This window comes from Novosphingobium sp., assembly GCF_036820275.1.
Classification (GTDB): Bacteria; Pseudomonadota; Alphaproteobacteria; order Sphingomonadales; family Sphingomonadaceae; genus Novosphingobium.
On the sequence record NZ_DAISLT010000001.1, the window covers coordinates 173,015 to 214,186 of the forward strand.

At 64.5% G+C, this 41,172-nt stretch carries 42 protein-coding genes (1 of these 42 running past the window's edge); 15 read left to right on the forward strand and 27 right to left on the reverse strand.

Annotated elements, in window-relative coordinates; genetic code table 11:
• On the forward strand, positions 1 to 852 hold the final stretch of the coding sequence (locus V7066_RS00620) for a TonB-dependent receptor (protein WP_334181311.1). 1,911 nt of this gene lie to the left of the window's left edge; 852 of the gene's 2,763 nt are visible here — the last part of the coding sequence; the start codon falls outside the window, past its left edge; the stop codon is at positions 850 to 852.
• A gap of 285 nt (positions 853 to 1,137) precedes the next feature.
• Here the strand turns inward: V7066_RS00620 and V7066_RS00625 are convergent, their stop codons facing one another.
• From V7066_RS00625 to V7066_RS00635, 3 genes are read right to left on the reverse strand one after another with little or no spacing between them, the layout of a single operon-like run.
• On the reverse strand, positions 1,138 to 2,604 hold the full coding sequence (locus tag V7066_RS00625; protein WP_334181312.1) for an efflux transporter outer membrane subunit: 1,467 nt from the start codon (positions 2,602 to 2,604) through the stop codon (positions 1,138 to 1,140).
• 2 nt (positions 2,605 to 2,606) lie between these two features.
• Positions 2,607 to 5,804, reverse strand: a complete 3,198-nt coding sequence (locus V7066_RS00630; RefSeq protein ID WP_334181313.1) for an efflux RND transporter permease subunit — start codon at positions 5,802 to 5,804, stop codon at positions 2,607 to 2,609.
• A 6-nt stretch (positions 5,805 to 5,810) separates the two neighbouring features.
• Positions 5,811 to 6,977 (reverse strand): efflux RND transporter periplasmic adaptor subunit, encoded by a 1,167-nt coding sequence (locus V7066_RS00635; protein ID WP_334181314.1) that lies wholly within the window; start codon positions 6,975 to 6,977, stop codon positions 5,811 to 5,813.
• A 104-nt stretch (positions 6,978 to 7,081) separates the two neighbouring features.
• On the opposite strand from V7066_RS00635, the gene V7066_RS00640 reads away from it, so the two are divergent.
• Positions 7,082 to 7,696 carry a TetR/AcrR family transcriptional regulator gene (locus V7066_RS00640; protein WP_334181315.1) on the forward strand — a complete coding sequence of 205 codons (615 nt, stop codon included), beginning with the start codon at positions 7,082 to 7,084 and terminating at the stop codon, positions 7,694 to 7,696.
• Positions 7,697 to 7,859: 163 nt separating this feature from the next.
• Positions 7,860 to 8,132, forward strand: a complete 273-nt coding sequence (locus V7066_RS00645; protein ID WP_334181316.1) for a hypothetical protein — start codon at positions 7,860 to 7,862, stop codon at positions 8,130 to 8,132.
• A 144-nt stretch (positions 8,133 to 8,276) separates the two neighbouring features.
• Here the strand turns inward: V7066_RS00645 and V7066_RS00650 are convergent, their stop codons facing one another.
• From V7066_RS00650 to V7066_RS00690, 9 genes are all read right to left on the reverse strand, one after another.
• A complete protein-coding gene (locus V7066_RS00650) occupies positions 8,277 to 8,843 on the reverse strand; it encodes a nuclear transport factor 2 family protein (protein WP_334181317.1) in 567 nt (188 codons plus the stop codon).
• Positions 8,833 to 9,729 carry an SDR family NAD(P)-dependent oxidoreductase gene (locus V7066_RS00655; RefSeq protein WP_334181318.1) on the reverse strand — a complete coding sequence of 299 codons (897 nt, stop codon included), beginning with the start codon at positions 9,727 to 9,729 and terminating at the stop codon, positions 8,833 to 8,835. Before V7066_RS00655 ends, V7066_RS00650 begins: the two co-directional genes overlap by 11 nt.
• Positions 9,726 to 10,283, reverse strand: coding sequence for a nuclear transport factor 2 family protein (locus V7066_RS00660; protein WP_334181319.1), 558 nt, complete (start codon positions 10,281 to 10,283; stop codon positions 9,726 to 9,728). Before V7066_RS00660 ends, V7066_RS00655 begins: the two co-directional genes overlap by 4 nt.
• Before the next feature lie 107 nt (positions 10,284 to 10,390).
• Positions 10,391 to 11,119, reverse strand: coding sequence for a GntR family transcriptional regulator (locus V7066_RS00665; protein WP_334181320.1), 729 nt, complete (start codon positions 11,117 to 11,119; stop codon positions 10,391 to 10,393).
• Positions 11,120 to 11,125: 6 nt separating this feature from the next.
• Positions 11,126 to 12,016, reverse strand: a complete 891-nt coding sequence (locus tag V7066_RS00670; protein ID WP_334181321.1) for an N-acetylmuramic acid 6-phosphate etherase — start codon at positions 12,014 to 12,016, stop codon at positions 11,126 to 11,128.
• Positions 12,017 to 12,045: 29 nt separating this feature from the next.
• The gene (locus V7066_RS00675) at positions 12,046 to 13,626 is read right to left on the reverse strand and encodes a sodium:solute symporter (protein ID WP_334181322.1); all 1,581 of its coding nucleotides are present in this window, start codon (positions 13,624 to 13,626) and stop codon (positions 12,046 to 12,048) included.
• Between the two features lie 110 nt (positions 13,627 to 13,736).
• A complete protein-coding gene (locus V7066_RS00680; RefSeq protein WP_334181323.1) occupies positions 13,737 to 16,460 on the reverse strand; it encodes a TonB-dependent receptor domain-containing protein in 2,724 nt (907 codons plus the stop codon).
• A gap of 158 nt (positions 16,461 to 16,618) precedes the next feature.
• Positions 16,619 to 17,725 (reverse strand): anhydro-N-acetylmuramic acid kinase, encoded by a 1,107-nt coding sequence (locus V7066_RS00685; protein WP_334181324.1) that lies wholly within the window; start codon positions 17,723 to 17,725, stop codon positions 16,619 to 16,621.
• Positions 17,725 to 18,582 (reverse strand): hypothetical protein, encoded by an 858-nt coding sequence (locus tag V7066_RS00690; protein WP_334181325.1) that lies wholly within the window; start codon positions 18,580 to 18,582, stop codon positions 17,725 to 17,727. The genes V7066_RS00685 and V7066_RS00690 overlap by 1 nt, the downstream gene beginning before the upstream one ends.
• Before the next feature lie 153 nt (positions 18,583 to 18,735).
• On the opposite strand from V7066_RS00690, the gene V7066_RS00695 reads away from it, so the two are divergent.
• Genes V7066_RS00695 through V7066_RS00715 form a run of 5 tightly spaced genes read left to right on the forward strand, consistent with a single transcriptional unit; the run spans position 18,736 to position 24,558 of the window.
• Positions 18,736 to 19,758 carry an SIS domain-containing protein gene (locus V7066_RS00695; protein WP_334181326.1) on the forward strand — a complete coding sequence of 341 codons (1,023 nt, stop codon included), beginning with the start codon at positions 18,736 to 18,738 and terminating at the stop codon, positions 19,756 to 19,758.
• A complete protein-coding gene (nagA, locus tag V7066_RS00700) occupies positions 19,755 to 20,906 on the forward strand; it encodes an N-acetylglucosamine-6-phosphate deacetylase (protein WP_334181327.1) in 1,152 nt (383 codons plus the stop codon). Before V7066_RS00695 ends, nagA begins: the two co-directional genes overlap by 4 nt.
• Entirely contained in the window at positions 20,903 to 21,967 is a 1,065-nt protein-coding gene (locus V7066_RS00705) for a beta-N-acetylglucosaminidase domain-containing protein (protein WP_334181328.1), read from the forward strand. The genes nagA and V7066_RS00705 overlap by 4 nt, the downstream gene beginning before the upstream one ends.
• 18 nt (positions 21,968 to 21,985) lie before the next feature.
• Positions 21,986 to 23,698, forward strand: a complete 1,713-nt coding sequence (gene dld / locus V7066_RS00710) for a D-lactate dehydrogenase (RefSeq protein WP_334181329.1) — start codon at positions 21,986 to 21,988, stop codon at positions 23,696 to 23,698.
• Positions 23,695 to 24,558: a BadF/BadG/BcrA/BcrD ATPase family protein gene (locus V7066_RS00715; RefSeq protein ID WP_334181330.1), complete on the forward strand. Its 864-nt coding sequence runs from the start codon at positions 23,695 to 23,697 to the stop codon at positions 24,556 to 24,558. Before dld ends, V7066_RS00715 begins: the two co-directional genes overlap by 4 nt.
• Before the next feature lie 10 nt (positions 24,559 to 24,568).
• On the opposite strand, the gene V7066_RS00720 is transcribed toward V7066_RS00715, so the two are convergent.
• Both V7066_RS00720 and V7066_RS00725 read right to left on the reverse strand, forming a co-directional pair.
• Positions 24,569 to 26,797 (reverse strand): fused MFS/spermidine synthase, encoded by a 2,229-nt coding sequence (locus tag V7066_RS00720; protein ID WP_334181331.1) that lies wholly within the window; start codon positions 26,795 to 26,797, stop codon positions 24,569 to 24,571.
• Positions 26,798 to 26,802: 5 nt separating this feature from the next.
• Positions 26,803 to 28,086 (reverse strand): cystathionine gamma-synthase family protein, encoded by a 1,284-nt coding sequence (locus V7066_RS00725; protein WP_334181332.1) that lies wholly within the window; start codon positions 28,084 to 28,086, stop codon positions 26,803 to 26,805.
• Between the two features lie 359 nt (positions 28,087 to 28,445).
• On the opposite strand from V7066_RS00725, the gene V7066_RS00730 reads away from it, so the two are divergent.
• Together V7066_RS00730 and V7066_RS00735 are read left to right on the forward strand one after the other, a co-directional pair.
• Positions 28,446 to 28,679, forward strand: a complete 234-nt coding sequence (locus V7066_RS00730) for a hypothetical protein (RefSeq protein ID WP_334181333.1) — start codon at positions 28,446 to 28,448, stop codon at positions 28,677 to 28,679.
• A gap of 26 nt (positions 28,680 to 28,705) precedes the next feature.
• The gene (locus V7066_RS00735) at positions 28,706 to 28,969 is read left to right on the forward strand and encodes a DUF6356 family protein (protein WP_334181334.1); all 264 of its coding nucleotides are present in this window, start codon (positions 28,706 to 28,708) and stop codon (positions 28,967 to 28,969) included.
• Between the two features lie 14 nt (positions 28,970 to 28,983).
• On the opposite strand, the gene V7066_RS00740 is transcribed toward V7066_RS00735, so the two are convergent.
• The 10 genes from V7066_RS00740 to V7066_RS00785 all read right to left on the reverse strand — a co-directional run bounded on the left by V7066_RS00740 (position 28,984) and on the right by V7066_RS00785 (position 35,399).
• Positions 28,984 to 29,694: an SDR family NAD(P)-dependent oxidoreductase gene (locus V7066_RS00740; protein WP_334181335.1), complete on the reverse strand. Its 711-nt coding sequence runs from the start codon at positions 29,692 to 29,694 to the stop codon at positions 28,984 to 28,986.
• Positions 29,691 to 30,443, reverse strand: a complete 753-nt coding sequence (gene yaaA / locus V7066_RS00745; RefSeq protein ID WP_334181458.1) for a peroxide stress protein YaaA — start codon at positions 30,441 to 30,443, stop codon at positions 29,691 to 29,693. The genes V7066_RS00740 and yaaA overlap by 4 nt, the downstream gene beginning before the upstream one ends.
• A 124-nt stretch (positions 30,444 to 30,567) precedes the next feature.
• Entirely contained in the window at positions 30,568 to 30,786 is a 219-nt protein-coding gene (locus V7066_RS00750; protein WP_334181336.1) for a hypothetical protein, read from the reverse strand.
• 55 nt (positions 30,787 to 30,841) lie between these two features.
• Positions 30,842 to 31,738, reverse strand: a complete 897-nt coding sequence (locus V7066_RS00755) for an SDR family NAD(P)-dependent oxidoreductase (RefSeq protein ID WP_334181337.1) — start codon at positions 31,736 to 31,738, stop codon at positions 30,842 to 30,844.
• Positions 31,739 to 31,820: 82 nt separating this feature from the next.
• Positions 31,821 to 32,726, reverse strand: coding sequence for a LysR substrate-binding domain-containing protein (locus tag V7066_RS00760; RefSeq protein ID WP_334181338.1), 906 nt, complete (start codon positions 32,724 to 32,726; stop codon positions 31,821 to 31,823).
• A gap of 83 nt (positions 32,727 to 32,809) precedes the next feature.
• A complete protein-coding gene (locus tag V7066_RS00765; protein WP_334181339.1) occupies positions 32,810 to 33,637 on the reverse strand; it encodes an IclR family transcriptional regulator in 828 nt (275 codons plus the stop codon).
• 85 nt (positions 33,638 to 33,722) lie between these two features.
• The gene (locus V7066_RS00770) at positions 33,723 to 33,980 is read right to left on the reverse strand and encodes a fumarylacetoacetate hydrolase family protein (protein WP_334181340.1); all 258 of its coding nucleotides are present in this window, start codon (positions 33,978 to 33,980) and stop codon (positions 33,723 to 33,725) included.
• Positions 33,981 to 34,104: 124 nt separating this feature from the next.
• Complete coding sequence (locus tag V7066_RS00775) at positions 34,105 to 34,674, reverse strand: RNA polymerase sigma factor (RefSeq protein WP_334181341.1); 570 nt, start codon at positions 34,672 to 34,674, stop codon at positions 34,105 to 34,107.
• A gap of 6 nt (positions 34,675 to 34,680) precedes the next feature.
• Positions 34,681 to 35,121: a periplasmic heavy metal sensor gene (locus V7066_RS00780; protein ID WP_334181342.1), complete on the reverse strand. Its 441-nt coding sequence runs from the start codon at positions 35,119 to 35,121 to the stop codon at positions 34,681 to 34,683.
• Positions 35,122 to 35,123: 2 nt separating this feature from the next.
• Complete coding sequence (locus tag V7066_RS00785; protein ID WP_334181343.1) at positions 35,124 to 35,399, reverse strand: hypothetical protein; 276 nt, start codon at positions 35,397 to 35,399, stop codon at positions 35,124 to 35,126.
• 175 nt (positions 35,400 to 35,574) lie between these two features.
• On the opposite strand from V7066_RS00785, the gene V7066_RS00790 reads away from it, so the two are divergent.
• From V7066_RS00790 to V7066_RS00800, 3 genes are all read left to right on the forward strand, one after another.
• Entirely contained in the window at positions 35,575 to 35,949 is a 375-nt protein-coding gene (locus V7066_RS00790; protein ID WP_334181344.1) for a copper resistance protein CopC, read from the forward strand.
• A gap of 84 nt (positions 35,950 to 36,033) precedes the next feature.
• A complete protein-coding gene (locus V7066_RS00795) occupies positions 36,034 to 36,297 on the forward strand; it encodes a hypothetical protein (protein WP_334181345.1) in 264 nt (87 codons plus the stop codon).
• A gap of 139 nt (positions 36,298 to 36,436) precedes the next feature.
• Positions 36,437 to 37,294: an oxygenase MpaB family protein gene (locus tag V7066_RS00800; protein WP_334181346.1), complete on the forward strand. Its 858-nt coding sequence runs from the start codon at positions 36,437 to 36,439 to the stop codon at positions 37,292 to 37,294.
• Here the strand turns inward: V7066_RS00800 and V7066_RS00805 are convergent.
• Entirely contained in the window at positions 37,291 to 37,959 is a 669-nt protein-coding gene (locus V7066_RS00805) for an NUDIX hydrolase (RefSeq protein WP_334181347.1), read from the reverse strand. The two genes, V7066_RS00800 and V7066_RS00805, sit on opposite strands and share 4 nt — an antisense overlap.
• Positions 37,960 to 38,073: 114 nt before the next feature.
• Between V7066_RS00805 and V7066_RS00810 the strand changes: the two genes are divergently transcribed.
• Both V7066_RS00810 and V7066_RS00815 read left to right on the forward strand, forming a co-directional pair.
• Positions 38,074 to 38,979: a hypothetical protein gene (locus V7066_RS00810; protein WP_334181348.1), complete on the forward strand. Its 906-nt coding sequence runs from the start codon at positions 38,074 to 38,076 to the stop codon at positions 38,977 to 38,979.
• Between the two features lie 10 nt (positions 38,980 to 38,989).
• Positions 38,990 to 40,201, forward strand: a complete 1,212-nt coding sequence (locus V7066_RS00815; RefSeq protein WP_334181349.1) for an adenylosuccinate synthetase — start codon at positions 38,990 to 38,992, stop codon at positions 40,199 to 40,201.
• A 19-nt stretch (positions 40,202 to 40,220) separates the two neighbouring features.
• On the opposite strand, the gene V7066_RS00820 is transcribed toward V7066_RS00815, so the two are convergent.
• Positions 40,221 to 40,379, reverse strand: a complete 159-nt coding sequence (locus V7066_RS00820; RefSeq protein ID WP_334181350.1) for a hypothetical protein — start codon at positions 40,377 to 40,379, stop codon at positions 40,221 to 40,223.
• 474 nt (positions 40,380 to 40,853) lie between these two features.
• Positions 40,854 to 41,172 (reverse strand): phosphate acyltransferase (locus V7066_RS00825; protein ID WP_334181351.1); only part of this gene is annotated, 319 nt, incomplete at its 5' end.

Here is a 41,172-nt window from a genome sequence, read left to right on the forward strand (position 1 = left end):
TTCAGCACGCGCATTCGCTTCACCGACAAGTTCCAGGTGCGTCTGGCCTACACCAAGACGCGCACTCGCCCGACGTTTGGACAACTGAACCCGGCCGTAAACATCACCCGCGCACAGAACACCGGCGGTTCGCCGGGGCGCTACGACGCCTTCGGCCGCGCCGGCAACCGCGACCTTGCGCCGCTGACCTCGCGCAATTACGACGCCACGCTCGAATACTACTTCTCGCCGCGTGCGGCAGCAGGCATCTCGCTTTTCTACCGCGATCTCGACGGCTTCATCAGCGATTATACCCGTGACGTGCAGGACCCGATCTATGGTCTGATCCAGGTAGTCCGTCCTGAAAACGCGGGTTCGGGACGCATCAAGGGGGTCGAGGCCGGATTCCACAGCTTCTTCGATTTCCTGCCCGGTATGCTCTCCGGCTTCGGCGTGCAGGGCAACCTCACTTACCTCGATGGCAAGAACCAGCTTCCCAATGCCCTCGGACAGGCCACCAAGATGGTTTCGATCCCCGGCGTTTCGCACTGGAGCTACAACGCCGTGCTGTTCTACGAGCGCGGCAAACTATCGACCCGGCTGTCGTACAACTACCGCTCGAAGTTCACCAACTTCTATTCACCCGATGCCAACGGCAATCTCTACGTAGGCGAGGGCACCAAGGCGATCGCCCGACTGGACTATTCGCTGTCCTACACGGTGATCCCGGCGATCACGATCACGGCCGACGTCAGCAATATCCTGGGCAAGCCCTTTAACAATTATCGCTACTTCAACCAGACGCAGACCTACCCACGAGATATCCGCTACGAGGGCCGCTATTTCGGACTGGGTACTCGCTTCCGCTTCTGACGGCCTTGCAGACGCAGATCAACCTTCCGCGTCTGCAATCACTGACCCGTCCGGCAATTGTTCCGGACGGGTTCTTTGTCGCTCATTTATTTAACATAAGATATATTATCGATGTGAGTGAGCTGCAAGCGCAGGGCTGAAATGCCCCGTCTCGCAACTGCCCCGTCAGGTCGGTGGCTCTTACGCCCGCACCCTTGCCCCCCTGCTGCACCGCGGAGCATCATTCAACGACGTCCAAACAAGGGGAGCCGATGCGCAATCCTGCACCGAGGCTCCCCCTGAAGATCAATTCGCCGGAAGCGTTCCTGTGGTTGCAACCGTCTGCTCGTCAGCCAGACCGCCTCCCAACGAGCGGTAAAGTTCCACGAGATTGCTGGCCTGAGCCAGACGCGTGGTGACGAATTGCTGCTCGGCGGCATAGGCCGTGCGCTGCGCATCAAGCGAAGTCAGGAACGAATCCACCCCTGCCTTGAACCGGGCATCCGACAACCGGGCGGCAACCCTTGCGGACTCCGCGCGATTGGACTGGGCGGCGATGCGTTCCCCGATCTTGCCGCGCTGCGCCAGAGCATCGGCAACTTCACGGAATGCGGTCTGGATCGCCTTTTCATAAGTCGCCACGGCGGCCTGTTGCGAAGCCTTCGCATAAGCCAGATTACCCGAACGCTGCCCGCCGTCGAACAGGGGAAGCGAGAGACCCGGCGATGCCGTATAGGTATAGGAGCCGGACTTGAAGAGCCCGGACAGAGCCGTGCTCAGTGTCCCTACCGTGCCCGTCAGCGAAATCGTCGGGAAGAAGGCCGCACGTGCTGCACCGATATTGGCATTCTCGGCGATGAGCAGGTGCTCGGCGCGCAGCACGTCCGGACGACGCAGCAGCACGTCGGAAGAAACGTCCGACGGCAACGCATCGCGCGTCATGGGTTCGGCTGCCAGACCGCCAGGCAACTGATCCTGGGGCACCGTCGTGCCGACGAGCAAGTTCAGCGCATTCTGGTCGAGCGCGACGCTGGCCTCCAGTGTCGCGATATCGTTCACCGCGTTCTGGTAATTGGTATCGGCCTGGCGCACTTCCAGTTCGGAGCCCACGCCGATGCGGAACTGCTCCCTGGTCAGGCGCAGCGTGTCTTCGAAGGTCTTGAGCGTTTCACGCGAGAGGCGCAATTGCTCATTGTCCGAAGCCAGGGTCAGCCATGCCGTGGCAATTTCCGCGATCAGGCTGATACGGGTCGAGCGCTGCGCTTCCTCGCTGGCGAAGACCTGTTCCTGCGCGGCCCGCGTCAGGTTGCGGATGCGGCCGAACAGGTCGAGTTCGAATGCGGAGATTCCCGCGGTCGCCTGATAGATCTCGATATCCGAGGAGGTGCTTCCAGCCCCGGCCCCTGCCCCGCCGGCGGCCCCCATGATGTTGTTGGTGTACGTCGCGGTTCCGCCGGCGTTCACCGTCGGGAACAGCTGCGAACGCTGCACTTTCAACTGAGAGCGCGCCTGGAGCACGTTGGCCGCCGCGACCCGAAGGTCGCGGTTGTTGGCAAGGCCGGTCTCGATCACCTGCCGCAGACGCGGATCGAGGAAGAAGTCGCGCCAGCCGATACGGCTGACGTCGACGGCATCGCTTGCAGCCGCCGGATAGACCCCGCCTTGCGGCAGGGTCACGGGAACGGCGCCCACGGGCCGCTCATAGCGCGGCGCGAAGTTGCACCCGGCCAGCATCGTCGTGCCGGTAATCAGGGCGATAAGGGATTTTTTCATGTTCAGATTCCCTGCGGCTCGGTGCCGTCGGAGGAGCGAGGACCGGCTTCGGTCTCGACATGGACTTCCTGTTCTTCATGCCGGTCGGTCTGGCCGTGCTTGAACAGACGGCTGACGACGACGAAGAACATCGGGACCAGGAAGATCGCGAAGATCGTGGCCGAGAGCATGCCGCCCACGACCGCACGGCCGATGGCGTTCTGTCCGCCTGCACCCGCGCCGGTCGAGATGGCCAGCGGCAGCACGCCGAACACGAAGGCCAGCGAGGTCATGAGGATCGGACGAAGGCGCAGCCTTGCCGCCTCGATCGCCGCGCTGAAGGCATTCATGCCGGACTGGACGCGCTCCTCGGCGAATTCGACGATCAGGATCGCGTTCTTGGCCGAGACGCCGATCGTCGTGATCAGGCCCACCTGGAGGTAGATGTCGTTGTTGAGACCGGTGAGCTTGGCAGCGAGGACGGCACCGATGACGCCGAGCGGCACCACCAGGATGACGGCGATCGGCACCGACCAGCTTTCGTAGAGTGCTGCCAGGCAGAGGAACACCACGAACAGCGAGAGGGCGTAGAGCGCAGGCGCCTGACCGCCGGAGAGACGCTCTTCATAGGACAGGCCCGTCCATTCCAGCGCCGTACCGGGCGGCAGCTTCTGCTGCATCTCGGTAATGGCTTCCATTGCCGCGCCGGTGCTGACGCCCGCGCCCGGCGCACCCTGAAGCTGGACGGCGGGACGGCCGTTGTAGCGGGTCAGGATGACCGGTGCCAGCTTCCACGAAAGGGTCGAGAAGGCGCTGAAGGGCGCCATCTGCCCGCCGCTCCCGCGGACGTAGAAGTTGCCGATCGCCTCTGGCGAGGAACGATAAGGTTCGTCCGCCTGGATATAGACGCGCTTGGTGCGTCCGCGATCGAGGAAGTCGTTCACATAGGCACTGCCCCATGCGGTCGAGACTTCGCTGTTGACCGCGCTGAGGTCGAGACCCAGCGCCCCTGCCTTGTCCTGATCGATCTGAACATCGAGCTGCGGCGCATCGTCGAGGCTGACAGGACGAACCTGGGCCACGCGCTTGTCCTGGGCGGCAAGGCCCAGAAGCTGGTTACGGGCGGCGATGAGCTTGTCATGACCGATATTGTTCTGGTCGACGAGCCAGAGATCGAAGCCTGTCGCGTTGCCCAGTTCCTGCACCGCCGGCGGAACCAGCGCGAAGATCGTAGAGTCGCGATACTGCGAGAACTTGGCCATGGCCCGGCCGACCAGAGCAGGCGCCCGGTTTTCCGCTCCGCTGCGGTCCTTCCAGTCCTTGAGCTTGACGAAGGCCATGCCCGCGTTCTGGCCCTGACCGTTGAACGAGAAGCCGCTGATCGTGAAAACGGACGCGACGTTCGCCTTCTCGTCCTTCAGGAAGTGGTCGCGCACCACGTCCAGACCGCGCTGCGTGCGTGGCAGCGTGGCGCCCGGAGGAGCCTGGACCAACGCGATCATCGTGCCCTGGTCTTCGTCGGGAAGGAAACCGCTGGGCAGGCGCGTGAAGAGCAGCGCCATGGCGCCCACGATCAGCAGGTAGACGACGCCCGAACGCTTCCAGTTGCGTGCCGAACTGTGGACGCCCTTCTCGTATTTTGCGGTTCCGAGGTCGAACTTCTCGTTGAACCACCGGAAGAAGCGGGCCAGCAGCCCGTTGCCTTCGTTCTTGCTCGGATCGTGCGGCTTGAGGATCGTGGCGCAAAGCGCAGGGGTCAGGATCAGCGCGACCATGACCGAGAGCGCCATCGACGAAACGATAGTGATCGAGAACTGGCGATAGATGACGCCGGTGGAACCGCCGAAGAAGGCCATCGGCAGGAACACCGCCGAGAGCACCATGCCGATGCCGATCAGCGCGCCGCTGATCTCGTCCATCGACTTTCGGGCAGCTTCCTTCGGTTTCAGGTGTTCGGTCTGGATCAGACGTTCGACGTTCTCGACGACGACGATGGCGTCGTCGACCAGCAGGCCGATCGCCAGCACCATGCCGAACAGGGTGAGCGTGTTGATGGAGTAGCCGAACGCCTGCATGACCCCGAAGGTGCCGAGCAGCACGACCGGAACCGCGATCGTCGGAATGATGGTCGCGCGCCAGTTCTGGAGGAACAGGAACATGACGAGGAAGACGAGCACGATGGCTTCGACCAGGGTGTGGACCACCTGCTCGACCGAGAGACGGACGAAGGGCGTGGAGTCGTAAGGATAGGCGACTTTCACGTCCTGCGGGAAGTTCTTGGCGATGCGCTCTACTTCGGCCTTTACGAGGTCGACGGTGTCGAGTGCGTTGGCGCCGGAGGCGAGCTTGACGCCGAAGCCCGACGCGGGCTTGCCGTTGTACTGCGTATCGAAGCCGTAGATTTCCGCGCCGAGTTCGACGCGCGCAACGTCGCGCAGACGCACGACCGAGCCGTCCTGGCCCTGGCGCATGCGGATATTGCCGAATTGCTCAGGGGTCTGGAGGCGCGACTGGACCGAAACGGTCGCGTTGAGTTCCTGCTCCTTGGACGCGGGAAGCTGGCCGATCTGGCCCGCCGAGACTTGCGCGTTCTGTGCCTGCACCGCGGCAGTCACGTCGGCGATCGTCAGGTTGTAGCTGCGCAGTTTCAGCGGATCGACCCAGATACGCATGGCGTACTGGGTGCCGAAGATCTGGAGTTCGCCCACGCCGTTGATGCGGCTGACCGGGTCCTGCACCTGACTGACGATATAGTCGGACAGATCGTTGGCGTTATGGCTGCCGTCCTCCGAATAGATCGCCGCGACCAGCAGGAAGCTCGCCGCCGACTTGGCGACGGTAACACCCTGGCGCTGTACTTCCTGCGGCAGGAGCGCCGTAGCGGCCTGAAGCTTGTTCTGGACCTGGACCTGCGCGATGTCGGGATCGGTGCCCTGCTCGAAGGTCAGGGTGATGTTGACGTTACCGGCGGATGACGATTGCGCCGAGAAGTAGCGCAAGTGGTCGATGCCCTTGAGCTGCTGCTCGATAATCTGCGTGGTCGTGCGTTCCAGAGTTTCCGCGTCGGCGCCGGGATAGGTCGCGCTGATCGTCACGGTGGGCGGCGCGATCTCGGGGAACTGCGATACCGGCAGACTGCGGATCGCCAGCGCGCCGAACATCATCAGCACGATGGCGATGACCCATGCGAAGATGGGCCTGTCGATGAAATAGCGTGCCATGATCGATTACTGACCCTGTCCGGCGTTCTGGCCCTGCTGGGCAGGCGCCCCGGCGGCAGGCTTTGCAGCCTGCGCCGCGACCGGCTTCACCGGCATTCCGGGACGCAGCATCTGCGCACCGTCGACGACGATCTTGTCGCCCGGTTTCAGGCCGGCAGTGACCAGCCAGTTGGTGCCGACCGTACGCGGCGCAGTGAGCTTGCGCGTTTCCAGCTTGCTGCCGGCGCCGACCACGAGCGTCGTCGGATTGCCCTTTTCATCGCGGCTGACGGCCGATTGCGGGACCAGAATGCCGTTGCTCTTGGTACCTTCGACAAGGTCGGCACGGACGTACATGCCCGGCAGCAGCAGGCCGCGCGGATTGCCGAACTGCACGCGAACCACCTGGCTTCCGGTCGAAGGATCGACCGTGACGTCGGTGAACTTCAGCGTGCCCTCCTCGCCGTACGTGCTGCCGTCTTCCAGTTTCAGCCGTACGCGCGCGCCGCCGTCTCGCGAGAGGTCGCCCGAAAGCAGCTCCTGACGCATGCGCAGCACGTCCGCACTGGACTGCTGGATATCGACGAAGATCGGGTCGAGGCGCTGGATCACGGTCAGCGGATCGGTCTGCGAAGCCGAGACCAGCGCGCCGACCGTATAAGTCGAACGGCCGATGCGACCCGAGATCGGCGCGCGAATGGTCGTGCGACCAAGATCGATCTGGGCGCTGCGCAGCGCGGCTTCCTGAGCGGCGACATCCGCCTTCGCCTGAGCGGCGCTGGCAACGGCGTTTTCCGCTTCCTGGCGCGAGATCGCGTTGATCTTCACCAATTCGCCGTAGCGGCGGGCCAGGGCAGCGGTGTTCGCGATATTGGCACGCGCACGAACGAGTGCGGCGCGCGCGCTGGCGACCTGGGCCTCATACGGCGAAGGATCGATGCGATAGAGCGGCTGCCCTGCCCGCACCATGTCGCCTTCCTGGAACAGGCGCTGAAGGATCAGACCGTTCACCTGGGGACGGACATCGGCGGTTTCAAAGGCGGTGGTCCGGCCCGGAAGTTCCGAACTGAGCGTTACGGCCCCCTCCTTCACGGTCACGACACCGACCTCGGGGGGACCGGCAGGAGCCTGCTGCTCACCTCCGCCGCCGCAGGCGGACAGGAGCAAGGCCAAAGCCGGTGTGATCTTTTTCATGGAACACGCTCGCAAAGAGAGTTAAAACGTGAGTGAATGTTCACTCATTGATTCGCGCGATGTTTATTGCGTCGCAGCAACGATTGCAAGGCAAGGAGGATGCAGTGCAAGACGAAACGATTATGGACCGCTCGCGCGCGGCAAGGTCCGTTGTACGGCGCCAGCATCTGCTGGACACCGCCAGGAAGCTGTTCGTGGAACAAGGCTTTCATCGCACGGGCATGGCACAGATCGCACTCGCCTCCGGGATCAAGGTCGGGCAAATCTACCGCGATTTCGCGAACAAGGAAGCCATCATCGCAGCTATCTGCGAAGCCAATCTCAATGCCTGGCTCGCCGAGGATGTCCTGGACAAGGCCGTCGCAGCCAAAAACATCGTCGCGATCCGCGCGTGGATCGAGCGCATTTGTTCAGAAGAACCCTCGGTCGAAGATCGTCGCCTGATGGCCGAACTGCTTGCGGAAGTGGGGCGCAATTCGATCATCGCCGAGATCAACCGGAAAGCCGACGAGAGGGTTCGCTCGCGCCTCGATGCGGCGCTCGAATCCTTGTCCCCGGATGCGACGATCGATCGGCGCTCGATCATCGTCGACCTGATCTTCATACTTTCATGGGGCATGATGGTGATGATGGAACTGTCGCCGGAAAAGACGCACGCGTCGATCAGGGGCCACATGATCTCAATTCTCCGGAAAGAGATGGCAGAGTTAACGCCCTGATTTGGAAGGGATTGTCCATTCAGGCCTAACGCCGATGCGTTTATTTCCAGAAACCTGAGGGTTCACGCACAATTGTTACGCAAAGCCCCTACCCAAGGCTGGACACCTGTGCGGTTTCGTATCATTCTGTCTCCGACGTAGTACGAATAAGTCGCGTCGGAGGATGTTCGATATGGTCGAGAAGAATGAAGTGGAATCGGGCGAGAAGGCCATGATCCTTCTCCAGAGCCTGATCTGCTATTTGCGAGAGAAGAACGTATTGACCCGCGCCGATATCGAAGAGCTGCGGGAAAAGGTCGAGGCACGCATTGCCGATGCCGAAAGCCAGCTACCCTGCGCCAGTGCGCTGGCCTCTGCCGCAGCAACGGAGATGCGCGAGCTTGAACAGTTCTGCGGCAGAAAATACGGCGGCAAGCATCGGCATCGCGCGAACTGAACGTCTTCGGGCATCAAGCCGGACGAACGCCGCACGTCGGTAAAACGATCGACCGCGTCCATCCGACGCGGTCATTTTTTTGGACGCCCCGCATTGCGATGCTGCATGCGGCGGCGACAGTACTATACTGATATAATAAGATAATCAGATCTTTATTACATCTTTTCGAGGATCATTGGGCTTGCGCTGGTTGTTCAAAGGGCGCCGGTAGGAAGGGTCGTCGAGATTGCGGCTCGAAATGCCATTCAAGGCCAGGTCCGGCACATCCGCGAAAGGCACGGGCACCGGACTGGGGGCATGCGCCCACTCGATCAGATTGGTACGCAGGGCGATCCGCCATTGCCCGTCCCGCCGCTCGAAACGATCGAGATAGCGTCCCCCCGCGATCCAGAGGCTCTCATCGCGATTGCGCCCGACGAACTGGTAGTACGTTTCGACATGAGCGGTCTCGCCGTCAAGGTCGATCGAGCTCTGAAGCAAGGCATGATGGGTGAGTATCTGCCCGGCACGATGCATCGGCACGGCCCAGTCCCAGCAGTCCGCCGCAATGCCGACGAACGGCCCCGCCGCCACTTCGGCATCCGCATGGAAAGCCGACAGGTAGATCGCGCGGTCGAAGCGGTCCATCCCGCGTGAAAACCGCGCCAGGCACTCACGGATATCCTCCTTGTCCAGCAGAGCATTCAGACGGGCATCGCGTTCACTTGCCACGATAATCGATCTCCGCAATCGGTTTCCAGATCGGCGATCCCCGGCGCGCCCGCGCCGAGGCGATCACGGCACCGTTCACATCGGTGATGCCGTATTCCTGCGCCAGTTCGGCAGTGACGAACTCGCCGCCGGAGCGCTTCATGATGTCCGGGTCCGCGGCGAGCGCAGCGATCACCCGGCCGGGATGCTCAACCGAGCTGCCCTGCATCGCCGTGATCGATTTGGTCATGCGATCGCCCATGCGCGCGAGATTGTCCCGCGCCTTTTCCGTAAGCGTCAGCCCCTGCCAGAGCGTCAACGAGGCCACATTGTGCGGTTCCAATTCGATCGCCATGTCGCGCGCCATGCGGTCGGCGGCGGACTTGGAGGTACCGAACACCACCCCATAAGTGTAAGTCACTGCCGCGAAGCCGGAAATCGCGACGATCAGCCCGGATCCCTGCGGAACCATGATCCGTGCGGCATGCCAGGCCGCGACGTAGTTCGAGCGGACACCGACATCCCACATCTCGAGGTTCGACAAAGGCTTTTCCCAGAACCCCTTCGGTTCCAGCAAGTCATCGGAGATCGTGAAGGCATTGTTGACCAGGATATCGAGGCGTCCCTGCTCGCGTTCGATCCGATCGAACAACGCGGCAACCGCCGCATCGTCTCCATGGTCGCAGGCAACGGCCACGCCCTTGCCTCCGCTTGCCTGCCCGCGTTCGTCGCATTCGGCGGCAGTCCCCCCGACCGTTCCCGGTAGATAGTAATCGCCCTCACGCACGGTCCGTCCGGTGATGTAGACAGTCGCCCCCTGCTCCGCGAGCACCAGTGCGATACCCTTGCCGATGCCGCGACTGGCGCCGGTGACAAGCGCGACTTTCCCCGCAAGCGGCGCGTTCATGCATTCTCTCCTGCAAACCAGGCTTCACTGAAATCGCCCTTCGCACGGCCCGGAAAATGATCGCCGGCGAACGGATAGCCCATCACCCCTTGCGACCAATCCGCCGCCGCTCCCCATTCGTGCGCCCAGTCGTAGAGCATCACGCGCCTGGCAATACGCCATTGGTCCCCGCGTTTCTCGAAGCTGTCGAGGTAGCGCCCGCCGATGCAGGAATCGCCGTCGCCCGCATCGCCGCCCGAACCCGCCTGGATGCGATGGTACGAGAACACATGGGTCTCCGCCTTTGCTCGCTCCCCTTCGAGAACGATCACCGACTGGCCGATCAGATGCTGGGTATTTCGCACGGCATCGTCGCCCGGCACCACCCAGGCAAGGTAGCTTTCGAAATTGCCGCTATGGACGCCGTAATCGAAGTGCGCTTCCGGCCACCAGCAGCTTCTGATCAGGTTCGCGCTCCGCCGGTCCTCCCCGCGCGCGAGACGGGCGACGCAGTCGCGTATCGCCTCACGATCGAGCATGTCCCGGATCGCGCCAAACTCGATGTCAGGGTTCATTATCCTCTCCGTCCGAACCATGGACGGAAGGCTAACCTGAAACGGGTCTGCAAAGCTGCAATGGATCGCGCCGCCGGCCGCTTATCGCGGGGGCGAAGCGAAGGGGGTCATATCTGCTTGAGATCGGTAACGAACTCATAGCGGTCGCCGCGATAGACCGAGCGGGTGAACTCGACGATACGCCCATCCGGAATACGTGTCTTGCGCTCTATCCGCAGGACTTCCGAGTTCTGCTTCACGCAGAGAATGCCCGCTTCGGTCGGCGTCGCGAGCGAAGCGCGGACACGCTGAATTCCCGAAGTCGGGCGAAAACCGTATACATCCAAAGCTTTGTAAAGAGAATCTCCCAGCGCTCCGAGGTCCGGCATGAACTGGGCCGGGATCACCGCATGCTCTATGGCCAACGGCTCGCCGCCCGCAAGCCGGACCCGGCCGAGCCGCGCCACGGAGGCATTGGCCGGGATTTCGAGTGCGGCGGCTTCCTCCTCAGTCGGTTGGGCGTAGGACTTGTTGATCCAGACCACACTGGGATCCTCTCCCCGCGAGCGGGTATCGTCGCTGAAGCTGCTGAGACGGGAGCCGGGCGCCTCGATCCGCCGCGCGACGAACGTGCCGGACCCTTGCTTGCGGATCAGCACGCCTTCCTCGATCAGCTGCTCGATCCCCTTGCGAACGGTGACGCGCGAGAGGCCCGCCATCTCGCTGAGTTCGCGTTCGGACGGGAGCGCGCTGCCCGGATCGATCGCCCCGCTGCTGATATGCTCGCGCAGGCTGCGGGCGAGTTGCAGGTAGAGAGGGGTTCCTTCCTCGCTGCTGGTCCAGGCTATGTCGCGCATCGTCGATCAGTCTCGCTCTTCCAGCATCGGCATGACGTGACGCAGATTGCCCCCGTTGGCCGTGAGCAGCGCCTTCGCCTCTTCGACCGGGACGCCGCGCGCGACGATCACGCCGAGCCGGATCTCGTTCTCCGCCGCTTCCAGGGCAGCGGCAGCCACTTCGGCATCGACCCCGGCGATATCCTGAACCATGATCCGCGCCCGTTGCAAGAGCTTCGCATTGGAAATGCGCATGGCCACCATGCGCCCCTCATAGACGAGGCCGCGGCGCAGCATGATCGCGGTCGAAAGCAGGTTGAGCACGGCCTTCTGTGCGGTTCCGGCCTTCATGCGGGTGGACCCCGCAACGATCTCGCTGCCGGTGAGGGCCAGGATCGCATACTCCGCCTTTTCGAGCAGGCGCGTGCCGGGATTGTTGGCGACGCCGATCGTCAGCGCACCGGCAGCACGGGCTTCCTCGATGGCAGCCACGGTGTAAGGCGTGCGACCGCTGGCCGCGACGCCGATCACCACGTCGGAGGGACCGATGCCCTGGGCCCGCACATCGGCATGACCGGCCTCGACATCGTCTTCGGCGCCCTCATATGCCTCGGTGAGCGCGCCCATGCCGCCTGCCATGAGGAAGACCATGCGGTCCATCGTCCAGCCATAGGTCGGATAGAGTTCGGTGCCGTCCTGGACCGCCAGGCGGCCCGAGGTACCCGCTCCGACGAAGACCAGCCTGCCCTTCTCGCCAAGCCGCGCGGCGGCAGCTTCGGCGGCACGGGCGATGGCTGCCGTCTGCGAATGGATCGAGGCTATGGCCGCCATCTGGCCTTCGAGCATCGCCTCCACAGCCAGTTCGGTCGGCCAGAGGTCGAGATCGCGGTAACGGGCGTCGAGCGCTTCAGTATTCATGATGTCCTTTTATCCCTTTCACGGGATCGTTATTCGGCCGGAGCCATCAGCTCGCCGGAATCCCTGGAAACGGAACCGGCAGGCGCGGCGCAGACCACGAAGGCCACAACCGTGCCGATGCAGAGCTGGAAGGGGAACGAAAGGCTGCTCAGCACGCTCGGCATGCCGATGACATGGGCAATGCCCGGCTGAAGCAACAGAATTGTGACAAAACCGACCAGCAGTGCGGCGATGACGGAACCCGTCGTGCCGCGCTGGGTGAACAGGGCGGTGAAATAGACGCCCAGCAGACCGGCGTAAGTGAAGACCATCACCTGCAGGGCAAATTCCAGCAGGCCCATGTCGGTGTAACGCTGCCAGTAGAACGAAACCACGGCCATCACGAACATCAGGAAGCCGATAACGCCCATGCCCACGCGCCCGGCGGAGACGAAGTGATGCTCGGGCGCTGCGGTGCCGCGCTTCTCGCGCCAGGGACGATAGAAGTCCTGCACCAGCACCGAGGACATGGCATTGAGCGCCGAGTTCGTGGTGGCGACGGCGGCCGCGCAGATGCCCACGGTCACCAGACCGCGCAAGCCGCCGGGAAGCTGGGTGAGAATATAGTGCATGAAGATACTGATCTTCTCGCCGCCGAACTGGTTCCCAGCAGCCGCGGTAGCCCCGCCCATCAGGTCCGGCCTATCGTAGAAAACGTAGAGCAGCAGGCCGATGACGATGAACATGCCGACCACCGGCACTGTCGCGAAGACCGAAAGATAGAGGCTGCGGGCGCCGGTCTTCGCGTCCTTGCAAGACAGCAAGCGCTGCGTGGTATCCTGGTCCATCCCGGCATTGGCGATATAGAGCAGCGAGAGGCCGAGCACGATCGCCAGCATCGAGAACGGACGCGAGAGGTCCATCGATAAATCGAAGAACTTCAGCTTGTTCACGCCTTCCGGCGTATGGGCAAGGCCCTGGATGATCTCGCCGGTGGAAGCGGGGATCGAGAGGCGCAGGAACACCAGCACCGCGATCGCCGAACCAAGGTAGACGATGAACTGGATGAGGTCGTTCCAGAGAACCGACTTGAGCCCGCCCACGAACGTGAAGAGGACGCTTGCAACGATCAGCACGGCAGCGGCGATCATGATGCCTTGCGCCTCCACCGTTCCGGTAATGACCATGGCAAGGGCGATCGCCGCGAGATAGACGCGTGCACCGCCTGCAAAGACGCGGCCGACCAGGAACATGCCCCCTGCCCAGCGCGTGGCCTTCTCGCTGAAGCGCAAGGTCAGCAGTTCGTAGGCGGTGGTCGCCTTGATGGCGTAGAAGCGCGGGATCATCACGTGAGCGACGAAGATCGCGCCGATCAGCCCGCCGATGTTGCCGCTGAGATAAGTCAGGTCGCCGTGATAGCCGTAGTCCGGCCCACCCAGGAAGGTCGCAGCCGACTGCGTGGCCGACAGCACCGAAATCGCCGCAAGCCAGGCCGGAACACTGCCGCCCGCCAGGAAGTAGTCATGCGCGGACTCGGTCTTGCGCGGCGTGAAGATCCACCCTCCCGCAACAAGCAGCAGCAGGTAGGCAGCAATCACCAGCCAGTCCGCCATCGAGAAAGGCAGCGTCATCGAAGTGGTCTCCAAACCCGGCCCTGAAAACGTTCTTCAGGGCCTGACAAAAAAGCGCGCGCCCGGTCGGAGGAGGAGGTTGACCGGGCGCCGCGCAGGGTGGGTTATCCTCAGAGGTGCGCGGTCAGCGAGAAGCCGATCGTGCGTCCGAGAATGTCATAGGTGTCGGGGAAGGTGTTGAAGACACCGCCCGACGACACATAGGGGGGCTTCTTGTCGAAGAGGTTGTAGATGCCAGCGCTGAAGGTGATGGCGTCGGTGAACTCGTAGGAGGCCGAAAGGTCGAAAGTGTTCTGGGCCGAGATCGTCTCGGTCGAACCGACCGTGCTCGACTTCACCTTGCCGATGCGCTGCCAGTCGAACTGGATCACGCCCTTGTCGAACAGCCACGAGAGGCCGACGGTATGGCGATAGTCGGGCTGCACCAACGTGGTGCCGTCGCTGGAGCAGGTCGCGCCGAAGGTGCCCTTGCACTGCACGGCTGAAACCGTCGAGTTCGCCTGGATCAGGTACGAAGTGACGATATTGCCCTGATAGCTCAGGCGCACGCCCGTACCCGGCAGGAACTCCGGATGCAGCGTGTAGCTGGCCGAAATATCGAAACCGCGCTGGAGCAGACGGCCCAGGTTCTGGTTGTTGACGAAAGCGTCCTTGAACGTGCCGTCGGCATTGCGGGTCACCAGCGAGCACAGCGGATTGCTGGCGGTCGGGTTGGTGACGTAGCAGCTGGTGATCGCCGCGATCGGCTGGATCACACCCACGGCGCCGCGCAGGTCAAGTTCGTACCAGTCGACGGTCAGGTTGAGGCCGGGCAGGAACGTCGGCGTGAACACGGCCCCGAGCGTCGTGGTATAGCCGGTCTCCGGTTTGATGTCCGGGTTGCCGCCGTAATAGTAATTGCCGGTCAGGTAGCTGGCCGCGTTCGAGTTGGCCGAACCCACGGCAGGCGCACCGAAGCGGGCGCACTGGGCGGCGTCGCCGGTGCCGAGAACGCAGGGGTCGCCGCCGTAGCGCGGCTTCAGGCGGTCGACGGTGACAAGGTTGCTGAACGGCAGCGAAGACATGCCGGCCGCGAACTCACCGAAGTTCGGCGTGCGCAGGACGCGCTGGTAGGTGCCGCGCAGGCGCAAGTTGCGGTCGACTTCCCAGTTGCCCTCGACCTTCCAGGTGCCGTGGGTGCCGAACATGTTGTAATCCGACAGACGATAGGCGCCGCCCACGTCGAGCTTGCGGATCAGCGGCAGGTCACGGAGCACCGGCACCAGTACTTCGCCGTAGAGTTCCTTGACATCGAACGAGCCGCTGTAGGCCGCCTGCACGCCCTGGCGATAGGTATTGCCGGTCAGGAGCGCAGTGTCCTGATCGATGCTGGCGGTCTCGCGGCGATACTCGACACCGACCGCGAAACCGATCGGACCGGCGGGCAGCGAGAACAGCTCTTCCAGCGTGCCGCTGAGGGTCGCCGCCGTCACGAACTGGTCGCGCTTGCGGTTGAAGCCCTGGATCGAGCTACCCAGAGCGTCGGCCAGTTCGGTCTGGTTCGGGCCGAAGATGTTGACGCTGTTGACGATGGAATCGAAGTTGTTCGCGCCCGTCGAGCTGGTCACGAGGCCGTCGCCGGTGATCAGCGTGTTCTCGGTCGAACGACCGTATTGGGCATAGACGTTCCACTTGACCGCATTGGTCACCGGGCCGCGCAGGCCGGTCTGGAACTGGAAGGTGTTGCGCTCGGTCTCGTAGTTGATGAGCCCGAGTTCGGCCAGCGAACGCGAGACGTTCACGCGCGCTGTACCGTCGACGAACGTCAGCTGGTTGCGGATGTCGTCGGTGAGGAAGGGATTGCTCTCGCTGATCGAGACGGTGCGGTTGACCGAGGCCGGCGTCGCGCCGGGGGTGCCGGTCTCCTGCGTGCGCGAATTGGTGTACATCGCGCGGCCGTAGATCTCGACTTGCGGCGTGATCTCATACTTGAACAGCGCCGCCACGTTGATGCGCTTCAGCGGCGAGACCAGTGGGTAGCTGTTCGAGATGTTGGACGTAGCCGAAGGGTTTGTCGTGAACGCGCCGCTGTCGGTGAAGCCGAACTTGCGGCCGCTCGCCACGTCGGTGAAGACGCCGCCGATGCTGGGGATCGTCTGGTTCGGAGTTTCCGCCCAGTCGCGCTGGCCCGCGCGGATCAGGTCGCGCTGCGTGTAGTCGGCCGCAATGACGATATGGCCGCGATCGCCGAGGCCGGTGCCGACCATCAGCGAGCCGCCGTACTGGGCGCCGCCATGCTCGGACAGGCGGCTCGTTGCGGTGCCGCGAATGCCTTCGAAATCGTCGTTGAGGATGAAGTTGACGACGCCGGCTACGGCATCCGCGCCATAGACGGCCGCGGCACCGCCGGTCAGCACATCAACGCGCTTGATCAGCGAAGCCGGGATGGCATTGACGTCAGCCGAGTTGCGGAAGCTGAACGGCGTCGCGCGGGTGCCGTCGATCAGGACGAGCGAGCGGCTCTGGCCGAAGTTGCGCAGTTCGAGAACTTGCGCGCCGAAGGCGTCGCTGCCTTGCGAACCCTGGCGGACGCCGCCGGAAAGCTGCGGAATCTTGGTGGAGAAGTCTTCGACCGTCAGCGCCGACTGAAGCTTGATCTGCTCCTCGCCGGTGGAAGCGACCGGGCTGCTCGACGTCAGACCGGGAACTGCGATGCGGGTGCCGGTGACGACGATATCCGCGCTCGTACCGGTATCTTCCGCCGGGGCCGATTGCGCGAAGGCCGTGCCCGGTGCTTGCGAAAGGGCGATGGCAAGCGCCGCCATAGCCACGGTGTGTCGTTGAGACTTAACCATTAGACTTCCTCACTAACTTTCCCTGAACCCTGTTCCGTCGTGGTTTGGTGCGACCCGAAGACTCGACGGCATGCCCTTTTGGAGGGGGACACCATGCATACCTGTCATGGATATGTAAAGGTGTGGTATGCAAATGGTGGTATTACATTGCGGCTCTATCAGACCAATTCAGCACAGGCCGTTTCCGGTCGCCAGATCGTCCCGCCGGTCAGCGGCCGCGATACCCCGGTCGTGCCGGGGAAGGTCAGCGGCAAGCCGCGCAGGCTGCGGGCTGCCAGAAAGGCCATCGCCTCCGCCTCGACGAAATCGCTCCTGAGCCCGACCTCATCCGCTGTCCGGCAATCGCCAAGCCGCTCGCGCAGGGCTGTCATGAGCGTGGGATTGTGGCTTCCCCCGCCGCAGATCACCCAGACTTTCGGCGCCTGCGGCAGGAAGCGGGCAGTAACGGCAACGGCTTCGGCGGTAAACGCCGTCAGCGTCGCCGCCGCATCCTCCAGCGAGCAGGCCTCGGCCCATTCGAGCGGAAAATCGTAACGGTCAAGGGACTTCGGGCCTTCTCCCCGGAAATGCGGATGGGAAAGCAAGTCCGCCAGCACCGTCCGATCAACCGTTCCGGCCGCCGCGATACGCCCGCCGTCGTCGTAACGCCCCGCGCCGTGAGCCTGCACGACCTGGTCGATGAGACCATTCCCCGGCCCCGTGTCGCAAGCCATCAGCGTCCCGTCCGCACCGATCCAGGTCAGGTTCGCGACGCCGCCGAGATTGAGGAAGGCCATCGGCCCACCGAGACCGATCCTCTCTGCCAGCGCCGCGTGATAGGCCGGGACCAGCGGAGCACCCTGCCCGCCCGCCAGCAGATCGTCCTGTCGCATCTGCGCGACGACCGAAACGCCCAGCCCATCGGCGATGGCCTGCGGATCCCCGACCTGCACCGAAAGCTTGCGTTCCGGCCGATGCAGCAGCGTCTGGCCATGGAAACCGACGAGATCGGGCAGGCGCACGAGCTGCTCGATGACATGGCGCCCGGCGCGCAAGTGCGCCGCCTCGATCACCTCAGCGGCAAGGCCGAACGAGAGCGGTTTATCGCCGAGCCCGTCCCAGGCCAGCGCATCCCGCGTCGCCTTCTCCAGCGCCGCCCGCTCCGCCGCCGAGAATGCGATCATCGCCGAAGGACCGAAGTCTTCGATCCGCTCGCCGTCGGTCTCCACCACGGCCACGTCGACGCCGTCGAGCGAAGTCCCGCTCATGTATCCCATGACCAGCATCAGCGTGCATTCTCCCAGCTACAGACAACAAGGCTGGCATCGTCACGCGGCTTCACACGTGGAAAGCGATGCAGCGATTCGAACTCGCCCTCAAGATCGCGCAGGGGCTTCAGCCAGTGCGTCCAGCCTTCAGGCTCGGACATGGAAAGCAGGTCGGCGGGCGTCGCCACTCCGAACAGTTCCACGAGGCGCAGGAAACCGTCGCTGGCGATCGCAAAGCGTTGCCCGGAACGCACCGGCATACGCCATTGCCAGAGATGGTCCGCGGCAGCCGGTTCGGTGCCGAGCACCCAATACCCCTCCTCGCGATTCATCAGCCTGCGGTTCTCCCGAAGCCCCGGCAGCAGCCGCGCCTTGAGCGCATCAGGGCCGAGATCGCCATTTTCGGCGAGGATCGCCTTCATCGCCGCGATCGTCCGCGCCTCGATCGCATCGAGCGCGGAACTGCCGAACAGGCGCGGTTCCCGACCGGGTTCGGATGCCACGATCCGACAATCGGCGAGCGTCGTGAATTCCGCCATGCCATCGAGGATGCGCACCATTGCGAAGGCGGCAGAAGGATGTTCGTGCGCTCCCGCAGCCGGGCTGACTTGCGCGCGCGCCAACGCTTCACCGCAGCGGACCATCACACTGCGAAGCAGTTCCACGGTCGGAATATCCGGCTGCTCCGCAAGGATCTGCATCAGGAAATCGTTGGCCGTGCCCGCGAGCCAGGCGGCATCGCTCGGTGCATCGAGAAGCGCGGTGCCAAGCCCCGTAGCGCCGTCAATGACCCAGGCCGCATCGCCCTGGTGGCCAACGCGGTCCTCGTTGACTTCACCCTGACCATCGGAGGCGGCAATCTCGATCCTGAGCATCGTCTTCTCCCTTGACGCGACTCTCACTTGGACCGACCGGTATCATGGACTGAGCAATTTATAAAACCACTTTAATGCCACTTGTGCCAAAAACCGAAACTGGTATCTGTCCCTCTTATGACCAAGGCCACACCGAACGCTCCGGGTACCCGGATGTCACGCGAAGCTCACGAGGCACCGGCGCGCTGTGTCGAGCAGCTACGCCGCAATGCCGATCTCGTCCGTGAGGCGGGGCGGCAGCTGCGCGCACTCGCGCCGCCTTTCGCGGCGACACTGGCGCGCGGCAGCTCCGACCAGGCGGCGGCTTTTGCCAAGTTCCTGCTGGAAACGCATGCCGGCGTCCCGACGCTCAGCCATGCGCCGTCTGTGGGGTCGCTCTACCATGCGACCTCGCCGCAGTTCGCGGGCGTGCCGCTGATCGCGATCTCGCAGTCCGGTCGCAGCCCCGATCTGCTCGCCGCAGCACAAGATGCTCGCGACAAGGGCGCCTTGGTGATCGCGGTGGTGAACGATGCCGGGTCGCCGCTCGCGGACCTCGCCCAGATCGTGATACCGGTTCATGCAGGACCGGAAACCAGTGTGGCCGCGACCAAGAGCTTCGTCTGCACGCTCGTCGCCCTTGCCCATCTCGTCGCCGAATGGAGCCAGGACGAAGCCCTGCTGACGGCTCTGGAATCCACTGGCGAGGTGCTGGAAGCAGCGGCTCAAGCCGACTGGACTGGAGCGGTGGAACTGCTGAAGGACGCCCAGGAGATGCTGGTGCTGGGACGCGGCCCCACGCTTCCCATCGCCGGTGAAGCCGCTCTCAAGCTGAAGGAAACCTCCAGCCTCCATGCCGAGGCCTTCAGCAGCGCGGAAGTCGCCCACGGCCCGATGACCTTGGTGGGCAAAGGCGATCCGGTGCTGGTGCTGGCGCCTCTCGACGTCGCCCGCACCGGCCTGCGCGAGCGCCTGGAAGATTTCGCCGCGCGCGGTGCGAACGTCATTGCGGCCGGTTTGGCGGAAGATGTCGAACCGGCGGCGCTGGTGCTGCCCTTGCGCACGAACGTTCATCCGGTGCTCGGTGCCATTGCCCAGATCCAGAGCTTCTACGGCCTGGCCGAGGCTCTCTCGCTGGCGCGCGGGCGCAACCCGGACAACCCACCGCATCTCAACAAAGTGACCCGCACGCTATGACCCTGACCGCCCTCGCCGGAGCACGCGTGGTCCTGGCCGACCGCGTTGTCGAGGATCAGGCGCTGATCCTGGATGGAACGCACATCCTTGGCCTCGCGGCGCCAAATGCCCTGCCCGAAGGCTGCCGTGTCGAGCCGCTTGGCGGCGGCTACCTGCTGCCCGGCTTCATCGACACCCAGGTCAACGGCGGCGGCGACGTGCTGTTCAACGACAGCCCCACTGTCGAGGGCATTCGCGCGATCGCCCAGGCGCATCGGCGCTACGGCACCACCGGGCTTCTACCCACCTTGATAAGCGACTATCCCGAAGTGGTCGAAGCCGCCATCGTGGCGGGCGAGGCCGCGCTGGAAGCCGATGTGCCGGGCGTGCTCGGACTTCATATCGAAGGCCCCCACCTCAACGCGGCGAAGAAGGGCATCCATGACCAGACCCGCTTCGCGCGGGTGGACGCCGAAGTCCTCGCCCGGCTTTCGGCACCGACACGAGGGCGCCGGGTGGTCACGCTCGCGCCGGAACTCGCGCCCGAGGGGACGGTGCGCGCGCTGACCGAGGCGGGTGTTCTCGTCTGTGCCGGACACAGCCTCGCCGATTACGACCAGACCCGCGCGGCGCTGGCGGAAGGGCTTGCCGGCTTCACCCACCTGTTCAATGCGATGACGCAGTTCCTCAGCCGCGATCCCGGCATGGTCGGCGGCGCGCTGGAGGATCGCGCCGGTCATTTCGGCCTGATCGCCGACGGCTTCCACGTCCACCCCGCGTCCATGCGCGTCGCGCTCTCGGCGCGCGGCGAGGACGGGATCATGCTCGTCACCGATGCCATGCCGCCGGTCGGCGGGACACTCGGTCACTTCACGCTCATGGGGCAGGAGATCGGGGTCGAAGGCGGCAAATGCACCGGCCCGGACGGCACGCTGGCAGGCTCGGCGCTGACCATGGCGCAGGCGCTGCGCAATGCGATGGACATGATCGGCTGCGACATGGTCACCGCCTCGCGCATGGCCAGCGGCAATCCCGCGCGTTTCCTGCGGCTCGATCACGAGACCGGCGCCATCGCGCCGGGCCTGCGCGCCGACCTCGTCCATCTGGGCGAGGATCGTCTGGTCCGCTCGACATGGATTGCCGGTTCACGGGAGGATCATCCGGAATGACACCTGATCTGGGCCTTATCGAGGGCCGCTTCGGCCGCATTTGGAGCGAAGCCGAGCGCCGCTATGTGGTGAAGACACTCGCCGAGGCGGGTTACGGCTTCTACCACTACGGTCCCAAAGCGGACCGTTCACTGCGCCGTGAATGGCGCCGATCGCACGATGCCGCGCAGACCGAAGCGCTTACCCGGCTTTCCGCCGAGTGCCGCGCAGCGGGCATGCGCTTCGGCATGGCGATCACCCCGGTCGGCTCGACCCATCCCTTCGATGACACAGCCCGCGCCGATCTGGCGCGCCGGGTTGCGGAACTCGACGCCATCGGCATCGACGACCTCGCAGTGCTGTTCGACGACTTGCGCGGCGACATGCCCGAACTGGCCGAGCGGCAGGCAGACGTCGTCAATTTCTGCGCCGGTCTGACCAGGGCCACGCGCGTCTACACCTGCCCAACCTACTATTCGGACGATCCGGTGCTGGACCTTGTCTTCGCGGATCGCCCGGCGGACTATCTCGGCAAGCTCGGGAGACTGCTCGATCCGGCCGTGCAGGTCTATTGGACGGGCGAGGAAGTCTGCGCGAAGGAAATCGGCCCCGCCCATCTCGAACGGGTCGCTAGCGAACTGGGGCGCAAGGTGTGCCTCTGGGACAACTGGCCGGTCAACGACGGCGCGCGGATGTCGCGCTTCCTGCACCTTCGCGCCTTCACCGGGCGTTCTGCGGCCATTGCGGAACATGTCACCGGCCATGCGATCAACCCGGCGATCCAGGCGCACCTCGGCTGCATCCCGGCGATCACCCTGCCGATGGTCTATGCGCAGGGCGATGACTACGCCTATGGCGCGGCCTTCCATGCAGCTTCGCGCAAGTTGCTCGGCGCGGAATTCACGCAGCTGCTGCAACAGGACCTTCCGGCGCTTCAGGACGTGGGCTACGAGCGCCTCGGCGCCCGCGCGGACCGTTTGCGGGCACGCTACGAAGGCATCGACCATCCCGCCGCCCGCGAAATCCTGCGCTGGCTGGACGGTGCGGACCTGATGACCGACGACGAGGTCCAGACCCAGTAACCGGGACAGAGCAGAGCGATGGCAACGACGACGACAGGAACCCCCACGCTGCTGACCGCCCTCCGTTCGGCCGTGGGCAAGCGCAACGTGCTGACCGCGCCGCGCGCGACCGCCCGCTTCCGCAAGGGCTATCGCACCGGCGAAGGCCCGGCCATCGCGGTGGTCCGTCCCGGCAGTCTGGTCGAACTGTGGCGTACGGTGCAGGCCTGCGTGGCGGCAGACACGTCGATCATCATGCAGGCGTCGAACACCGGACTGACCGGCGGCTCGACGCCCGACGGAGACGACTATCCCGGCGGCCTCGTCATCGTCAGCACCACACGGCTTTCGGCGCTCAAGGTGATCCGGCGCGGCGAACAGGTGCTCTGCTTTCCGGGCACGACGCTCTACAAGCTGGAGCAGGCACTGCGCCCCTTCGGGCGTGAGCCGCATTCGGTGATCGGCTCGTCCTGCCTTGGGGCTTCGGTGGTTGGCGGGGTCTGCAACAATTCGGGCGGCTCGCTGATCCGGCGCGGCCCGGCCTATACCCAGCTTGCGCTCTACGCGCAGGTCCAGGGCGATGGTTCGCTGCGCCTGTTCAATCACCTCGGCATCGATCTGGGCGACGATCCGGAAGGCATGCTCGCCCGGCTCGACCACGAGCAGTACACCGAAGCCGATATCGATCCGGCCAGCGACAAGTGGGCGCACGATCACAGCTACGCCGAGCATGTCCGCGACATCGACAGCGAAGTCCCCGCCCGCTTCAACGCCGACCCCCGCTGCCTGTTCGAGGCCGCCGGAAGCGCAGGCAAGCTGATCGTCTTCGCCGTCCGCCTCGACACCTTCGCGCGCGAGGACGAGACCACCTCTTTCTACACCGGCACCACCGAGCCGGACCGGCTGACCGAGCTGCGCCGCACGATGCTGCGCGATTTCGACACTCTGCCGATCGCGGGCGAATATATGCACGCCGAAGCCTTCGACGTGGCCGACCGCTACGGGCGCGACATGTTCTTCGCCATCGAGCGCCTCGGCACCGACCGCCTGCCCGCCCTGTTCGCGGCGAAATCGCGCTTCGACGGGGTCTTCGGGAACGGTTTCAGCGACCGGCTCATGCAGTGGTCGAGCAAGTTCATTCCCGATCACCTGCCTGCCCGGATGCGCGACTATCGCACGCGCTTCGACCATCACCTGATCCTGAAAGTCCCCCGCGATCAGGTGGAAGCAACCCGCAAGCTGCTCGGCGAGCTGTTTCCCGGCGGCGAGCAGGGCGATCATTTCGAATGTACGCCGCAGGAAGGCGCCAAGGCTTTCCTCCACCGCTTCGTCGCGGCAGGTGCGGCAGTTCGCTATCGTGCGGTGCACCGCGACGAAGTGGAGGATATCGTCGCGCTCGACGTGGCACTGCCCCGCAACAACCGCGAATGGGTGGAGCGCCTTCCCGCCGATCTCGCCGCGCGAACGATCCACAGGCTCTATTACGGTCACTTCTTCTGCCAGGTGTTCCACCAGGACTACATCGTGAAGAAGGGCACCGACCCGCTCGCCTTCGAGCACGCGCTCTGGGCCTTGCTCGACGCGCGCGGCGCACAGTACCCGGCCGAGCACAACGTCGGCCACCTCTATATCGCCCGGCCCGAACTCGCGGACTTCTACCGCGAGATCGACCCGCGCAACCAGCTCAATCCCGGCATCGGCCATACCCCCCGTGGCCGCGACTGGACGGGACCACACGGAGAACATCCATGACCTACTACCTCGGCATCGATGCAGGCGGCAGTAATTGCCGCGCCCGGCTCGTCGACGCGCAGAGCACCGTCATCGGAAACGGCAAGTCCGGCACCGCCAATGCCCGCATCGGCATGGATGCGCTCTACGAGACGCTGAAGGACACGGTCGATCAGGCCGTCGCCGAAGCCGGACTGGACACCGCGCAGCGCGCGACCATCCATGCAGGCATGGGCATCGCCGGGATCACCCGCCCCGGCGTGCGTGACGCGCTGGCCGAACTGGACTTCGGTTTCGCTTCGGTGAACTACGCCACCGATGCGCAAATCGCCAATCTCGGCGCGCACGGCGGACAGGACGGCGCGATCCTCATCATCGGCACCGGCAGCGCCGCTCAGGTCCGCGTCGATGGGCGGGACTTCACCATCGGGGGCTACGGCTTCCCGATCTCGGACGAAGGCAGCGGCGCCGCGCTCGGGCTTTCCGCCATGCGCCATGCCTTGCGCGCGCTGGACGGCCGCACCCGCAAGACCCCGCTCAGCGCGGCCGTAACCGAGCGTTTCGAGCACGATACCGCGCAGGCCATCGCCTGGATGGACCACGCCACCCCCCGCGACTACGGCACCTTCGCCCCGCTGGTCATGGACTATGCCGAGGCCGACGACGCCATCGCCCGCTCCATCGTCGAACACGCGGCAGGCCATATCGAGCGTTTCATCGAGACGATCTTCGAACGCGGCGCGACCCGCTGCACGCTCGTCGGCGGGTTGGCTCCGCGCATGCAGCCGTGGCTGCGCTCGCGCACGGTCGAGCGGCTCAGCCCCGCGCTAGGCGATTCCCTTGATGGAGCGCTGCGTCTGGCGGGTTTCGCTCCCGCCTGACGTTCGTCTGTCACGGGCTTCCGGTCAGCCGATCCCAGCGCACAAAAGGCAGGATCGAGGCGTAATCGTCGGTCCAAGGCTTGGCTGCGCGATCTTCAAGCTGGATCCACGGAGCGTCCGGGTTCTGCCCGCGCAGTTGCTCCAGGACCTCCGGATCGCGCGAAAGGGCGATCCAGCGCGACGGCGTATAGTTGTCTGTGTCGAGTGGCCGGTCGAGACGCGAGATCGCTTTAAGACGGCTCGCCGCGGCATTGGTGCCGACGACCGGCGCGAGGTCGATATAGCGGTTGGAAATGTGAAGCAGCAACAGGCCGCGCGGGGTTAGCGCTCGGGCATAGACCTGCAAGGCTTCCTTCGTCAGCAGGTGCACCGGGATCGAATCGCTGGAAAAGGCGTCGATCACCAGTACGTCGAACGCGTTCGCGTGAAGCCGCGCCAGCTCCAGTCGCGCATCGCCCAGAACGACGCGGGCTTCCGGCGCGCAGTCGCGCAGGAAGGTGAAACGGCCGTTCGTCGAGAAACGCAGAATAACCGGATCGATCTCGAAGAAAGTCCAGTGCTGTCCGGGCAAGGCCTGGCAGGCCAGCGAGCCGGTACCGAGACCGACCACGCCGACCCGCGCTCCGGCACCTTCGATCCGCGGCGCCGCTTGCAAGGCGAGCGCGACGCCGGAGGTCGGCCCGTAATAGGTCAGCGCATCGCGCGAGCGGCCCGGTTGCAGCGACTGCTCGCCGTGGAGGGTCGTGCCGTGCGCCAGGGTGCGCAAGGTGCCGTCGGCGGTATCGCGCACGGTGTAGATACCGAAGTAGCTGCGCGTGCGCTCGCCGGCCAGTGTCGCGCGGACGGTCCAGATACCGCCTTGCGCGATCATCGCGATCGTCAGCACCGCGATGAAACCGGCCCGCCACGCCATGAGCATCACGCCGGTGGCGACCAGGAAGACGGTAAAGAGGACGGCCGCAAGCCCGTCCTCCGGGCGCAGGGCATACTGGTCGAGCTGCCATCCGAGGAATATTGCGAAGGCGAGCAGCAGCACGAGCGCAACGCGCGCCATGCCCGGCTCGATGCCCTCGCTTTCATGCCAGCGCAGGAGCGGCGTCAGCGGCATCAGCAGCGCGGCGGCGAGGACCAGCAGCGGGTGCTCCCAGGCCCAGTCGAACACCAGCGGCGCGATCAAGGCGGTGAAAAGTCCGCCCAGAGCGCCGCCTGCGGACATCACCAGATAGAAATGCGTCAGATGCGCGGCGCCCGGCCGCAAGTCGTAGAGCCTTCCATGCAGCGCCGTCGCAATGCAGAACAGCATGAGGCAGGCGCCTCCGGCGACCCACAGCGTACCCGATCCGTTGGACAGCATGGCATAGCTGCCCGCGAAAAGCACAACGACCGGGGCGATCCGCGTCACGGCCATGCACATGCCGCGCCGGTCGGCAAAGGCAACCACGAAGCTCAGCAGATAGAGACCCAGCGGGATGACCCATAGCAACGGCATCGCGAAAATGTCGGTGGTGAGATGGGTCGTCGTCGAGAGCATCAGGCCCGACGGCACTGCCGAAAGCATCAGCCATAGCGCCACGCGGCGCCAACCGATCCGTTCGCCCTGCTCTTCCTTTTCCGCCCTTACCGAAACGGCGGGGAGGTTCCGGCGGGTCATGGCGGCGAGCACGACCAGCAGGACCAGCAGCGCGAAGCCCGCCGACCAGGTCAGGCTCTGCCGGCGCAAACTCAGGAATGGTTCGGCCAGCAGCGGATAAGCAAGCAATCCCGCAAAGCTGCCGAGATTGGAAGCGGCGTAGAGCGCCCAGGGCTGCCCCGCGCCGGGATCGGCGGCGAACCACCGCTGCATCAGCGGTGCCTGCGCGGATACGGCGAAAAACACCGGCCCAATGCTCAGACCCAGCAGCAACGGCACCCACAGGACTTCTGGCAGTCCTGCGGGCTGCGCCATGGAGGACAGGCTTACGGGCAGCGTCGCCCCGGCCGCCAGCAGGACCAGCAGATGGATTACTGCCTGTCGCCGCACCGGCCATCGCCCGAGCAAGTGAGCATAGGCATATCCAGCTAGAAGCAGCGCCTGGTAGACCAGCATCGCGCTGTTCCAGACGTTCGGCGCCCCGCCGAGCCGTGGCAGCGCCATGCGCGCCACCATCGGCTGCACGAGGAACAGCAGGAAGCTGCCCACCAGTATCGTCACGACGAACAGGCCCCGCGCCGCTCCGCCGGATTTTACATCGACCTTCACCTGACTCAGCTTACCTCCAGCGCCTGGGCGAGATCGGCGACGATATCGTCAGGATGCTCGATGCCGATCGACAGGCGGATGGTCGATTGCAGAACGCCGATCCGGTCGCGAACTTCGACAGGGACCCCGGAATGGGTGGTCGTCGCCGGATGGCTCGCCAGCGACTCGGTGCCGCCGAGGCTGACGGCGAGCTTGAAGATCTGCAGCGCATTGAGGAACCGGAAGGCCGCGGGTTGGCCGCCGACGATATCGAAGGAAAACGTCGATCCCGCCCCAGTGCACTGGGCGGCGAACACGTCCGCTTCCCGCGAACCTGCCGGATAGAGCGGCGGATAAGCGACCCGCTCGACTTTGGGATGGGCCTGGAGGAACGCGACCGCCGCCGTCGCATTGGCATTGGCCCGCTCCATCCGTAGCCCCAGCGTTTCGAGCGACCTGCCGAGCATCCAGCAGCTATGGGGATCGAGTTGCGTGCCGATGGCGCTGCGCAGCAGTCGCACTTCGCGCATCAGCTTGGCCGATCCCAGCGCCGCCCCGGCAACCAGATCCGAGTGCCCGCCGACATACTTCGTCAGCGAATAGAGCGAGATATCCGCCCCGAGCCGCAGCGGATGCTGGAACACCGGACCGAGCAGCGTATTGTCGCAAACCAGCAGCGGGCGATGTCCCTGCTCTTCGCCGATGGCATCGCAGACACGCTTCAGCAGCCGGATATCGACGAGACTGTTGGTGGGGTTGGCCGGCGTCTCGATCAGCACGAGCGAGATCCGCCCCTGCGTAGCAGCAATCTTCGCCGCAGCCAGCACGGCCTCTTCATCAAGGCCGTCGCTGAAGCCGACCGCCTTGATGCCCAGATTGGCGAAAGTCTTCGCCAGCAGTGTCTCGGTGCCGCCGTAGAGCGGCTGCGAGTGCAGGATGACGTCGCCCGGCCGCGCGAACGTCAGGATGGTCGTGGTGATCGCCCCCATGCCCGACGAGAACACGACGCCCGCCTCGGCGTCCTCATAGATCGCCATGCGATCCTCGACGATCTCGCTGTTGGGGTGGTTGAAGCGCGAATAGACGAGACCGCGCCCCTGCCCCGGCGGCGGCTCCTTGCGGCCTGCCACATAGTCGAAGAAGTCGCGTCCTTCCTCCGCCGTAGGAAACACGAAAGTCGAAGTCAGGAAGACCGGCGGCTTCACCGCGCCTTCCGAGAGAAGCGGGTCGTAGCCGTAGTTCAACATGAGCGTGTCGGGGTGGAGCCTGTGCTCGCCGATAGCTGTCTTGCTCTCGCGCGGTGCCGTCATTTCCGTCTCCCAGGATATGGCTGTGATTTCGGCAGGCTACGCCAAATCGCGCCGGGCGGGAACGCAAAGATGCGCAAAATTGTATCGATATTCCCTCGATCTCAAGTGGATAATTGCGGTGGATTGCGGGCGGAAGCGCGTGCCCTCAACCACACTCGAACCGGCCCGTCGGACGGGAAAGCCCGTTCGCCGCCATACATCCACCAGTCCGGAAATTTTCCCTTGACGTCGCTTGTCAATTAAATAGGTTGAGAATGTAAATTGAAATCGCCGATGCCAAGAGCACTCTGATTGGAAACCATCGATCCCGTGGCCTCAGGCCCGGATCGTCACCAAGGAAAGAAGGGGAGTACGGACCCATGCCTCAAAGCGATTTTCACGTCGTCCGCAAAGGCCTCGACTGGGCAGTGAGCCTGCACGGTGTTTTCCTGGCCGCCTTCGAAACGCAGCGCGCCGCGCTCAACCGCGCGATCGATGCCGCACATCAGGTCGGCATGAAGGGCCACGAAGCCAAAGTCCTGCTGCTCGACGGCCATGGCGGTCCTGAAACCCGCTGGATCTTCGGTCGCCATCCCTATCCGCCGACAGCCTGACCTCCTCCAATTCCGGAGCGACCACGATGTTCAACCGTCTGTTCGTCGACCATCCACGAACCGTGGATGAAAGCTACACGCAGCATTGGGCCGTCGCGAGCAGCTTCGGCCTGCGAATGATCGTTGCCGGCATCGGCACGATCATTCACGGGTTCGTGCCCGGCCTGCTCACCCATGCCGGAAGCGACATGATCCGCAAGCTCCATGGTGAGATGACGCGGCGCCAGTCACGCGCGACGAAAATGGGGACAAAACCCTTGGGACGGTGGCAGCCGGAGTACGAAATCTGACGTCTTGAAGGGCGTCAGAACGGAATTTCGTTGCCTTCGAAATCGAACAGCTTGCCGCTGTCCGAAACTTTCAGCTCCTCGATGACATCGAGCAGTTGCAGAGCTGCACGCTCGGCGTCGAACAGGCGCCCTGCCTGAACATTGCCCTGAAACGGGCGCGACAGCGCGGTATCGACAGTGCCTGGGTGCAGCGCGACCACGATCGCGCGGTCGTTACGGCGACGCTCCTCGATCGCCAGATTACGCACCATCATGTTGAGCGCGGTCTTCGAAGCCCGATAGCCGTGCCATCCGCCCAAACGGTTATCGGCGATCGATCCGACCCGTGCCGAAAGCGCCGCGAAAACGGCCCGGCCGGTGCGCGGCATGATCGGCAGAAAATGCTTCGCCACGAGCGCCGGTCCGATCGCATTGACGGCATAGACTTTCGCCAGCCACGCGGGATCGAGATCACGCAGCGCCTTCTCGGGTCCCGACTCGTTCTCGTGAAGTAGGCCGGTCGCCACGATCACCAGTGTCGGCGACGGTCCCTTGGCGACATGCGCGGCGGCAGTTTCGATACTCGCCTCATCGAGCAGGTCGAGATGCTGGGCGCCGCTGCGCGTGCGTGCGAAGCCGTGAACGACATCGAAAGCCCCCTCCTCGATCAGCGCCGCCTCGAAGGCTCCGCCGATCCCGCCGGAGGCTCCGATAATGACGGCGGAGGATCGGGCGGGACCGCTCATGCGCGTGTGAAGCGCCAGCGGTCGGGTTCGCTGGCCTCGGGATCGAAGCGATAGCCGTCGCTGTCGAAACCGCGCATCGCCTCGACATCGGTGACATGGTGCTCGCACATCCAGCGCGCCATCATGCCGCGCGCCCGCTTGGCGTTGAAGCTGATGAAGCGCGGCCCGTTGGGACCCGGTTCGCGGAAATCGACATCGATCACCCGCACGCCCGGCAGCTTTCCGGCAACGGCGGCGTAGTATTCCTGGCTGGCGAGATTGAGGATCGCGCCCGATCCCTCCTCGGCAAGCTCGGCGCGGAGAAACGCGGCGATACGATCGCCCCACCAGTCGGTCAGGCACTTGTGCCGAGGTGCCCAGCGCGTACCCATTTCCAGTCGGTAGGGCCGGATCGCGTCGAGCGGCTTCAGCAGCCCGTAGAGACCCGAAAGCATCCGCACATGGTCCTGCGCGAAAGAGACCCCGGCTTCGTCCAAGGTATGCGCTTCCAGCCCGGTATAGACGTCACCCGCGAAAGCGAAGAGCGCGGGTCGTTCGGGCAGTTCGGGGAAATCGCGAAAGCGGTCCGCATTCAGCTTGGCCAGGCGCGGAGAGATATGCATCAGCTCCGAGAGCCGCTTCTGCGTCAGGTTCGCGGCGGAGCGGGCGAGATTGGCCGCTTCTTCCGCGAAGTGCGGCGTGGAAACGTCAAGCGGCGGCAGAACGCGCTCGAAGTCGAGCGTCTTGGCGGGAGACAGGAGAACGATCATCGCAGCGGCGGTAGCGAGCACCGGAGGCTGCGTCAAACCGCACTCCCATGCCTCCCCCCGATGTCGCCCCCGAATGTCGGCCCGCCCTGCGCCAATGGCAGAACGGGCCGACCGGAAACCGAAATCAGATCCAGCTGCGACCATCGGCGGCGCCGCACCCATAGGGCGGCAACTGGTTCGCGAAGCGGGATTGAAGCTTGTGGCAGCCCCAGGTCCGCAGCGGACCGGGCATATAGCCGTTCAGCGCGATACCCACTTCGTCATAGGGGCTCTCACCCTGCGCGACATACATGTACCAACGTCCACCAAACATCACCGTCGCCGCAATCAGAACGACCAGCACGACTTGCACAACCTTTTGAATAATTCATCTCCTGACAAAATATCTATTTTTGAATTCAGTCTCTTGCGACCTGCCGAACCAGCGAATGCCAGCGAAGCTCCGGATCATCAACCGCAATTGCCGACCATGTCTTCGCAACCTCCTCCGGCGTGTCGGCCCTGACCGCCGCCAGATCGCGGGGATAGGCGACGTGCTCGGCTTCCCGCGCCCGGGTCGCGACGAACTGGCCGTTCGATGCCCGCATCACCCAGCCGCTCGCCGTGCAATCGGGAGAAACCAGATAGAGCGCGCCCGGTGCCACGGAATCCGGCCGCAATTCGTCCGGCTCCCCTTCGACGCCCCACATGCGGGTCTTGGCGACCGGCGAGATTGCATTCACGCCGATCCCGTGCGGCGCGCCCTCCCTGGCGAGCACATTGACGATACCGATTGCGCCCATTTTCGCCGCCGCATAGGACGCCAATCCGTCCAGCGCGTACTCGGGATAGATGGCCCGGTCGGACGTCGTCAGCAGGATTCGGCCGAAACCCGCTTCGCGCATGAAGGGCCATGCGGCCTGCGCCAGCCAAAGCGGCGTATCGACCGCCAGCCGCATCATGCGCTCGTGAAAGTCCGGCTCCAGTTTTTCGATCGTCTGATATCCGACCCAACCGGCATTGTGGATCACCACGTCGAGACCGCCGTGCCTTGCGGCGATCTCCGTCACGATGTCGTGACATTGTGCGCGGGTCGAGAGCGGCCGAGGCTCGGCAACGGCGCGTCCACCGGCCGCCACGATTTCGGCCGCAGCGCTCGCCGCAACCTGAGGGTCTGAACCTTGGCCGTCCGCCCCGGCGCCACTGTCCTGTATGATTACCAGTGCGCCTCGCAGCGCCAGGGCCTTCGCATAAGCCCGGCCAATGCCGCGTCCGCCACCGGTCACCAAAGCAATACGTCCCGAGAAATCGATCATCCACGGCCTCCTCGGACAGCCAGATGACGCGGGCGATCAGCCGGGTCCAATATCTATGGCATCACGCCGTGATAGGAATTCCCTATCGCCGCAGCACGTCCTCCAGCCTTGCGGCAGCAGGTGCGGCTTCTCCGGCCGGGCGGCAGAGAAGCAGTTCGAAGCGGGCGGCATCGCCGCAGATCGGGCGATAGACGATCTCGGCGGCGCGAACCTGCTTCATGCTCTCCGGCACGATCGCCACCCCCGCCTCCACCGCGACGAGCGAGAGCACGGTATGCATGCCGTGCGCCTCTTCCACGACTTTCGGCGTGAACCCCGCGTCTCCGCAAAGCCGCATCACCTGATCATGGAAGCCCGGTCCCTGAAGGCGAGGCCAGCATATGAACGCTTCCTGAGCCAGATCCCCGACCGAGACAGCCTCGGCCGCGGCGAGCGGGTGCCCGGTCGGCAGCGCAATGGCGAGCCGGTCCCGGTCGAAAGCGGTCATTTGCAGACCCGCCATATCCCAGAGCGGAGGGACCACGATTCCCAGATCGAGTTCGCCCGCGCGCAACCTGTCGATCTGGGCCACCGTGGTCATTTCATGCAAATCCACCGCGACATCGGGGTGACTTCGCCGGAAAGCACGCAAGGCTTCGGGAAGGCGCCCATACATGGCGCTGCCGACATAGCCGAGCCGCACCGTACCGCGCTTGCCCGCGGCAGCATCACGTGTTGCCGTCAGCGCCTCGTCGGCCGCCCGCAGCAGACGCTTGGCCCGGTCCAGCAGCACGGTCCCCGCATGGGTAAGCCTTACCGTCTTGCGGCCGCGCTCGATCAGGGTCGCGCCGACTTCCTCTTCCAGCCGCCGGATCGCTGCCGTGAGAGGCGGCTGCGACATCGCCAGCCGCTGCGCTGCCCGCGTGAAATGAAGTTCCTCGGCAACCGCGACGAACTGGCGCAGCAGACGCAGTTCCATACGCGGCAGGTCGTGTCGGGGTTGGTTCACCATATCTTTTCCATACTCGCGAAGCCTGAGCGGCCCTGAGCCGGATCAACTGCATTTTAGACATTCTGTCAGTCGCTCGATGGCTAGTCGAAAGCGGGGCGAAGCCATCCCAGCCCCTCGGAAATCTGCCGCGCCGCGTCCCCCAGCATCACGCGCGTCTCTTCCCGGTCGGTGCGCTGCGAGCCGTCGATCGTCACTAGGAACGGCAGTGTCAACGCAGCGCTGACATGGCCGTCGAAACCGAAGACCGGGAAACTGATGTCGGTGACCCCGGCCACGCGGGCACTCGGCTGCATTTCGAAGCCCTGCGCGCGAACCGCTTCGAGCTGCTTTTCCAGCCGACGCAGGCTTGCCGCCCCGGCCTCCGGCAGTTCGGCGAGCGCGGCAGCACGGCGCTCCTCGGACATGAAGGCGAGCAGGACATGTCCCGAGCAACTCGTCATCATATCGACGACCGTACCCAACCTGATCCCGAAGCCCACCGCCCCGGTGTTTTCCTGCCGATGGATGACCGTGGCCGCGGCACCGGTGCGAACGACGAGGTGGCACGACTGATTCGTGTCGACGGACAACTGATGCATGACCGGCGCGGCGACATTGCTCAGCGTATGCGCCGGGGTAGCGCGAAAGGCGACATCGAGCACGCGATAGGATACCGAGTACCGGTCATTGGCGGGATCCTTGCGCAGCCATCCCCGCCGCTCCATCACGATGATGATGCGGAACACCTCGCTGATCGAACGCTTCAGCCGCTGGGCGATCTCGCTGATGGTCAGCCCGCCCGGATCGCGTGCGAAGAGTTCGAGTATCTCGATACCCTTTTCCAGAGCAGGTGCGGAATAGCCCCGCTTTGCCGAGGCTTCGCCTGCTGCTGTTACGGGTTCTTTCCCTTTTGGCTGAGATGTCCTCATGGATCGGCCACTAGCCACGATACCCGCCCTCCGCAACGTTGACCCGAGATACGCGCGGCGATCGGTTCGCCGCGCATATTCCTCCTCAGCCCGCCTCCACGACGCGCTGACGCTGTTCGCCGAGACCTTCGATACCCAGCCGCACGACGTTGCCCGCCGACAAGAAGCTTGGCGGATCGAAGCCCAGCCCCACCCCGGCAGGCATGCCGATCGAGATAACGTCGCCGGGCTGAAGGCTCATGAACTGGCTTATGTGCGCAATGATTTTCGCCACCGCGAAGATCATTTCCGCAGTAGTGCCGTCCTGCACCCGCTCGTCGTCGACTTCCAGCCAGAGCTGCATGTCGTAAAGAGCCGATGTTCAGGTCGCCATGGCACTGCCGCTGATCTGCTTCATGGCGGTAGCGCGCTTCGCTTGGCTGGCTACCTCCAGCATTGCGCCGCTATCGGAGGAGTAGAGAGCCTGTCTATCGCTCCGCTAGATGCGACAGTTTCCGACGGGCCCGATAGATCCGGGTCTCGACTGCCTTGCGACTGATACCGAGGATTCTGGCGGCCTCGTCCTGCGACACTCCCTCCAGCGCGCAAAGCAGTAGCGGTTCCTTCAGGCGATCCGGCAATGCGGCAAGCGCGGCATGGATATGTTCGGTCCTCTGACGAGAGGCCAGGATCTGTTCGGGATCGGGCCCCTCGTCGGCAATACTCGCGGCTTCCTCGATCGGCAGGGCAAAGGCAAGGAAACGGCGCACTTTCCGGCGTCGTGCCCAGTCATGGCACTTGTTGAGCGCGATGCGCAGTATCCAGGCCCGGAACGACCGTGCGGGATCGTAGCGACGCAGGGCGAGGAAGGCGGCGACGAAGCTCTCCTGCGTCACGTCCAGCGCGTCGGCTTCATTTCCGAGATGTCCGCGCACCATACGGAACACCGCCTCCCGGTGCCCGTCCATGAGCGCGGTGAAGCCGGCCTGACGCCCCGCCAGTGCGGCGGCGACGGCAGCGCGCTCGTCCGTTCGGACATGGAATTCCGGCTCGGCCACGCCGGATCAGTCCTGCGGCGCGGTCGTCAGTGCTTCGGCCACGCCTTTATCGAAGCGCACGGCCTGATCGGGACGGAGTACCGCACGCATGGCGAAGACATGCCGAAGCGTCGCCTTCTGCAATTCGCCCATGGCCACATGCGAGCGATCCACCGCTTTCTCGACTTCCGGACCATAGCCGTGCTCATGCTCGATCGCACGGGCAAGGTCCGCATTCGCGGCAAGAAGCTCACCTTCCAACCGGTTGCGATGCGCCTCGAACCCCTGCTCCAGGGCATCGATCCGGCGGCGCTGTTCGCCGTCGAGGTCCAGTTCGCGATGGAGCAGGGTGTGAATGCGGCTTTCCTCGGGCCGGCCGGCATGAAGTTTCTGGGTGATCCAAAGCGCCGCGAAGGCAGCCAGCAGCGAAACGAGCGCCACGAGAAGATAGCGCGAGGCCTGCGCCATCGTCAGGACGCCAGAAGGTGGGAAGGCGCCGCAGACGGTACGCCGAGCAGTGAATCGACGTGAGCATGTCTGGCCCCGGTCTGCGTGTAGGGAAGCGAAAATCCGCCCCAAAGCCCGACGATTGCCGCAACCCCGCAAGCCAGCGCGATGCCGCGCCGGCCGACGAGACGCTCCCTTCCGGCGGCCAACCCGGCCATGACGGCACCGTCCATCGTAACCAGCGCTTGCGGCAGCGGCTCGTCCCGCAGCAGCGACAGCATTTCGTCGAGTTCGTTCATCCGCCCGGTTTCCCTTCCAACCTTCATCCGGCAATACGCACGGAAAGGCGCTGATCCCTCGAAGCGCGCAAAAAAGTTTCGAACGAAGCGAGGGATAAACCTGCGGTGCTGCGTATGGATTTCGAAAAGCCCCGGCAAGCCGGATCGCTTCCGGGCGCAGATGACAGGAGCCACCATGCGTATTTTCGCCTTAGCCACCGCTATCGTTCTTGCAGCGACATGTCCGTCGATCGCTCTCGCCCGTCCCGCGCTGGTGACGGCGACGCCCTCCGCCGAAACGGCAGTCACGAAACCCACCTCGATCACGCTGACTTTCTCCGAAGAGCTTGTCGCAGCAATATCCGGGTTCGATCTCGTCATGACCGCCATGCCGGGCATGGCGCATCACGAACCGATGCCGATCACGGGCATCGCTCCCAAGGCCGAAGGTCGGAAGCTGACGGTAGCCCTGCCCCGTCCGCTGCCCACCGGGACCTACCGGCTCAACTGGCACGCAGCCGGTGCCGATCGGGACGGCGCGCAAGGCAGCTATTCCTTTACGGTGCGCTAACCGTCGGGACCGCAGGAAAACAGGTAAGATCCGCGACCGATAGCGCTGCACGGCCTCTATAATCATTCCATCCAAGGAGTGATCATGATCAGTTACGTCAGCCCTTCCTCGATGCTCGGTGTCGTCGGTCTCGTCTGGCTTTTCGCGCAGGCGGCCAAGGACCCCCGGCCGCAGGCATTCTTCGAAATGCACACGGACGAGATGGTGTCCACGCTCGCCGACTGCTCCACGGGACTGCACTTCCCCGAGGAAGAGTGCCGAGCCGTCTCGGCCGCTTTCCGTGACTTGTGCGACGGTCGCTATGCCCGCTCGATCGATTGCAGTGTGGATCGTCCGCTGCGTCACTAGAGCAGTTTGCGATCCGGTTGCAGCGGCCGATTGCAGCGGCCGATTGCAGCGGATCAACTTGCTCTCGTTTTCGATTTGTCGGATTCTCCTGAGCCGCAACACCCTGTTCCGGCAAGCCGGAATAGGGCACAATGGCACGATGGCCGCCCTCACCTTTCCCGGTCCTGCCCAGGCGATGCGAAGCCTGCTCGTACGGCAGGTCCGAGCGGTCTTCAACGACCGCAACAAGGGTGAAACGCCGGTCGTGCCTTCCGACCAAGCCCTGTTCGAACCGGACAGTCCGATCCGCATGGTCCATGCCGATGTCGTAGCGATGATGGTCGGGCGCATGAGGGCACTCCTGCTCCAGATGCTGCATCCGGCCGCGCTCCAGGGCGTGCTCGACCATTCCGATTTTCGCGAGGACGTGGAGGGCCGCCTGCGCCGCACCGCCCGCTTCATCGCCACGACCACTTACGGCCACCGGGACGAGGCCGCGCGCGTCATCGCGGTGGTCAATGCGATCCATGGCCGCGTCCATGGCACACTGCCGGATGGCACGGCTTATTCCGCAACCGATCCGCGGGTCCTGGCGTGGGTTCACCTCGCCGAGGTAACGAGCTTCCTCGAAGCCTATCTCGCCTATGCCGATCCCGCGATGCCGGGAAGCGCGCAGGATCGATACTTCGAACAGAGCGCCATGGTCGCGCGAATGCTCGGAGCATCGCCGGTTCCCCGCAGCCGGGCCGAAGCCATGGCGCTGCTCGCCGAGATGCGCGGCGAACTGCATGGCGGTCCGGCCGCCCGCGAAGTGGCTGCATTCCTGCTCGAAGGCGAGGAAGGGCGCAGACCGGGCAGGATCACCCGGACACTGGGCATGGCCGCGGTCGATCTCTTGCCGCCTTTCGCGCGAACGATGCTCGGGCTCCGTCGTCCCGGCATGAGCGGATTACCCGCGATCGCCGGCACCCGCGCCATGGCGGGAGTGGTGCGCTGGGCCTTCGCGGGATCGCGCTAGAACCGGCGTGGGAACACGGCGGCTTGCGTCGTCAGTCGGTAGAGTTCCGAGGGCCGGGTCGCGCCTTCATCGCGGCGCTTTTCTCCGGTCGGTTCGAGGAACCCGCGCTCCATGACCTTGCGGCGGAATGCGTCGATGTTGATCTTTTCGCCGAGTACGACCTGATAGGTCCGGTGCAGTTCCGCCAGCGTGAAGTTGGGACCGAGGAACCGCGCCGGCAGATCGGAATAGGCCCCTTTCGCGCGGAGACGGCTGACTGCCGCCGCCAGGATGGCATCGTGATCGAACGGTAGCGCCTGCGTCCTGTCGGCCTCCACCAACGAAATCCCGCTACGTTCCAATGCGGGTTCGACCGCTTCCAGCGGCGTCAGCGAAAAATAGGCGACGCTGGCGGACCAGCCGCGCGGATCGCGCTGCGGCCCGGAAAAGGTCGACAGCTGCTCCACATAGAGCCGGTCGAGCCCCGCCTTGTCGCGCAGGACCCGGCGGGCGGTATCGCCCAGCGTCCGATCCTTGTCGACATGGACATAGCCGCCCAGCAGCGCGAGCCGCCCGGCGAAGGGTTCGTTGGGCCGCTCCGCCAGAAGGACGCAAAGCCGTCCATCGCGGATGGTGAGCGGCACGATGTCGACCGTGAGAATGGGCTGCGGGTAGTTTTCCGTCATGTCCCGGAACCCATGCCACAACACTTAAAACATGCAAACTGCATTTTGCATCTTGAAAGATGCCTGTGTGGAGCGCATCAATGGCTCGTCAACGATTCGCGAAAGGAGCAGATCATGGGACACGGCAACTGGAACAACGCAGATTGGGATCGCTACGCGGCCAGCTCGGTCCACGGCCGCAGCCGGGACGAACTCTTCGGCGCGCGCGGCATGGACGATCGCTACGATCCGGCCCGCATCAACGTGCGAGAATCGCGGGATTCGGCGGAGAACCCGCTGGCGACACCGATCATCGTCGGCGTCGACGTCACCGGCTCGATGGGTTTCCTGGCCGAGGAACTGGTGGTGAACGGTCTCAACGCCACGTTCACGCAGCTTCTGGACCGCAAGCCGGTCAGCGACCCGCACGTCATGGCCATGGCGCTCGGCGACGGCTTCACCGATGCCGCCCCGCTCCAGGCCACGCAGTTCGAGGCGGACCTGCGCATCGTCGAGCAGTTGCGCAGCCTCTGGCTGGAAGGCGGCGGCGGCGGCAACGGCGGCGAGAGCTACTGCCTCGCCCATGCTTTCGCCGGACTCAAGACCGTGCACGACGCCTACGAGAAGCGCCGCAAGCGCGGCTTCCTCTTCACCGTCGGCGACGAGCCGGTTCATGACGGCGTGACGCAGGAGCAGTTCGCCCGCGTGCTCGGCGTGAATGCCCGGCGCGGCGTCTCGGGCCGCGAGGCGGTGAAGCTCGCCAGCCAGTACTACGAGGTCTTCCACATCATCGTCGACGGCAGCTATGCCGCCGGGCGCCTGAAGGAAGTCAGGGCATCGTGGGAGCGCATCCTGCCCCAACGGGTGATCCACCTGAAGGACCCGACGAAGCTGGCCGAGACGATCGTGTCCACCATCGAACTCGCCAGCGGCCGCGATCCGGACGATGTGGCGAAAGGCTGGAGCAGCGCCTGCGCCGACGTGCTCGCGCAGGCGACGGCACGGCTGCCCTGGCGCGGGTTCCTCGGCAACGGTCGCTGAGGGACGAGCCATGGGCAAGATCGCAAGAGCCGTGATCGGCGCCGCCTATGGCGACGAGGGCAAGGGGCGGACGGTCGAATGGCTGGCCGCCCGCCCCGACGCGGGGCCTGTCACCGTCGTGCGCAGCAATGGCGGCGCGCAGGCCGGTCATACCGTCGAACGGGCGGACGGGATCCGTCACGTCTTTCACCATCTCGGGTCCGGCGCATTGGTCGGCGCGGCGACGCATCTCTCGCGCTTCATGGTCTCGCACCCGATGAAGCTGGCCGCCGAAGTCGAGCGCGTGGCCGCGCTCGGCGGCTGCACGCGCCTGACCGCCGACCCGAGGGGAATCGTCACCACGCCTTGGGACATGATGGTCAACCAGGCCATCGAAATGGCGCGCGGAGACGGACGACACGGATCCTGCGGACTGGGCTTCGGCGAGACCGTAGCGCGCGCGGAAGATTTCGGCAGCGTGCTGACGCTGGCCGATCTGGAATCTCCAAATCTCGCCGGAAAGCTCGCGGCGATCCGCGAGGAGTGGCTTCCTGCCCGCCTTGCACAAGCGGGCCTCGATCCGCAGGCACCCGGACCGCTCCGCCACGCCGGATCCGCGGGCGTTCTAGAGCACTATCTGGAGGATTGCCGCCGTTTCCTCGCGCTGGTCGAACTGCGGGAGGATGCCACGCTGGGCCAGGACGGACAGGTCGTTTTCGAAGGCGCGCAAGGCCTGCGGCTGGACCGCAGCTACCCGGAATTTCCCTACCTCACCCGCTCCAACACCGGCCTTGCCAACATGGTGGCCGTGGCCGAGGAAGCGGGGATCGACACCATCGCGCCGATCTATGTGACGCGCTGCTATCTGACGCGCCACGGGCGGGGACCGATGCCGGACGAGCGCGACGTCGCCGCCTATTTCCGGATCGACGATCCGACCAATCGACCGAACCCCTGGCAGGAAACCCTGCGTTTCGGGCTTGTCGATCCGGCCGTTCTCGCAGCCGACATCGCGGCGGATCTGGCGCTGGTCAAAGGGCGCATCGGCATCGCGCCGACGCTGGCCGTGACATGCCTCGATCAGGCTCTGGGCGAAGCGCCGGTCTGGCTGCACGAAGGCAGAGCCATGCAGGGAACGCGAGAGCGCTTTCTCGACACCCTCACCTGTGCGACCGGGCTGGAAGTCGAAGCCGCCTTCGCCGATGCGGTGAATGCCCCGTGCGAGACATTCGCGGCGTTATAGTCGGGCGAAGGCGAAAGGGTCAGGCTGCGAGTTGCAGATCCTGCGCGACCGGAGCTTCCGGCGCGACTTCGACGATGGCTTCGGCAGGAGCCGCCTTTTCGTCGAGAGCGGGCATGTAGCGCTCGGCCACCACGACATTGCGGCGATAGGCGAAATAGAGCGACATCAGCGAGAACATGGAACACCTCGGAAAGCAGCACATTGCTGCATTGCAACATGCCGCTTATGTGATCTGTCCGAGGCTTGCGCGCAAATGCAAGCTCCTCGCCTTTAGTTGCATGAAATGCATTTTGGGATTTCGAGGGTTTCGGCAGGTCAAAACCCTATTAAATCGGCCTGGAACTTGGCTGGAAAGGACACCTAAGTCGCCGCTTTTATGGCCTTTTATGCAGCAAGGGGGTTGCCCGACAGGCAATGGTGGGAAAGCCGTAATCAGCGTTCGCAGGTGCAATATCGAGACTTGCAGCAATCTCAAGCATGTCCCTGCTGTCTAGCCGCAGGTTTCAGGCAAAGGTTTTCTGGAAACGAGCTGACCGTTGCATTCTGTTTCCAAAATTGATTGCACAAAAAGCAATTAATTCGTCATCCGTTGCAACTGGTGACGCTCGAAGGGACGTAATGTCCGCCCCTTCGAGCGTCCGTGGCGTTTGGCTCAACCCTTGTCGAGTTCAGCCGCCGCAATGGCAGTCAGGTTGAGAATGCCGCGCGCGGTCACGCCCGGCGTCAGGACGTGGATCGGCTGCGCAAGACCCATCAGGATCGGCCCGACCGTCGGCGAGCTGGACGAGGCGGAAAGCGCGGTCAGCGTGATGTTCGCTGCATCGAGGTTCGGCATGACCAGAAGGTTCGCCGGTCCCTCGAACCGGGCGTCCGGCACGAGGCGGTCGCGCAAGGCCTGGCTGAGGGCGACGTCCGCGTGCATTTCGCCGTCAACCCGCAAGTCAGGCGCCGCCGCCTTCACGATTTCCAGC

Coding starts and splice junctions, on each gene's coding strand:
- V7066_RS00625 (WP_334181312.1), bottom strand. CDS start 2,604: ATGAAAAAATCCCTTATCGCCCTGATTACCGGCACGACGATGCTGGCC.
- V7066_RS00630 (WP_334181313.1), bottom strand. CDS start 5,804: ATGGCACGCTATTTCATCGACAGGCCCATCTTCGCATGGGTCATCGCC.
- V7066_RS00635 (WP_334181314.1), bottom strand. CDS start 6,977: ATGAAAAAGATCACACCGGCTTTGGCCTTGCTCCTGTCCGCCTGCGGC.
- V7066_RS00645 (WP_334181316.1), top strand. CDS start 7,860: ATGTTCGATATGGTCGAGAAGAATGAAGTGGAATCGGGCGAGAAGGCC.
- V7066_RS00655 (WP_334181318.1), bottom strand. CDS start 9,729: ATGAACGCGCCGCTTGCGGGGAAAGTCGCGCTTGTCACCGGCGCCAGT.
- V7066_RS00660 (WP_334181319.1), bottom strand. CDS start 10,283: ATGAACCCTGACATCGAGTTTGGCGCGATCCGGGACATGCTCGATCGT.
- V7066_RS00665 (WP_334181320.1), bottom strand. CDS start 11,119: ATGCGCGACATAGCCTGGACCAGCAGCGAGGAAGGAACCCCTCTCTAC.
- V7066_RS00670 (WP_334181321.1), bottom strand. CDS start 12,016: ATGAATACTGAAGCGCTCGACGCCCGTTACCGCGATCTCGACCTCTGG.
- V7066_RS00675 (WP_334181322.1), bottom strand. CDS start 13,626: ATGACGCTGCCTTTCTCGATGGCGGACTGGCTGGTGATTGCTGCCTAC.
- V7066_RS00680 (WP_334181323.1), bottom strand. CDS start 16,460: ATGGTTAAGTCTCAACGACACACCGTGGCTATGGCGGCGCTTGCCATC.
- V7066_RS00685 (WP_334181324.1), bottom strand. CDS start 17,725: ATGCTGGTCATGGGATACATGAGCGGGACTTCGCTCGACGGCGTCGAC.
- V7066_RS00690 (WP_334181325.1), bottom strand. CDS start 18,582: ATGCTCAGGATCGAGATTGCCGCCTCCGATGGTCAGGGTGAAGTCAAC.
- V7066_RS00695 (WP_334181326.1), top strand. CDS start 18,736: ATGTCACGCGAAGCTCACGAGGCACCGGCGCGCTGTGTCGAGCAGCTA.
- nagA (WP_334181327.1), top strand. CDS start 19,755: ATGACCCTGACCGCCCTCGCCGGAGCACGCGTGGTCCTGGCCGACCGC.
- V7066_RS00705 (WP_334181328.1), top strand. CDS start 20,903: ATGACACCTGATCTGGGCCTTATCGAGGGCCGCTTCGGCCGCATTTGG.
- dld (WP_334181329.1), top strand. CDS start 21,986: ATGGCAACGACGACGACAGGAACCCCCACGCTGCTGACCGCCCTCCGT.
- V7066_RS00715 (WP_334181330.1), top strand. CDS start 23,695: ATGACCTACTACCTCGGCATCGATGCAGGCGGCAGTAATTGCCGCGCC.
- V7066_RS00725 (WP_334181332.1), bottom strand. CDS start 28,086: ATGACGGCACCGCGCGAGAGCAAGACAGCTATCGGCGAGCACAGGCTC.
- V7066_RS00730 (WP_334181333.1), top strand. CDS start 28,446: ATGCCTCAAAGCGATTTTCACGTCGTCCGCAAAGGCCTCGACTGGGCA.
- V7066_RS00735 (WP_334181334.1), top strand. CDS start 28,706: ATGTTCAACCGTCTGTTCGTCGACCATCCACGAACCGTGGATGAAAGC.
- V7066_RS00740 (WP_334181335.1), bottom strand. CDS start 29,694: ATGAGCGGTCCCGCCCGATCCTCCGCCGTCATTATCGGAGCCTCCGGC.
- yaaA (WP_334181458.1), bottom strand. CDS start 30,443: ATGATCGTTCTCCTGTCTCCCGCCAAGACGCTCGACTTCGAGCGCGTT.
- V7066_RS00755 (WP_334181337.1), bottom strand. CDS start 31,738: ATGATCGATTTCTCGGGACGTATTGCTTTGGTGACCGGTGGCGGACGC.
- V7066_RS00765 (WP_334181339.1), bottom strand. CDS start 33,637: ATGAGGACATCTCAGCCAAAAGGGAAAGAACCCGTAACAGCAGCAGGC.
- V7066_RS00770 (WP_334181340.1), bottom strand. CDS start 33,980: ATGCAGCTCTGGCTGGAAGTCGACGACGAGCGGGTGCAGGACGGCACT.
- V7066_RS00780 (WP_334181342.1), bottom strand. CDS start 35,121: ATGGCGCAGGCCTCGCGCTATCTTCTCGTGGCGCTCGTTTCGCTGCTG.
- V7066_RS00785 (WP_334181343.1), bottom strand. CDS start 35,399: ATGAACGAACTCGACGAAATGCTGTCGCTGCTGCGGGACGAGCCGCTG.
- V7066_RS00790 (WP_334181344.1), top strand. CDS start 35,575: ATGCGTATTTTCGCCTTAGCCACCGCTATCGTTCTTGCAGCGACATGT.
- V7066_RS00795 (WP_334181345.1), top strand. CDS start 36,034: ATGATCAGTTACGTCAGCCCTTCCTCGATGCTCGGTGTCGTCGGTCTC.
- V7066_RS00800 (WP_334181346.1), top strand. CDS start 36,437: ATGGCCGCCCTCACCTTTCCCGGTCCTGCCCAGGCGATGCGAAGCCTG.
- V7066_RS00805 (WP_334181347.1), bottom strand. CDS start 37,959: ATGACGGAAAACTACCCGCAGCCCATTCTCACGGTCGACATCGTGCCG.
- V7066_RS00810 (WP_334181348.1), top strand. CDS start 38,074: ATGGGACACGGCAACTGGAACAACGCAGATTGGGATCGCTACGCGGCC.
- V7066_RS00815 (WP_334181349.1), top strand. CDS start 38,990: ATGGGCAAGATCGCAAGAGCCGTGATCGGCGCCGCCTATGGCGACGAG.
- V7066_RS00820 (WP_334181350.1), bottom strand. CDS start 40,379: ATGTTCTCGCTGATGTCGCTCTATTTCGCCTATCGCCGCAATGTCGTG.